Here is a 57,671-nt window from a genome sequence, read left to right as displayed (position 1 = left end):
ACGATTACCCCTGAAGGCGGCGACCCAGTAACCACGACGGCTGACGGCGAAGGTAATTTTGAAACCGAAATTCCAGAAACCGACGCACCAAGTGGCACGAAGATTACCACCACGCAAACCACGCCAGGTGGCGACAGCCTGCCGGCAACGGATGAAGTACCATACAACGCACCAGCAAAGCCTACTGTTAAGGTTGACGCACCTGAAAATGGGAGCGTACCAGTCAGCGGGACGGGTGAACCTGGCGACACCGTCACCATTAAGACCGCGGGCGGCGACCCAATTACCGTCCCTGTCGGCCCTGATGGCAAGTTCAAGACCCAGATTCCTGAAAGCGAAGCCCAACCTGGCAGTGACGTGACCGTTGTTGAGACCGGTAAGGGTGGCGATAGCGAACCGGAAACCAAGCCAGTGCCATACGCTGTGCCTGATGCACCAGAAGCGAACGTGGCGGCGCCAAAGGATGACTTGATTCACGTGACCGGGACTGCTGAACCGGGCGCGACGATTACCGTGACCCCAGAAAGTGGAAATCCTGTCACTGGCACTGCCGATGGCGATGGTAATTTTGCCCTCGACGTTCCAGAAGCTAGCGCACCAAGCGGCTCCACGCTGAAGACCACACAGACCACACTGGGCGGTGATAGTGATTCGGATATTGACCCAGTGCCATACCCGAAGCCAGTTGCCCAGCAGCCAACCATTGACGCGCCAAAGGGTGGCAAGGTCCACATTACCGGGACCGGCGAACCAGGCGACACCATCACGTTGATTCCAGAAACTGGCGGGCAGATTTCTGTGCCGGTTGGGGATGACGGCACCTACGACATCACCATTCCAGAAAGCAAAATGCCAGCCGAAAGCACCGTTGGGGTGACCGAAACTGGTAAGGGTGGCACGAGTGACCGCATCGATGCCAAGGTGCCACTGGCAATCCCGGACGCACCAACCGGCGTGGCGAACCCACCAAAGCGGGCCCAGGTCCACGTAACTGGGACTGCGGAAGCGGGTGCTGAAGTCACGCTGACCACCGATTCCGGGGTGACCCAGACTATGACGGCCGACGAGCAGGGGAATTACGCTGCTGACTTCCAGGCAACGGATGCCCCAATTGGCTCGCACATCAGCGCAACCCAGAAGACGGCCGGTGGTGTCAGTGATGCCACGGCTATCGAAGTGCCAGAACGTCCTGACCTGAACGCACCAGATGCCACCATCACGCTGACCAAACCGCAGATGGATGGTAACTTGGATGTCCAAGAACAAGCACGGCTGCGTTCCGCAAGTACACCGGTTCTGCACGTTCACGGCTACACCATGTCCACGGACGGACCGGTGCCAAATGCCCTGATGAGCGTCTACAATGAAGCCGGCGAGCTGCTGGGTTCGCAAGTATCCGATGAAAATGGTGAATACTACATCGATATTCCGCTCAGCGACAAGCTTCACGAAGGTGATGCCTACTACGGCCAGACGAGTTACGACGGTATGGTGAGCGAAAAGAGCGTCAACACCGTGCCTTACGCACAGCCAATCAAACCAACTATCGGTGAGATTACTAACGATGGTACCACCATTACCATCAAGGGCCACAGCTTTGAAGGCAACATGATTTCCGTCACCGGGACAACCGATGACGCCAACTCACCGAGCGCAATTGCCGGCGACAACGGCGACTTCACCCTGCTGATTCCGGTTAGCTTCGCAACGCCGGGCACCGAACTGCAGATTTACGCAACAAATCACACGGCAGTTGGGCCAGACCTAGCCATCACCATTCCGGAAGTGACAGCACCAGCAACTGATACCACGGATCCTGATGCAACTACAGAGGAAACTAAGGAACAGACGAAGGTGGCTACTGATGACGGCGGCGTGAGTGTGACTGCCGAGAATTTCTACGACAACCGGGAGACGCCAGCAACAACGACTGAGCCGGCTACCGAACCACAAACCAAGGTAGCTACGGACGACGGCGGTGTGAGTGTCACCGCGGACGACTTCTACGACAATCGGGAAACGCCAGCAACGACAACTGAGACTGAAACTCAGCCGCAGACTAAGATTGCCACGGATGCTGGTGTGAGTGTGACCGCGGATGACTTCTACGACAACCGGGAAACACCGGCGACAAGCACTGAAACGGAAACCACCGTTCCGGAAACCCAGCCGCAGGTTAAGACTGCTACCGGCGCTGCACTGAGCGTATCCCCAGATCAGTTCTTCGACAACACGCAGCAGCCTAGTGGTGCAACGACCACAACACCTATTGTTTCGACCACGCCAACGTCAACGGTACAGACAACCTTCGCAACACCAACACCAAGTGCAACGATTAGCACACCAAACACGGTAGCGACAACAGCACGTACCGTTGCAACGAGTGTCAACACGGCAAACACCCAGCCTGCTGTAAGCACAGCGACGACGCAGCCAAGCGCCACGGTCGCAGCAACGACGCTACCAAGCACGATGGGTGAAACCACTGCGGCGACGACGAAGACGACTGAGGTTGCGACTGCAACGCCTGCTACAGAAGAAGACGCACCAGCACAGATTCTGCTGCCAAGCACTGGTGACTTCGATGATGAAGACACGCAGACGGTAGCGGCGGCTCCTGCACAGAACAACGCAGGCAAGAGCGCAGCTAAGACCACATTGGCAACGACCAGCACTAAGCAGGCCGCAAAGAACCTGCCAAGCACGGGTCAAAGCACGCTGCCACAGACTGGTGACCGCGAAAGCAGCACCATGAGCAGCATCGGGTTGGCCCTCGCAGCCGCACTGGGAATTCTGGGTATCTTCGGAATTCGTAAGCGCCACGAAGACTAGCAAAAGCCAAGCGCGATAAGTATTGAGGAACAGGCGTCCGCCTAGTGCGGGCGCCTGTTCTTTGCGTGGCCGGTTTCGCGTACAAGTGTGCTAAACTTAAGTTAGTAAAAACACGGAAAAGGGGCGGAGAACCATACAGAATTTTGAGAAGTACCACCCGATTATGTCGCGGCATTACACCTTGGATTGGCTGACGGCGTTTAAGCTGAAGGAAATCTACGCGCTGCGGCGGGAACTGGATGTCGCCGAGGCGCAGCAACGTCCCGTCGATGCGGATATCACTGTGAGTGCGCACTTCGTGAACCGGGCGATGGCGCTGGTTATGGGCAATCAGGCCCTGTTATACGGGATTCGGTCGCGCGAGGAAGACACATTGCTCGCGACTTTTGGTTTCTACGGTTTCAGCACTGACCGCCAGTGCGCGACCGTGCGCATGGCCAACGCCGCGAACGCTGATAACGCGGTGCTCAGCGAGATTCTGCCGCGGATGGTGGGCTTTGCCGTGCACGAACTAGGACTGAACCGACTGATTGCCGGGCAGATTGTGCGGCCGGCAGATGAGCAGTTGTACCTTGCCAATCATTTTGAGCGGCGTAGCGACGGCCGGCTGGTGCTGCACGCCAGCACGATTTTGAACGATGAGGAGTACGATTTCTAGAGGGGATACGCGATGCATCAAGAATCATTATTTGGCGATGCGACCGAGAAGCACCGCGGCCTTGACGTACCCAGCGGCGGGTACCAGCCGCTGGCGAGCCGGGTGCGGCCACAAGAACTCAGCGAGTTTGTTGGCCAGCAGAAGTTAATTGCGCCGGGACGGGTGCTGTACAACTTAATTGAAAAAGACCAGATTAGCTCGATGATTTTCTGGGGGGCCACCCGGTGTGGGTAAAACCACGTTGGCGCAGCTGATTGCGCGCAAAACGAAGGCGGAGTTCATTAACTTCTCCGCCGTCACCAGCGGCATCAAGGAGATTCGCCAGGTAATGCAAGACGCCGAGGACAGCCGGGCGCTCGGCAAGAAAACCATCGTGTTCGTGGATGAAATCCACCGCTTCAACAAGGCGCAACAGGATGCCTTTCTGCCCTACGTGGAGCGCGGCAGCATCATTTTGATTGGCGCCACGACCGAGAACCCGAGCTTTGAAATCAACTCGGCGCTATTGTCGCGGCTGCGCGTGTTTGTTTTGCACGCACTGGGCGAAGACGACCTGGTCACTTTGCAAAAGCACGCGCTTGCCGATCCACGCGGATTGGGCGACTTTACTGTTGAGATGCCAGATGAGTTGATGCACAAAATTGCGGTGTACGCCAACGGCGACGCCCGCACCGCGCTCAACACGCTGGAGATGGCCGTGACCAATGGCCAGGTCGATGGCGACAAGACGGTGGTTAGCGAGGCCGACCTGAGTCAGATTATGGGCAAGAAGGCCCTGCTTTATGACAAGAATGGCGAGGAACACTACAACCTGATTTCGGCCTTGCACAAGTCGATGCGCAATTCCGATGTCGACGCGGCGCTCTACTGGTTGTCACGGATGCTGGTGGCGGGCGAAGATCCGCTCTACGTGGCGCGGCGACTCGTGCAGTTTGCCAGCGAAGACGTTGGGTTGGCCGATTCGCGCGCGCTGGAGATTGCGGTGGCGGCGTTTCAGGCGAGCCAGTTTCTGGGGATGCCGGAGTGTTCGGTTAACCTGGCTCACGCGACGGCCTACCTAGCGCTCGCACCAAAGAGCAGCGCGGTTTACGATGGCTACCAAGCTGCCAAGGCGGACGCTGAACATACATTGGCCGAACCCGTGCCGCTACGCCCAAGACGCGCCGGACAAGCTGACGACCATGCAAACGATGCCGGACAATTTGGTGGGAAAACATTACTACCACCCGAGCAATCAGGGCAGCGAAGTACGCTGGGCGCAGCGCCTGGCGCAGATTGCGCAGTGGCATCGTGAGCATGACCCGCGGCCGCCGAAGAGTGAATGACAATTTAATAGGTAAAGAGTGAAAGGAGCCCCGAACGTTAATGGATGCGTGCGGAGCTCTTTTTTGCTTGCTAACAGATTGGCTGCAGCGTAAACGTTACGACTGTATCGTATGCAAAATGCGCTTATAAATGTACACTAACTAGTATCAGTTTGGACGAATTTTCGTTATCTATATAACGTGAAACGCGAACGTTCATGTTTGCGGCGTGATGGTGGTCACGTCGTCCACGCTATTTTTTGGCAAAAATTGTTCAAAACTACCCGTTACAGGTGTAACGGACACCACATTTTGGCTAAAGGAGTGAATCTGCAATTGATTAAGAAGGAGTTTGCGAACATCTTTAAGAGCAAATCAGTTATGTTATTGCTCGTCGCAGTTATCGTAATTCCGTTTGTTTATTCGTTCTGTTTTCTGACTTCTGCATGGGATCCGTACGGTCATACCGGACAGGTTCCCGTGGCGGTGGTCAACGAAGATGAGCCCGCAACACTGGAAGGTAAAAAGGTCAACGTTGGGGAACAAACCATCGCGAACCTGAAGAGCAACGACCAACTGGGCTGGCATTTTGTCAGCAAGAAGGCCGCTGCTCAGGGGCTGAAGGACAACAAGTACTACACGGTCATCACGATTCCGCGGAACTTCTCCCGGAACGCGGCCACTGTCCTTCAGCCGCACCCGAAGCAGATGAAATTAAGCTACAAGACGAACGGCTCGCTGAACTACATCAGTGAAGTCATGAGTCAGGTCGGCGCTGACAAGCTGAACAGCCAGATCCGCGCCAAGGTGACCAACGCCTTCGCCAGCACGCTGTTTGCCCAGGTGGGGCAGATTGGCAAGCAAATCGGCAAGGCAGCCACCGGTGCCACGCAGCTGAGTGACGGCATCGTTACCCTGGACAACGGGGTGAACAAGTACACCGTGGGGGTTTCCCAGGTGCACGATGGTCTGCAGACACTGAAGGTGGCGGTTAAGCCACTGAGTTCTGGTGTCCAGCAGCTTACCGATGGGGGCGAGCGGCTGAAGACAGGCCTGCAGCAGTTGTATGGCAATATTCCAGCGTTAAGCGACGGGGTGGTGCAGCTATATTCAGGTAGTCAGCAGATTGTGACCGGTCTGAACAAAGTTGATAAAAAGACACACACCCTGCCTGAAAATGTTCAAAAGCTTGATGACGGCAGTAACAAAATTAGCGCTGGTCTAGGCGAACTCAACAGTAAGGCCCCGCAATTAGCAACAGGGGTTAACAGTATTTATAATGCGGTCGCTGTCGGAGACGGGTCCCTGGCTAGTGGTGCCACACAATTAAGCGATGGTACGGGTCAACTTAGCACCGCAACTAGCCAATTAACAGACGGTACAAGCAAGCTTAGTGCCGGAACCCAGCAGCTCTATGAAGCAGTTTTACAAGGAGATGCCAACACACCTTCGCTAGTATCGGCTGTGAATGATTTGGCAACGGGGATGGCCGGATTGCAGGACCAGATCATTACACAAAATGACTTGGTGGGTAAGGTCGGCAAGCTTAATAGTGAGATTAATGATAATGTGAACAATTTTGGCACAGCAATTAATTTCTTAGAGGTTATGGACTTAAAGACCGCGATTACGTCTGGGCTTGCTAAATCTGTGTTAAAAGTCGACATGACATTGCCGACAGATATCAAGTGGAATGCTGTAAATAGGGTGACTACTAAGCTGGCTGCTCAAGAAGATGCTTATAAGCAGCTTGCCCAAGCCGTTGACGGACTGCCAGATGATACCCAAACAGCTAGTGGCACAGGAAGTACAAGTCAACAGACTACAACAACTTCAAACACCTCCGGAGCCACCGCTTCAACTGGGACTACATCCGGAACTAAAGCTGACGCTACAACTAAGGCGAAATTTAAAGCATTGCTTACAAATCTTAAAAAAGCAATGGATCAAACACGAACAACGGCTACCAATAGTGCTGAACTCAATGACATCGTTTATGCGCAAATGACAACGACCGCCAAGGATGCAGCTGGCGATCCTGCAGGCTTGCAGGCTGCGGTTAGTCTACTCAACACAGGTCTTACACAGGCTAATACAGATCCAACCAACCCGTCCGGCCCCAAACTGACCTTCACGGAAGCACTGCAGAAACTCACTGAAGGTACTGCTGAACTGAATGCGAATGTCTCTGGCGGCGAGGGTGTTTCGATGTCGCTCGCATCTGCAGTTCAACAAGTGAATGATGGGATGACGCAGCTGAACGATGGAGCGACTCAGATTAATGATGGTGCTACGCAACTGAATACTGGCGCTGTCAAGCTGAACAACGGTGTGAATATTGGTTCGACCAAGACGCCGTCACTTGTATCTGCCATGACAACACTGAATGGATCTGTTCCGGCGCTGCAGAGTGGCGTTAAGCAACTTTACGATGGTTCGAAGCAGGAATCTGCTGGACTAGACGAATTGAATGGCCAGGCACCACAGCTGGCTGGCGCAATCATTCAACTGCTTGATGGTTCAACACAATTGCGTGGTGGCCTCGGTCAACTTAATTCCAAGGTACCAACATTGGCATCTGGTGTTACGCAACTACGTGACGGCTCTGTCCAGTTGGCAGACGGTCTGGAAGAACTTAACAGCCAGACCCCAGCACTCGGGAGCGGTGTTACTCAGCTGGCCGATGGTGCTGATCAGCTGAACAGCAACTCACCAGCTCTGACGTCCGGCACCAAGCAGCTCAAGGACGGCTCCGGCCAGTTGGCTGACGGCTTGGGCGATGGCTACAAGCAGGTTAACGGCGTCAAGCTGACTAACCTGACCGCCAAAATGTTTGCAGAACCAAGCAAGGCTGTGCAGAAGCGTCTGACCACCGTGCCTAACTACGGTGACGCGCTTGCACCATACGTGCTGGCACTGGCCCTGTTCATTGCGATTATCATCTTCAACTTCAGCTACCCAATGCGCCGTCACGACGGCTACAAGAGTGTCGCTGATTGGTTCAAGGCGAAGTTCGCGGTGGGCACCCTGGTTGCTCTGGCAATGGCGATCATCGAAGCAACATTGATGCTGGTCGTTGGCCTGCACGTTGACCACATCGGTCAGTTCTACGGCATGACCATTCTCTTTGCACTGGCGGCGATGTACATGACACAATTCCTGAACCTGGCGTTCGGGGGTGTCGGGATCTTCGTTGCCCTGGGCCTGCTCACCATGAGTGGATCGGGTGGTCTCTTCCCAGCCGAGACGATTAGTCCGCTGTACGAATCGACGCAACGCTTCCTGCCGATGACTTACGCGATTAACGGTTACCGGAATGCTATCTCCAGTGGGATTAGCGCATCGACGGTCGCATCGAGCGTCGCGGTATTGGTTGCCATTGCGGTAATCAGCGTGGCCCTGATGTTCCCAGCGATTAAGTACCTGCTGACGAAACTCGAAAGCGAAGCAAAAGAATAAAAAAGTGGCAGTGCGTTAGCACTGCATGTAAAAAGACGACTCGCAAATTTTGCGGGTCGTCTTTTCTTTTACTATAGAAGTTTTAGTGTACGCGCTTAGCAGGGTGCTTAGTACCGGCGGTCTTCATTTGCGGACGCGGGCGGCCAGGACGAGGCACGCGCTGGCTGACCGTTGGTGCAGGCACGACGGAATCTTCAGGGGTACCAGGTGCGACCTTACGCTTAGCGGCAATGCTGAGATCGATGTGGACGTGTTGCAGCAGAACGGTCGCGGCAGCGCCGGCTGCGAAGGCGAAAAGAACGGATTTCTTAGACATAAGACAACTCTCCCTTACTTCCTATTTGTTCCCATTGTAGTGGGCAGAAAGGCGGGTGTCACGAACTATTTTTCATAGTTTGACGCACCAATTGGTAACTCATAGAGACTGATGCAGTGAGAAAATTACCACCAAAGTAGCAAGGATGCACTGAGGATCTGGAACGAATTAACGGAGCGGACGTGGTGAGGTAGCGCGAAAAGAGCAGGAGTAGCGAGAACAACCGGCGTTAGCCGTATTATTCTCGCTACTCCTGCTCGGGGTAAACATTTTGACGTGGTTTTCGGCAAAAAGTTTAGCGGTAGCCGAGTTGACTCGGCGTGAGCGACCCCGCGCTGCCTCGCCGCGTCCGCGGAGTTAATTCGTTCCAGATCCGGACTAAACCAGTCGTACTCCTGACAAACCCGCCAGTCTGCACCCTGCATTCCCAAGAGCAAATAGGGTATACTGAACCTATCAATGAAAGCGATGCCGCGCGCCGCTGAAATATGGAGGTTTTGGAATGGCTTCACAAGATTACTCTTCTACCGAATACTTTGACCTAATGACCCGCTACTGGGAGGCTGCCAACTATCTATCCGTTGACCAGCTCTACCTCAAGGACAACCCGCTACTGCAGCGGAAACTGGTGGCAAGTGATGTTAAGCCGTACCCAATCGGCCACTGGGGCACGATTTCCGGGCAAAACTTCATTTACACCCACTTGAACCGTGTGATTAACAAGTATGGCGTCAACATGTTCTACATCGAAGGCCCCGGTCATGGTGGCCAGGTAATGGTGTCCAACGCCTACTTGGACGGCCATTACTCCGAAGTTTACCCGAACATCCCGCAGAACAAGGTGGGGATGCAGCGTCTGTTCAAGCAGTTTAGCTTCCCAGGCGGTGTCGCCAGCCACGCCAGCGCCCAAACGCCAGGTTCCATGCACGAAGGTGGCGAACTGGGTTACTCCTTGAGTCACGCGGTTGGCGCCATTTTGGACAACCCTGATGTGATTGCCGCAACCGTGATTGGGGATGGGGAAACCGAGACCGGCCCGCTCGCAGCTAGCTGGTTCAGCGACACCTTCATCAACCCAATTCATGATGGTGCCGTACTGCCAATCATCCACATGAACGGCTTCAAAATTTCCAACCCGACAATTTTGTCCCGCAAGAGCGATGAAGACGTGGCCAAGTACCTTGAAGGTGCTGGCTGGGCTCCAATTTTTGTTGAGGGTGACGATCCGAAGAAGCTCAACCCAGAACTTGCCGCGGCGATGGACCAGGCCATTGAATCTATTCAGGCCATCCAAAAGCATGCCCGCGAGACCGGCGACGCCACCATGCCGCACTGGCCAGTGCTCGTTGTCCGCACACCAAAGGGTTGGACGGGTCCAAAGACCTGGGATGACCTGCCAATTGAAGGCAGCTTCCGTGCCCACCAGATTCCAATTCCAGTCAAGCAGGCCGACATGACCCACGCCGACAACCTGACCGACTGGCTCAAGTCCTACCACCCAGAGCAGCAGTTTACTGAAGACGGTGAACTGGTGCCTGAACTCAAGGCCTTGATCCCGGCGCCAGACAAGCGCATGTCCAGCAACCCAATTACTAACGGCGGGATTGATCCTAAGCCACTCGTGCTACCTGACTACCGTAAGTTCGCGCTCGACAACAGTAAGCACGGCAAGCAGGTTAAGCAGGACATGATTGTGTGGTCCGACTACCTGGCTGAGATGATTAAGCTCAACCCAGATAACTTCCGCATCTTTGGTCCTGATGAAACCATGAGTAACCGCCTATACGGGCTTTTTGAAGCAACTAAGCGTCAATGGCTCGAACCAATCAACGATTACACGGACGAGAAGATGGCCCCATCCGGTCGGATTATCGACTCCCAGCTGTCCGAACACCAGAGCGAGGGCTTTAGCGAAGGTTACACCCTGACCGGACGCCACAGCCTGTTCACCAGTTACGAGGCCTTCCTGCGCGTCGTGGACTCCATGATTACGCAGCACTTCAAGTGGATCAAGGAAGCCGACGAACAACCATGGCGCCGGCACTACCCATCACTCAATATCGTGTCCACGTCCACGAGTTTCCAGCAGGACCACAACGGTTACACGCACCAAGATCCTGGTATCCTGACCCACGTGGCCGAGAAGACCCCGGCTTACGTGCGTGAATACCTGCCTGCTGATGCTAACTCCATGCTGGCGGTATCGCCACTGCTATTTAACAGCGAGCAGACCGTCAACATCTTGATTGCGTCCAAGCAGCCACGCCCGCAGTTCTACTCGATTGATGAAGCCACCTTGCTCGCGCAGCAGGGCCTGGGCCGCATCGACTGGGCAAGTACTGACGACGGCGTTGAACCAGACGTGGTCATGGTCGCAGCCGGGACGGAACCTAACCTGGAGAGTCTGGCCGCCATCGACATTTTGCACGCCAGTTTCCCAGAACTCAAAATCCGCTTCATCAACGTCATCGACCTGCTTAAGTTGCGGGCCCCTGAAGTTGACCCCCGCGGTTTGAGCGACGCTGAGTTCAACAGCTACTTTACGGCCGACAAGCCAGTCATCTTCGCCTTCCATGGCTACGAGGGTCTGATTCGCGACATCTGGTTCCCACGTGCTAACCGTCAACTGCACGTGCACGGCTACCGCGAAGAAGGGGACATCACCACGCCATTTGACATGCGCGTGCTGAACGAACTCGATCGTTTCCACTTGGCTAAGGACGCCATTATGTCCGTGCCGGGTTACGCCGATAAGGCCGGTGCCTTCGTCGCAAAGATGGACGCCGAATTGCAGAAGCACCACGACTACATTCGTGAAGTTGGGGAGGACATCCCTGAAGTCAGCGAATGGGAGTGGACGGATATTAAGTAAAAACTAGTCCCGAGAATCGGTTGAATAGCCTCTCGCCGCCAAGTGCGGTGAGGGGCTATTTTTTGGTACAAAAGTACGCCGTAATGAATAATGGCCGTTATTTTGACGTCTGAAAAATGACGGGGATCAGTTTCAAAGTAGAATAACCTGAAAATTATAAATGCATAAATATTACGATTGCGAAAACCAAATAAAGCGTTTGCACGAGTGTACGCTTTCGTTTACGATGATGGTGTAATAACGGTGCAATTATTACTTAGAGGTGGGAGGAGGAGTAAATATGCGCAATAGAAAACGATGGCAACACGGATTGCTGTTTTTAATTGCGATTTTGGGGCTGGTGGTCCAGACACTGGCTCCCGCGGCGCAGGTTTTCGCTAGCGGCGAACCTGCGACGACTTTACCCGTGAGTTTTGACAAGGCCGAATTGACGAAAGACGATGGGACAGCGCTGCCGGAAGCACCGGCCACGCTGAATCAGAATCAGCACGTCAACTTGGCGCTGCAGTTCAGCTATCCTGCCAGTGAGACGGGGTATGCGGCGGGTGCGAGCGCAAGCGTGCAATTACCGACGGCGCTCGCTTACCCAACGGCCAGTGACGGTAGTGCCACGAGCACCGGAACTTTCGGCGGATCTGATGACACGGCCAAGTGGACGCTGAATGCGAACACTGGCGAGCTGACAATCACTTTGCTCAAAGCAGAGACGGCTAGTCAGAATTTGACTTTGAACATGAAGGATTTGCAGTTTAAGCAGTTGAGCAATACTGACTTAACGCAAAAGCTGAATTTTGCCACGACACCAACGCCGACGAGCTACAACCTGCAGTTTGTCGCCAAGGGTGAACCGGTTGTTGCACAAAGTTTGACTGCCGACGCTGCGGTGAACCCGCGCACGATTAGTGGGGTAACCGACTTCAATGGCGACGGCGGGAACACTGGTGCCGACGGTCCGAAGTGGTCAGCCGATGCGAGTCAACGGACCGCCAACCCAGACCTCGCGGTAACGCTGGCTGCGCAAAATGCGCAGGGTAACGCCATCAGTAGCGACCTATTAGCCTTTACTGCGGATGACTTGGCGAAAGTGGTCGTGACCGCTGCCAAACTGAACGCGGACGGTTCATTCAGCAGTAGCCGCAAAACGCTGGTGCAGGGCCAAGACTACAACGTGGTGGCTGCGGATAACCAGCTGCAGATTTACCTGACGAACGGCATTGATACGCAGACCGGTTACGAAGTCGCCTACCAGGCAACGGTGCAGCGGGCCAATACGGGTATCAGCACGCTGGCGGGCGTGCGCAGCACCGGTACGCGTTACCTGACGGCAACTGGTGCGGGTTCGGATGACACGGCGCTGGCTGCCAATAAGGTGCTGGCCGTCCGCAATGCGGGCTCAATGCTGGCAAAGCAGGGCGAACTGACGGCGGCTGGCAATGCCATTAACTGGACAATCGACTGGAACTATCAGCAGACACCTTTTAAGGCGGGCCGCACCATTACCGATACGTTCGGGATTAAGACGAGCGCAACCGTGCCTGCCGCTACCGACAGCGTGAAGTATACGCAGGGCAGTTTCCACGCCTACCAAGTCGTGATGGATGCGCAGGGTAACCCCATGCTGGTCCAAAAAGACGGTAGCAGCATGCTGGCGACCAAGTCCGATGCGGTCACCAATGCGGTGGATTACACCAATGCGTTTAGAGTGACTAAGACAAGCGATAACCAGATGCAGATTGCGTACACGGGGGCTAGTGATGCACCAGCCAACGCGGCGTTTATGCTCACTTACAGTACGGACCTTGGCGCTCTGGGTAAGGACGCAACTGTGCGCAACGTGGTCCAAGAAGATGCAGACACGCAGTACGCGGACGTTTCGACTAACAGTGAAGCTGATATTTCCAAGGCTAGTGGGACCATGGACTATGTTGGTCAGGCTTTGGATTGGCAAGTTATTTTCAATTCGCAACACCGTGAAATGAACAACGCGGTTATGTTTGATGTTTTCCCGGCAGGGTTGAAATCATTGGCCACTGATCGGGATGCGGACCGCTACATGAGTGATGACAAGGTTAAAGGCATTGAAGCTGCGACAGACTTGACCAAGACCGAAGACGGCAAGAACGACGGTGTTTTGGTGATGCATTCCACTGCGGACGATGATGCCAAAAATAATGCCTACGCCTTAATTGAAGGCAAGGATTATGAGCTCATCAAGGTGCCAGTCACTGCAGATGCCAGCACCAACGCGCTGACCACTGCCACCAACGAATACCTGCAGCGTTTTCCAGGCGAATCGGTGGTTGCACAGAAGACCACTAACAGCGGTGAATATGGTTTTGTCATCAAGCTGATTGGCGATTATGCCCACACGACGGACCGTATTTGGGTCAATTACCGGGCGGATTTGGATCAAGACCAGCTGGACAACATTACGGGCAGTAATTCCAACCTGCTCGATAATAATGCTTACTTCTACTATGAGCCACCAAAGGACCAGGTCGCGGTCGCCGGTGGTTCATCAGGCTCAGGAGCTCGCTATGATCCTGCACTTTTGACGGGTGTCCGCAAAATTGGGGTTAGCAACACCGACGGCACCCAGACCTGGGGCATCCTGGTTAACCAGCGCAGCCTGCAGTACGGACTGGCTAGTTTAGCAGACACACTGCCTGTAGCCGATGGGGCGCAGTTTAATTTTGTTCCCGGTTCGCTCCAGTTCTACACGGCGGACACAAACGCCGCAATTAGTGACTGGCCGGCCGGTCGTTTAATTGATCAAGCGCAGCCTGCAGCTGACGATGCAGACCTGTTGCCGACTAACGCCGCGGATACTTGGGTGGCGGACGGCGCTGCCGGTTCTGGACAAACGCTGAACTTACAGTTCGCCAACCTCGGCAACAAGCGGGTTTGGGTCGTTTTCAAGACGCAGCGCGAAACCAAGTGGTTCTACAACTCCGCAACCGTCACGAACAAAGTCACGGTGAACGACAACGAGACCGCGACTACCAAAATTAAAGGCTACAGTTCCCAGGCCAATGTTTCTGCTGGCCAGGGGATGCAGGCCATCACGAAGCAGGGGCAAGCTGACCCGAACAACACCCGTACCGCTAACTGGCAGGTGGACCTGATTAACGCCAATGATGCCGGTCGCGGCATGATTAAGCCGGTGGTCACCGACACGCTTGCAGACAACGAAACGGGCGCCAGCGTCGACGCGTCCTCCATCAAGGTGGCGCTCCAAACTGGAACCGGCGACTTTGTCACTTTGAATGGTACGGGGACGAGTCCTGATTACAGCGTCAAAATTGATGGCGACCAGCTCACTGTACAGTTTAACCGTGATTTTGGCGGCTTAGTCACTGGCGTGGGCGCGGCCATCAACCGTTATGACGTGCGGATCACTTACAACACCTTGAGTGCTAAGTCCGGCACCGTTGCGAATGAAGCGGCGGTTGCCTGGCAAAGTGCAGCAGGCGCAACGAGTGCAGATAGCGATGACCTGCCTCTGAGTACTTGGCGTCAGGCCGAGGCAAAGGTTGATCTGAGCATCGCCAGCGGCAGCATCGATAGCGGTAGCGAAAGTCTCAACGCAACACTCAAGGTGCACAAGCAGGATGCCAAGACGCAAAAGGCCTTGGCGGGTGCAACCTTCACGCTGGAACGCGCAGATGGTACCGGCTCACCAATGCAGGCAGTAACGGATGACCAGGGTAATCTGCAGTTTGCACACCTGCCGGCGGGGTTGAAGTACATTTTGACCGAAACGGCGGCGCCAGAGGGATACACTCTGACGGACACACCAAGCCAGGAAGTCTTCTTGAACCCGGCTGCGGGAACCGATACGCAGACGGTGACGGTCGACAATACGCAGACACCGGCAGTGGTTGGGACAACACGGACGCTACGTATCGCGAAAATTGACGCGCAGAGTAAGGCTAAGCTAATGGGCGCACAGTTCCGGCTGAGCGCAGTTGATGGCAGCGTGCCGGACCGCTTCGGCGTGACGGGGCAAGACGGGATTCTGAACTTTGTCGACCTGCCGAGCGGAAAAGAATACCGGCTGACTGAAATCAAGGCGCCAAAGGGCTACGAACTGCCTAAGGAAAGCGCACAAACGGTCACCCTCGCCGATGGCAAGGACGCGCAGGTGCTGACCGTACAAAACACGGCGACCCCGAGTGGCGAAACGACGCCACCGACAACTGGTGGCGAAACGACGCCACCGACGACTGGTGGCGAAACAACACCACCAACCACTGGTACGGAAGTGACACCGCCAACTACTGGTACGGAAATCACACCACCAACCACTGGTACAGAAGTAACACCACCAACCACCGGTACGGAAGTGACGCCACCAACGACTGGCACAGAAGTAACGCCGCCAACCACCGGTACGGAAATCACACCACCAACCACTGGTACCGAGGTAACGCCGCCAACCACCGGTACGGAAATCACACCACCAACGACTGGTACCGAGGTGACGCCACCGACAACTGGGACTGAGGTGACATTACCACCAACCGGTGGCGAAACGACACCACCGACGACTGACGACAAAACGCCAACCGTGACGAAGACGCCGGATACTGGGAGCACACGGCTACCAGATACGGCCGGCCAGGTCGACAAACCAAAGACGCACGCGGCCAAGAATGCGACCCATGCCACTGCCAAGGCGCAGAGCAAGCGGGTTCTAGGACAGTTTGGTGATCAACCTGCCGTTCTTCTGAGCATGCTGGGCGCCGGCTTGGCACTGGTTTTGAGTGCGGGTCTCTGGGTTTGGCGCAAGCAACACTAAACTAGGACGAGAAAATCGGCGTGAATAGACAAAATAAAACTGGTGCAAGCAGCTCCTCCTCGGAACTGTTTGCGCCAGTTTTTTTCTATATAAGAGTTAATTTACACGTCCAGACCCATTGCCCCGCGCAAACCGCCAATGTTCAGGGCCACACTCTTTTCGCGAATCTCTTCCGGCGTCATTTTGGTTTGACCACGCAATCGCATGCGCAGCATCGTCAAGATGGTGCTGCAGGAAAACGTGAGCACCAGCGCCGCATCGTCGAAGGACAGGTCGGTGGCCTCGCTGAGTGACTTGGCCAGGGTGCGCGTGATGTCGTCCTGAAAACGGCGGATGAGCGCCGTGTACTCGTCGGCGAACATGATGTAGGAATAGAATTCCTGGTTGGCGGTGAAGAAATCGGTCAGGGTGTTGATCAGCAGGCCGCGATTAGCCAGGAACTCCTGTGGCGTGTGCTGACCGAGGCGGCCGAGCAGGTCGGCGCGCGCGTCGCTGATGTAACTGTCGACTAAGTCTTCGATGGTGTCGTAGTGCAGGTAGAAGGTTTTGCGGTTGATGCCGGCACGCTGGGTGAGCGCGGAAACCTTAATCGGCGTTGCGCCCGTCATCAGCATCTCTTCAAAAGCTTGGCGAATGGCCTTGTCGGTCCGCTGCGCTCGTAAGTCTGTTTTCGTTGTCGCCATGTGTCCACGTCCTTTTTGCTTGTTTGACCCCAATTAAACCACAAGTGGGGTTTAAACCCCAAATGGGCAGTAAGTGGGTTGGTGCAATGCAGAATCCTGGTTATCCTACTTTCAGAAAATGATTGAAGGAGCTGGTGCCAGATGTTAAAGGCAGAATTGAAATACTTGCGGAAGAACAAGTTCTTACTTGCAGCGCTGATTGTAATTGCGCTGATTCCGTCCATATACGCTGTGACTTTTCTGAAATCGATGTGGGATCCCTACGGCAAGACGGGCGAATTGCCCGTAGCCGTGGTCAATCAGGACCGGTCAGCCACCATGAACGGGAAGCAGCTGACGCTGGGTGCGGATTTGGCAGCGAACTTAAAGCGCAGTGATAGTCTCGACTTTCGCGTGGTCAGTGCCAAGACGGCGCGGGCCGGGATCAAGAGTGGCCGTTACTACGCGGTTTACACAATTCCCAGTGATTTCTCCCAGAACGCGACCACGGTCTTCAGCGCGCACCCTAAGCAGTTGCGTCTGCACTTGACGACCAGTTCCGGTCGCAACCTGTTCGCAGGCAAAATTGCGGACACGGCGGCCACCAAAATTCAGGACCAGATTAACGGCCAATTGAACAAGGCTTACACCAAGACCTTGGTTGCCGGTCTTAGCCAGGTCGCAACTGGCATGACCACGGCCGCCAAGGGTGCGGGGCAACTGGCAGACGGGAGTGCGCAGCTCACGAGTGGTGCGCAGACGCTGCACCAGGGTACGCAAACGGTCAACACCGGGCAAACCGTACTGGCGACAAGTGCCAAGCAACTGGCGAGCGGCAGTCAACAATATGCGGCCGGCGTGACGAGTGCAGCGGCGGGCGGTACCCAGTTGAGCAGCGGCCTCGATGAGTTGCAAGGCAAGTTGCCGGCATTGGCAACGGGGATGAACCAACTGCACAGTGGCACCACACAACTAGCGTCGGGTCTGAGCACGGCCGCCAGTGGTAGCGACAGTCTGGCTAGTGGCGCGCAGCAGCTGAACGCCAGCCTGACGACTTTTAATAGTAGTAGTGCGCAACTGGCCAGTAAGTCGGCGCAGTTCGCCAAGGCACTGCAGACTTTTGCCGACGAGTTGAACAAGGCGCAGGGGAGCAGTCAGACTGCTGGGCTGGCGCAATTGCTGACGGCTGTGCAGAGCAGCTTGCAGCAGCTGACGACGGCGCAGACGCAGGCAATCGCGGCGACCAAGACAAACGTAGCGACTGCCGCGGCTGGGATGAAGCTTACAGCGGCGCAAACGGCGCAGCTGCAGACGGCGGCCACCGCGGGTTACGCAGCGAGTCTCGAGAAGCAGGAGGCAGCGCTCAAACCACTGCTGACAAAACTGCAGACGGCACTTACGCAACTGAGCGGCACCAGCGCACAGTCAAGTCAACTCTCGACGGCCTTGGGCCAGCTGACGACTGGCGCTAATCAGCTCGCAAACGGCAATACGCAGCTGGCCAGTGCGGCGGGACAACTGCAGGTGGGCAGCCAGCAACTGACCACTGGCGCACAGCGGCTAAATGCCGGCAACCAGCAACTTTTGGCGGGAGCAACGCAGCTGAATACGAGCGTGGGCGCCGCATTGCCACAGGTGACCCAGTTGAATAGTGGGGTTGCGCAACTTAGTGGTGGCGCAACGACGCTGACGACAGGTTTGGCGACGCTCAGCAGTAAGGGGCAGACGTTGACCTCCGGGAGCAGCCAGTTGGCTGCCGGTGCACAAAAACTTGCCGCAGGTAGTGACCAGCTGGTGAGCGGCTCCGCCCAACTCCAGAGTGGCAGTAGCAGCCTGCAAACGGGAAGCACGACGCTACAGCAGAAACTAGCCGCTGGCGCAAAGGCGCTGCCGCAGCTGCACTTCACTACGCAGAACGCCAAAATGGTGGCACACCCCGCAACGGTGAAGAGCACGGAGCGCGATGACGTACCGAACAACGGGTCAGCCATGGCACCGTACATGGCGGGTGTCGCGCTATACGTCCTGGCGATGGCCATCAACATGATGTTCGACACGGTCACCCCGCGCAAGACGCCAAAGAGCGCCACCGCGTGGTGGGCTAGCAAGACGACCATTATTAACGGCGTTGCGGTGCTCGGGGCAACGTTAGAGTATGGCTTCTTGTACCTGATTGCTGGCCTGCGCCCTGACCTGGGCGTTGCCAGCTGGCTGGTGCTGGTCCTAACGGCGCTAGTGCTGATGAACATGGTCACCTGGCTGAACCTGGCATTAGATCGTCTCGGGGCATTCGTCGCCATGGTGCTGCTGGTGCTGCAACTCAGCAGTTCGGCGGGGACCTACCCAATTGAACTAAGCGGTGGCTTCTTCCAGGCGGTGCACCCGTACCTGCCGATTAGCTACACGGTGGACGCGCTGCGGCACACCATCATGATGAACAGCTGGCCGGCAGCGGATCTACTGGTACTCCTGAGCTTCTTTGTCGGATTCTCCGGACTCATGTGGCTGAACTATAAGCGCCGGTCACTGCGTTTCACAGAGATTGAGATGCCGGAAGAGGGGTAGCGGCCGGATATGGACAAAAAAGCAGTCAATTGAAGGTGAAAAAAACGATTAACGCGTAAAATATAAGAAGTTTTCGCGGTTATCAGCATGAATATAGTTCGTGACGTATGTAAGACATTAGTTTTAACTTTGATGGCTATCTGCGGAATATGCGAAACAATTTTGAACGTCGTTGCCAGATAAAAGTGTAAGAAAAATCCTATAATAAATGTAAGCGAGAAGCCGATATGCGAAAAATACCGGCTTTTTTTCGTGTTTTGGGGAAAAATGGGCAAAATTTTTGCGGATATGAATTCAGATAAGGTCTAGACAGATACGGTTAATATTAATATAAATCTTATTAGTATAATAATAATTCTCGAAAAATTCATAATTTTGCTAAAAAGTGGAAGATTAGTTTACGAAATGTGAACCCACAAACTGGTTTTTACCATGCATAATAAGAATGTAAACAAAAGCCACACGGTGACACTCAAATAACTCGCCGGCTAAACTCAAAACACATTTCCAGGAGGAAAATTATTATGAAGAAGAACAAAATTTTCTACAGTGTTGCAACAGCAGCGGCTACGCTTGTTATGACGGCCGCACCGATGGTTCCTACTTTTGCAGCATACACAGACAACAAGGCACAGTCCCATGCTACTTTTGAAGTGACCGAGACTACGACAAAGCCGGATGTTAATATTCCAGATACCGATAAGCCAACGAATGGTGACCTACAATTGGTTGCAGTGCCGAACTTCGATTTTGGTAAGGTTTCTACTTCTGAACTGATTGCTGGTAAGACTCTAACAGTAGATGGTATGGCTAAAAATGCGTCTGGCGCAATTGCCGATGATGCAACTAAGTCTGGTGCTAATAACGATCAGAACAACGATAAGTATCACTTGACTGTTTCTGACTTACGGGGTCAGGACAACGACTGGGATCTTACTGCCACGTTGTCGAAGTTCACCAATGACGCTGATTCTAGTAGTGCACTCGAAGGTACACTCAATCTAAGTAGTAATGCTAAGACAGTAACTGATCAATATGCTGCTGGTGCAGATGGGAATCTTGACACTGCAGACGATGCGTACACTCAAGACTACCTGACGCTCGCAGATTTCTCTGCTCTGAACAAGAGCATCACAACAGGTTCCACTGAAACACTTTACAGCACAACAAACGGACGTGGTATCAACGTCGCTGAATTTAGTGGTTCTACTCTTGATTTAAAGAAGAGTTCTACTGCTAAAGCTGGCCATTACACTGCAACCATTGATTGGGAACTGAAGAGTACCGCACCAACAGAACCTGCTGGCACAGGTACTGACACTGGTTCTGGTAACTAAGCCCAGCTTAAACTGAATCTAAACGATTAAGTGCGCGACGTTGTTCCACGCCGGTACGCACGACGACGGAAAACGGCCGGTGGGGTAAACCATCGGTCGTTTTCTGATTTAGGACCCCGAAAGTATTATGATAGTAGTATCAAGTGGGAAAATGAGAGGGAATATTCTATGAAGACACGCCGTCTTTGGTTAGCACTGCTCGCAATGGTAATGGGGATTGCCATTGGCTCCGTTAACGCAGTGTACGCCGCAAGTAGCAGTAACTCATCAGGTGCCGGTTACACCGTGACGCCAGTGATTGAATCCAATCAGATTAACGATTTGACCAGTTACTTTGATGTTCTGGTTAAGCCAGGCAGTACGCAGAATCTGAGTGTGAACATCACGAACACGACGAATGCGGACAAGAAGTTACGCGTGAGTTTGACGAGTGCGTACACGACTGATTCTGGTGTCATTGGCTACGATCCAAATACCAAAACTGACCCATCCGCCAAGTACTACCTCAGCAAACTGGGTAGCAAGCCCGTCAACGTGACGGTACCTGCTGGCAAGGTCGGTAAGGTGACAATGAAAGTCAACGTGCCTAAGAACGGCTTTAAGGGCGTTCTACTTGGGAGCGTCTACGTTGCGGACCGGACTAAGCGTGCAACCAACAACAAAGGCATGACCATTAACAATCGTTATGCTCTAGTTGTTGGTGTGCAGATGCAGACGACCAAGCTGGCTCAGCAGTCCGTACGCCCCGATCTTAAGCTAATGAACATTCAGCCCGGGATGCAGAACAACAAGCCTGCAGTTCTGGCAACCATCCAGAACTACACCCCAACTTTCTTTGGCCAAATGGACATTGTGGGTAAGGTCAGCTGGCGCAATTCCAGCAAGACTTTGTTCCAGACGAAGCAGTACAACTACGCGATGGCGCCAACTTCGCATTTTGCTTATGGAATTTTCCCGGATAAGGGTTTGAACCCAGGGGACTACACGCTGGATCTGACCGCTAAGAGTGGTAAGCGGACCTGGCACTTCAAGAAGAACTTTACGATTCTGGCGGCTGATGCCAATAGAATCAACAAGAAGGCCGGCGTGAAGGTCGATAACGGCATGCCATGGTGGGTATGGATGATCATCATCCTGCTGATTCTGCTGCTGATTGCACTGCTGGCACTGATTATCATTTTGCTGCTTAAGCGGCGTAAGAAGGACGACGAAGAAACGAAATAGCGAACTGAACCGTTCGGAAAGGTAGTGAGTTAGATGCGCAAGTTGTTAATTGCTTTATCAGTTGTGGTGACACTGCTGCTGGGTTTTGCAACGGTCCGTACCGTTGTGTATGCGGATAATTCCAACTCCAACGCCACACTGACTGTTACGAATGACAACGGTCCGAAAACGCCGACGGGGAATACCACCCCACCAGCGGGCGACGGCCATGGTAGCTTACCGGATACCGACGGCAATACCGTCACCGATAAGAATTCAGAGGGTAGCAATAACGATGGCAAGAAAGTGTACTATGCCAACTCGCTACCGGGGACGAACGGGAAGAAGTACACACGTAACTACGAATACTACGAACACGCTGACATGCACGAGCTGCCCCAGACCGGTGAAGACGACGCACTACCTGCACAACTTGCAGGTGTTGCCGTACTCCTGATCAGCAGCATGGCGCTGGGCTGGCAGATTAGCCGGCGTCGGCGGGTACATGTGTAAAACCTGAACTTGAATTAAAGATGGAATAACGAGTGGATAACCGCTGTTCTTAGAAGTATGAGGCGGGCAACCTGCTGTTTTACCGCGTGGGGACACGGAAACAAGCTGCTCGCGAAGGCGACCCCTGCGGCCGTTGCGGAGTGTAATTGAACCGTTTGACAAGAAGGCGGTGCTGATAGGATGAAAATGACTAATTTGAAGAAACGAATGTTAAAGGCGAGCGTTACCCTGGGACTTGTGTTTGGGGCGGCGCTTTTTGCCGTACAAGCGGTTCACAGTGTAGAAAGCAATGCTGCTGACGATTTGAGTTCACTCATTGGTTATTCATGGACTGATGGAAATAATCCGTATCCTGAACCGGCTAAGGATGATGATGGAAGTGACGGTTATACACCTTTTGCCGCTGATAGTGTGTCCATTTCTGCAATGATGGGAATTAAAACTGATAGAGCTCATGTTATTCCAACCAAGGATAGTAACTACGGATTAGCTGTACAAGTGAACGGTAAGCCAAGCGGAAGTAACAGTTTTGGATCTTTTTATGCAAATCAGCCACTGGATTTAACTAAAAAGTTTGAGCAATCAGCAATGGTTTATCTTGGTGACAGCAGTGTAACGCCGGGTGATGGAATGAGCTTTGTCCTGACAACCGAAAGTAGTGCTTTTACGTCTAATTATGGTGGCGCTGGTAGCAATGGCGTCTGGGGTTATCCGCAGGACCAGGGATCAATACCTGGTGGTGCTTCTACGGGTATGCAGCATAGTTTTGTAATTACGATGGATACGCACGCGGACACGGATACCTTTGATAAAAACGTGGATTATGGCAGTAGCAGTTCGAAACAGTATGTTGGATATGGATATCCCGGTCTGCCAGCCATGTACACGGGGATTGCAAGTGGAAGCTCGAAAAAATATGTGCTGAATTGGGGAGACACAGGTGATTCGGAATTTATCACAGGGGGGAACTACACTCCGGTTGATGGTACTCTGAATACTGGTGGTTGGCACATCCTAACTGTTAATTGGACCCCTGATGGTGACGGTGGTGGCACACTTGATTACAGTCTTAAAATCCGTGATGCATCTGGCGTTGTTAAGCAGACAATTCAGAGAAGCATCGCTTGGAATAAGTATGCAGTGGAAGCTATTTTCGGTTCGACAACTGCGAAACTGTATTGGGGTTATGCTGGTGCTGATTACAGTGGCAATGAACCGCATGTCGTTGCATTTAACAAGTTAGGCGATACGGCAGCATCTGTCAGTGCTACTGGTGAAACGGCGGATTCTAGTGCAATCACGTCTGATACGAAAGTTAAAGTTGGCGATCAGCTGATTCAAAAGTATACAATCGGCTATTCCAGTATTGGTAGTAATACACCATGGCCAGCTAGTGGTGACTTGAATGCTGTTCTAAAAACGAATGCGAATTACAAATTCGTAACAAATGCAGATGGCAAAGTCCCTGTCACCGTTTTTGGTAAATCATATGAAGCAGAGCTTGTTGATGATCAAACAGCCAAATTGACAATTCCTGCGATTACAAGTGATATTCAGGACGATGCTACCGTGCAGGTTGAAGCTGTTGGGACGGATTCTAGTCTAACAAACTCCTTTGACGCCATTACGATTGGTGGGGGCACCACGATTCGTAGTGCCAATATGTCGTTACCTGTACCTGAAGTATCGAACAAAACTACGACAATTCTCATTCCCAGCTTCACCTTCGGCAGCTACGGCATCACCCAGTTCATGACCGGCTTCACTGATGAAGGTACGGCGACAACCAGTAAAGATAACCAGTTGGCGGTGACTACGGATGGCAACACGAGCAACGTACGTATGACGGTCGCGCTCAACCCAGTCGACGACCTGGCACCAGACTATAATGGTGGCAAGGTCCACTTGAAGTTCGACTTCGGCGGCAACAACGTGGACTTAACGGACGATGGCACGGAGAAGCAACTCTTCTCTGAGAGCACCATCCCCGACACTTCTGTCGGCAAAACGCCGGTGCTCACCGTGGGTAAGGTGCCGAACGTCACGACTGGTGCGAAGAACGCCAGTCTCACCTGGACCGTGGCGGTAACGCCACCAGTGACTGCTGCTGCTAACTAACCCCACTCAAGCAATAACCGCTCACTTCTGGTAGAATAAAGTAACAAAGCACACGGGGGATGGCTGCACCTTAGATGACGCAGCCACTGATTGATAGAGGACTGCAAATATGAAAACAATTGTAATTGGCTGTACGCACGCAGGGACGGCCGCTGTTCAAGAAATTTTGGCTAGAGATCCACAGGCTGAGGTGCTCGTTTACGAACGCCGCAACGACATTTCATTCCTGCCTTGCGGGATTTATCTGTACCTTGAAGGCGTTGTTGACCAGCTCAGCAAGGTCTTCTACGCGACCGCGCAGGACCTGGAGAACCTCGGCCCCAACGTGCACGTCAACATGCGCACCGACGTCGTGGCCATTCACCCCGACCTCAAGGTGATTGAGGTTCAGGACCTAGTGACCGGCGAGATGATGAGCGAAAGCTACGACAAGATCATCATGACCACAGGGTCTTACCCCGTTGTGCCGTCCATCAAGGGCATCAACACGCCGGGCGTATACCTGTGCAAGACTTACGATGACGCGATGAGCATCAAGGAAGCCAGTTTCGACGCCAAGACAATTGCAATTGTGGGTGGGGGCTACATCGGCACCGAACTTGCCGAAGCACTGAGCCGCCGCGGCTTCAAGACCTCCATGGTCAGCGGCCGCCGGCACCTGCTCGGCCACTACGTCGATACCGATATTGCCACCAAAATTCATGATGACCTCCTCGCCAGTGGCGTCGATGTTCATGACAACGAGCGCGTGCTCAAGTTCGAGCCCGAAGATGACGGCGGCGTCTACATCCGCACGACCCGTGGCGAATTGCACGCCGATATGGCCATTTGCTGCGTGGGCTTCTCACCGACAACCGAGCTGCTGCGCGGCATGGTCGACATGACCGACAAGCAGGCAATTAAGGTCAACGACTACATGCAGACGAGCGACCCCGATATTTTCGCGGCCGGCGACTCGGCAGCGGTCCACTTCAACCCGCTTGGCAAAGATGTCTACGCACCACTGGCTACCAACGCGGTGCGCATGGGCAAAATTGCTGGTGCCAACATCGTCAAGTACGGCTCCGTGAAGTACATGGGGACGCAATCGACCAGTGCCCTGAACATTTTCGGCAAGACGATGGCGACGACTGGGTTGACATTAGAGAAGGCGCAGGGCTACATTCCAACGGCGAAGTCCGTGCACCTGGTGGACAACTATCGACCGGAATTCATGCCCACCAACGCTGAAATCGCGATGACCTTGGTATACGACAGCAGCAACCGCCGGATCCTCGGCGCCCAGTTCTACAGCAAGATGGACGTGTCGATGTGTGCTAACCTTTTGTCCGTCATGATTCAGAACCAGAACACGATTGACGACTTGGCTTACGTAGACATGTTATTCAACCCGAGCTATGACCGGCCGTGGAACTACCTGAACCTGCTCGGTCACGCCGCAGTGAACCAGGAAACCAGCGCGCAAGCGTAAAACTTTTGTTTAGAGTGCAGTGCTTGGTACCGTGCGTCGGCCATGGGTGGTATAGTAATTAAAAAGATTCGTGGCTGAATGCGGTCTGGCTCAAAGCCAGAAGTCATCACGGCGTTATAAGGAGCTAGAAATGAACGTTTGGAACCTGATTGGCATTGTGGCGTGGTTGGCAGTGATTGTCTACCTGATTTTCATCGTGAACAACATCCGCTCGCGGCACCTACGCATGATTGTGGTGCACGGCAAGAAGCGCTCAGGCAAAACGATTGCGATTGACATCGTGGAAGTCCTGGTGTTCCTGGCCGCAGCGTATGGTTTGTTCTTTGCGGCTTGGGTGCGGCCTGTGGACTACACGAGTGGCAACGATGTCACTGTGAAGCACAGCTACGCGCCGCTGGTCATGCAGATTGACGAGGAGCAGCAGTACTACGTGACAGTGCAGAGCCAGACGGCCAAGTCGCCGCTGCGCCACTACACCTACTGGAGCGAAGGCACCAAGGTGCAGGTGACCAGCCAGAACGCCGACGTGGCGTCTGATGCGAGCCCATTGCCAGTGAGTGCGTCAGCTTACCCATGGTCCAAGAAGAAGCTGCTTGAACTCGACAAGACGACGGACAAGGCTTTTGCCGCAACTGTCAGTGCGCGCTACAAGAATAACTTCCTGAACGGCCTGGGCATGCGTGCCGGCCGGCGGGCAGATTACTTCACGATTATCCGGGTGCCAAACAAGCAGCTGATTAACGTGGAACCACTGAACAAGTAGAATATGTACGCAAAAGGGGCTGTGCCAAAAGGCGGTTAGCTCCCGATATACAAGCAGGCCCCGGCCAGAATCCCGAACTTAGGATTCTGGCTGGGGCCTGTTTGTATGTTAGGGAGCTGCCTTTTGGCACGCGACCATGATGTAATATTCGTGTGCTAAAGACTTTTGTAACAGCCCCTTTTTACATGCTGTTAAGTTGATGTTAATTGCTTCGGCGTGTTTCTCTAGCCAGTGCCAATCCGCCGATAACCCCGGACTCTTCGCCGAGACCGGCAGGGACAATGTACTCGGTAAGCGGTGGCGTGTTCACGTAGTCATTAAGCAATTCTGAAAACTCGCGCCGCACTAGGTTGAAAAGCTGGGTTTGGTGCATCACACCGCCGTTCAGGATGATCTTGTCAGGTGCGAAAGCGAGCGTGAGGTCGACGCACAACTGGGCGATGTAGTTTGCTTCAATTGTCCAGAGTGGGTTGTCTGCCGGGACATCTTTAGCTGCCATGCCGGCGCGCTTATTGACGGCGGGGCCGGCCGCAAGACCTTCAGCACAGTTTTCGTGGTACGGACAGGTGCTGACCATGGTGTCATCTGGCTGACGATGCAAAATGAAGTGGCCGACTTCCGGATGCGTGCGGCCGACATAGAGTGCGTGCCGGTTGACCACTCCTGCACCGATACCGGTACCGATGGTGACATAAATGCTGGTGTCGTCCGCTTGTGAAACGCCGAGTGTCATTTCACCAAATGCCGCCTCGTTCACGTCGGTGGTCCAAGCGGCCGGAATTGCGAGGGCACTGCGCAGTGTCCCGAGGAAGTCAGTATTGGCCCAGCCTGGTTTTGGCGTGGAAGTCACGTAACCATAGGTGGGAGATTCGGGTCTGAGGTCAATCGGACCGAACGAGCCAATGCCGAGTGCATCAACGGGATTCTCCTTGAAGAACGCGATGGTGCGCGCGAGCGTTTCTTCCGGTGTGGTCGTAGGGAACGCAATGCGTTTGTCGATATTGAGCTTCTCATCACCGGTGGCACATACGAATTTAGTACCACCTGCTTCAATTGCACCGAGTTTCATAAGTGCCTCCTTAGATGTTTGCAGCGATTGGTGCCGTTGCAGTTTGCTTGGTGAGGGCGATGATGGCATCGCCTTTAGTAACGTCTTGCGTGTCAATCCGGTTGACGCTCGCGTAACTGCCAGTGTTGGTGACGACAACCATGACCGTGGTATCGTAGCCGGCCTTTTGCAAGGCGGACAGATCCATCGTGCCCAGCAGTGTGCCGGCGGACACGGTGTCCCCTTGCTTGACGCTGGTTGTGAAGTGCTCGCCATTCAGCTTGACGGTATCAATGCCCAAGTGAATGAGCACTTCGGCGCCATCGTCGGCCTGCAGTCCGTAAGCGTGCATAGTGGGGTAGGCAACGGTGATTTTGCCGCTAACCGGCGCGTAGACATTCCCGTCGGTTGGGATAATCGCAGCGCCTTTACCCATCATTTCGCTGGAGAAAACCTGGTCGTTGACGCTCTTGAGGCTGGCAAGTGTGCCGGCAACAGGGGCGGCAATGACACCATCGTTCACGGCGCTCGCAGGCACGGTGTCCGCGTCGACTGCTGGCGTGGTTTCATCGCTGTCAGTACTCTTGGCAAAGCGCTTGCCGTAAAGCAGCGTACCCGTGAAGGCGACTACGATGCTGAGGCCAATAGCGATGAAGAATGGCAGGTAGAATTTGACCGGAATGGAGATGAAACCGATGATACCGGCAGCGCCCAGTGCGGAGGAGCGAATGCCGAAGAGGCCAACGATGAGACAGCCAACGGCACTACCAATCATGCCGGCAAAGAAGGGGTAACGCTTCTTCAGGTTAACCCCGAAAATAGCTGGCTCCGTAATTCCGAGCAGGGCGGAAATCCCTGAGGAGGTTGCCAGTCCCTTTTCCTTAGCGTTCTTGGTCAGGAAGAAGACGGCCAAAGTAGCGGCCCCCTGAGCGGCGTTCGCCATGGAGGCAATTGGGAAGAAGAGGTCACCACCGGTTTTGGCAATGTTGGCGAGCAGTTGCGTTTCGATGGCTGGAAAACTCTGGTGCAGACCTGTAATCACGATTGGGGAGTAGACCAAACCGAAGATGGTGGAACCAACTGCACCGGAAGCGTTGTAGAGGTAAACAATCCCGTTGGTCAGACCGTCGCCGACAACCCGCAGAACAGGGCCAACGAAGGCGAAGGTGATGAAGGCGGTGAAGATGATGGTGATCATTGGGGTGAAGATGAAGTCCAGGGTTGCCGGCATGCGTTTGTGGAGCCATTTTTCAACGACTGCCAAGATGAAGGCCACGGCGAGGACCGGAAGAACCTGACCCTGATAACCAGCTTGGGCAATGTGCCAGCCGAAAATGTTCCAGTAGGTCATGGTGCCCGCGGACATCGCGGCGGAAACATTGTAGCCATTGACTAGGGCAGGCATGACCATAATCATGCCCATGGTGGCGCCGAGGTAGGCATTCCCCCCGAAGCGCCGGGTTGCGGAGAAGCCCAGCAGAATTGGCAGGAAGGCAAAAGGCGCGGAGGCGAAGGTGTTAATCATGTCCGCCAGTCCCTTGATGCCGGGGTACATCTGCACCAGCGACTTCGCACCGAAGAGGCCTTGCGACACCAGCACGTTGTTGAGGGCCATGAGCAGGCCACCCGCGACCAGCGCTGGAATCAGGGGAACGAAGATGTCTGAGAGCACCTTGATTAGCGCCATGAAGGGATTGGTTTTGCCGCCGTTAGCGCTGACCTTCTTCAAGTCGTCAGGTGTGACTTCCTTAAGTCCAGTCTCCTGGATGAGGTGGGCGTACACCTTGTCCACGTCACCGGGTCCGATAATGATTTGGTATTGACCGTTAACGCGGAAAGTCCCCTTAACGGCGGGGTCGTTGTCGAGCCCCTTCTGGTCAATCTTACTTTCGTCCTTAATGACCAGACGTAGACGCGTCGCGCAGTGCGCGGCAGCAATGATGTTATCCGGGCCGACTTCTTGGAGAATATCCTGAGCGGCTTTTTTGTGATTCATGCTGATTGCCTCCTTGTGTTCACGATGAATATGAATAATTTCATTTTGCTACAACGCCAGTGTAAGTGCTTACTAAATAATTGTCAAGCGTTTATCAATTAGCTTTTCAAAAACAGATTGAGATGCTACACTATGGGTGTTAAGCGGTTACCCAAAAGGAGATTAATTATGAAACGATGGACGACTGAAGAACGGTATGCACCTTACGCATCTTATTCACAAGAGGAACTAGCTGAGCTGCAAAACAAGCAACGCACTTCTAAGTGGCACCTCAATTATCACCTTCAGCCGCAAAGCGGTTTGATGAATGATCCCAACGGCTTTGTTTATGCGAACGGGCGGTGGCACGTGTCCTATCAGAATTTTCCATATGGTCCAGTGCACGGCCTGAAATCCTGGCACGAGATGAGCTCAACGGATTTGCAGCACTGGCAGGATGATGGTCTTGGCTTGCAGCCGCATGCGCCATACTCAACGCAAGGGGTCTATTCTGGTTCGGCCATCGCGGTGGGCAGTCATCGTTTTCTGATGTACACGGGTAATGTGCGCACGAGTGATGGCGGGCGCATTAGCTCACAACTCGGGGCGTGGGTGGCCACTGACGGCAGCATTCATGAATTAAGCCAACCGTTAATTGACGGCCAACCGGAAGGGTACACCGCACATTTTCGCGATCCCCAAATTCTGGCGCATGACGGCCGTTACTACGCGATTCTGGGAGCGCAGCGTGCAGACCTGCGCGGAACCATTCTCGTTTATTCAGCACCGACGCCGGAAGGACCGTGGCAGTTTGACGGCCCGCTGGATTTTGGCTTTGATAGTTTAGGCTACATGATTGAATGTCCCAACCTGGCTTTTGCTGATGGTAAAGTCGCCCTGATTTTCTGCCCGCAGGGACTCGATCAGAACATTCAGGCTTACGCCAATATTTACCCGAATATGTACTTGGTGGCAGACGGTATCGACTTGGCAAAACACAAGCTCGTGAATCCGGGGCCGCTGCATAGCTTGGATGCGGGTTTTGATTGCTACGCGGCGCAGGTGGCCAATTCACCGGAACAGGGTGCGCGTTTAATTAGCTGGTTGGGACTACCCGATTCAAGTTATGCGAGTGATGCAGAAGATTGGCAGGGTTGCTACAGCCTCGTGCGGGAACTACACATTCGTGATCAGCGGCTGATTCAGCTCCCCGTGGTGGATGCCCTGATTGGCGCCCCAATAGCAGACTTAAGTGCTAAAATTAAGCTCACGAGTGTATTACATCTTGAATGGGATGCGCGGACGGACGAATCCGTGTTTATTGGTAATGATCATGAGGGACTGACCGTCCACGTGACTGACCAGACAATTAGTGTGGATCGCGCAAACGTGGCTGCCGTCAGCAGCGATGAATTCGGTCACGAACGGTCCCTGCAATTACCCGCGGGGTGCCGGAGCGCGGATTTGTACCTCGACGCGTCTTGCTTTGAACTGTATCTAGCAGATGGCCGCGGCGTGCTGTCCGGACGCTACTTTCCAGCAACACCAACTGACTGGCGGGTGCAACAACAAGGGCAAGCACGGGTTCGCGTTAGCGGCCGGGAGATGGCCAGAATTTTCTAAGGAGCTCAACATGGCGAAACTAGCAGATGTCGCAGCATTGGCGGGAGTATCGGTGACGACCGTTTCCCGCGTGATTAACAATTATGGTTCGTTATCGGAAAAAACGAAGCAAAAAGTTTTTGCCGCAATGCGCGAACTCAACTACGCGCCGAATACGAGCGCCCGCTCCCTACAGGGCAAAAAGACTAAATTGGTCGGCTTGATTTTCCCCGGCGTGACGAATCCCTTCTTCGGCGAAATTGTGCAAACCCTCGAAAACATGTTGTTTGCCAAGGGTTATCGGGTGATCCTATGTAACTCGGTCAATAATGCCGATAAGGAACGTGAATATGTGCGCATGCTGCTGGCTAACCAGGTTGACGGCATCATCACCGGAACGCACAACATGACGATTGAGGAGTACGAGCGCATTGAAGCGCCAATCGTCTCCTTCGACCGCCACATCGCCGCTGGCATTCCGATTGTAAGTTCGGACAACCTTATGGGCGGGCAGATTGCCACGCGCGGCTTGCTGCGCACTGGTGCCCAGAACGTTTGGATGTTGACGGGGGCCAACCGGCCGCTCAGTCCAACCAACCAGCGACTGGTTGGTTACCAGCAGGTGATGGCGGAAGGCAGTTTGGCGCAGCACGTGTTGGAACTACCATTCAGCATGCAAACTGAACTCAAATGGGCCAAAATTCGGGAGGTTCTCCAGCACGAAAAACCAGATGGCATTTTTGCTTCTGATGATTTAACCGCCATGATGGTGCTGGAGGTTGCGCGGCAACTGGGGATCTCCGTGCCGACGGATATGCGGGTTGTCGGTTATGATGGCAGTCAGCTCATTCGTAACTACTTCCCAGATCTGGCAACAGTGATGCAACCTATTTCCGCACTTTGTGAATTGATGATTGATATTTTGCTGAAGCAGGTTGAAGATGCAGATGCTAAGGTTGAACCACAGTATGAATTGCCGGTTGAGTTGAAGGCTGGCCGGACATTATTAGGGTAAAAGAAAACGCTCATCCGTTTTGGATGGGCGTTTTACTTTGCTTGTGGCCAGAAACTCATCACCAGTACTGCAGCACTAGCACCGATAATCACGGCGAGTGCAGTCAGCATGCCCAGGTTCGTCAAACTCCGCCGCAACAGGGCGTGAATGCCGAAACCGCAGGCAACGATGATAAGCAGTAATACGAGTCTAGTGCTGATTGGATGGGTTTTAAAGACGTTCAAGGACGGTGTACTTCTCCTTACCCGCTGCGTCATCGCTCGGCGCCGCGTCACTTTCGTAGAAGACGGAAAACTTGCCGGAGTCGTCCTTTGCGACCACGAGGCCGCCCTGAATTTCATTGCGTGCCTTGTAGATCTGCGCACTGCGCCGTGCTGCTGAGTAGTCGAAGTCCCGAGCCAATGCATCGCCCTGGTTGAAGAAAATAGATTCACTCATGTTAATCCCGCCTTTCGTAGGCTGCTCGGAAGGGTGGTCAGGCTCCGGTGGATAAGGCGGAACCAGGTAAAATCCCGATTTTAGGATTTTGACTGGGTTCGTCTTATCCGCAAGGAGTCTACCCTTCCGAGCGCGACTGCGCCCGCGCAGTCCGCCTCTAACTTAGTTTTGTTACCACTTTCATTATAGCAGGGTGGCGAGTTGGTTTCAGTAGTTGCCTACTTGTTCCAGGGCAGCCAGCTCCAGAAGCCATTGCTGCTTGAGCTAGTATCATCACTGCTGGAACTGGCGGCGTTCACGTCGGAAGAACTGCTGCTGGTAGTTGAACTAGCATCTGTCGTGGCATCAGTAGTGTTGGCAGAATCTGTTGTAGTATTGTCCGCATTGGTATCATCTTGAGTTAGCCAATTTTGAATTGAATTGCTGTTGATTAGCGGTGTCTGGTTAACGACGAACTGCGCCGTCTTGGAATCGGTGTACTGCTGCTGCACCCACGGCGTGTCAATCATTAGTGCCAGCGAGAGGGTGGCAAAAATCAGCAGGTAGTTAAACGCCCCGCTGATCAGCGCACCGCCGATGCTGTTGGCCTGCTTGACGATGGGAATCCACTTGAGTACTTCCGCTAGTTTGAGCAGGAAGTGGCGCAGGATGTAGCCGATGATGATGATTACGAAGAAGGCGAAGAGGCGCGTGCCCAGATCTGGGGCGGCACTCATGACGCCGGCGAGGTCGTTGTAGAGGAAGAACGCCGCAAACCAAATGACGAAGCCACTCACCATCTCGATGATGGTTGCCGCGAGGCCACGCTGCCAGCCGCGCGCGATGGCGATAATCAGCCAGGCCGCGATGAGGATTGTGAAAATCAAAGGGGTACCTCCTTGTCTGTTAGCAATGCGAGCAAAAAGTGCGCACTGCCTTAGTGAGTAGTTTCATTATGTCAGACAAATTTGAAGAAACCATCGTACTTTGGGCCGACTAAAAGTTAAGTTTTTCCAGCCGGGCGAATTTTGTTGAAAACAGAGGGGACAGTTTGCGCCACCGTCGCCGTTTTCCGGTATACTAGAGACAACAGGAAAACTTGGAGGCCATTACTGTGAGTGAACAAAATCAGATTAGCGAATTCGCACACGAAATTATTGAATTTCAGCGTCGCAACAACATGACAGACACCGAAATGGCGCTAAACAGCCACGTTTCGGTTGAACACATCCACAATATTAAGGCGATGCGTGAGCCTGCTGAAGCTGACATTGTTGCCAGCTTGCGCGATTACATGGCACACAAGCCAAGTGGCAAGTAGCTATTATTCGGACGTCGCGGTGCGGCGTCTTTTTTTGACGAAAAAAGAATGCTTGCATTTTTTTGCAAACATTCATGGGTTAACCTGATGTGTTTTTAGAATGGAAAATCAAAGTTGAAGTAAACGATTTGAGCGACTCGGTAAAAATCTTCATCCCGCATGGTTTCAATGAATTCGATGGCGCGTTGGGCTTTAGCGGAGGCATCGAGGGAATAAATCTGCGCTGCGGCAACTTGACCGTGTGTTTCATAGCCTTGCAGTGTGAAATATCCAGGGATATTGCGAATTGTGGACGTGATTGGCGACACGATAACGAAGTGAGTGCGTTTATTGTAAATGTCGCTACTCAATACGAGTGCCGGACGCCTTTTTTTGATTTCACGACCGCGCTGAGGGTCGGAATCAATCCAAACAATATCCTTTTGCTTAGGAATGTAGGTCATTATCCACCTCGCCAAAGTCGAAGTCAGGCCACTCTTCAGTCATCTCTTCACCACGATCATCAGAAAGATATGGGTTCTTCATCCTGGGAACAATAGTGAATGATTGACCATCGGCAGATGGAATCATAATCCAGCGTTGTCCTTTTTTAAAACCCGCATTTTTAGGAAGACTTAAGGCCAGTGAGTTGCCACGTGTAACAGTTTTAACTTCTAACATATAAATCACCCTTTCTGAGCCCAAGTATAACACGTATTACGGTGTTGTACATATAAACTGGCACGATATTTTATTGTAAACAATCAGGGTATAAATAGTGATGTAAGACGTTGCTTAAAATAAAACACGTTATATAAATTTTGTTGTGTTCATTGAGGCTCATCGATAATTGCATGGCACTTTGCAGGATGTATTGACAATCAAAAGGGTGTATAATACTTATTAAAAGTAAGCGAGTCTCGATTCACGTACCCCCTGCTGTGCTATAATTTGCAGATAAAGATTAACGAGAAGGATGGAAACAATGGCTGAAACAATCAAGATTGCGTACCTGTATGAAGACCTCATGAATACGTACGGTGATAGCGGTGACGTGAAGATCATGCGTTACCTGCTCAATCAGCGCGGCTACGACGTGACCGTTGATAACATTAGCCTGGGCCGTGAGTTCAACGCTATGGATTACGACTTCGTATTCTTTGGCGGTGGCCAGGACTACGAGCAGACCGTTGTTGCCCGCGACGTGCCGCGTCTGACGGCTACGCTCCACGAGTATATCGAAGCCGGCAACCCAATGCTTGCCATCTGCGGCGGTTACCAGTTCCTCGGCACCGAGTACAAAATGGTCGATGGAACGACCATCGAGTGCACTGGCCTTTTGCCACTGCACACCGTCTTCCGTCCGGAAGCACGGATGATTGGCGACACTGAGTACGAAACCCAGTGGGGCATCGTCAAGGCCTTCGAGAACCACAGTGGTTGCACCTACTTCGATGACAAGGACAAGCTCAAGCCGCTCGGTAAAATGGTTACGGGCTTCGGCAACAACCCTGAAGAAGGCTACGAGGGGATGCAGTACAAGCAGACTTTCGGTAGCTACTCCCACGGACCAATTCTGCGCAACCGCAACATTGCGGAGGCGTTCGCAGACATGATTCAGCAGCGCCACGAACAGCGCGTGGGTGCGCAGGCGGTTGTGACGGCTGACTAAGATTTGCGAACGGGACGGAAACGAGTTGATTACGCAAGCTTGTTTCCGTCCCTCCGTGTATTAATGGGCAAACGCATGCCTGGCGTTTGCAAGCATATTGCTGAAATCAAAAAGGAGCCTTTTACACGCTAATTGTGCAAAAGGCTCCTTTAGTGCGTTCATGTTCATGTAAATATCTCAACACTACCGGGCTGGGTTGTTCTTTAGCCCATTCGGATCCGTGAAGTCGATGAAGCCCATGTTGCTGTCAATTTGGCCAATATCGCCACTGAGCACGTACGCGTTCTCGCGGTCGTTGAACTTCACCACCAGGTGTTCGTCGAGGTCTTCTTGCGAGTACCCTTTAACGCCAACGGGGCCGAGGTTGCTGTCGAGCCAGACGTCATAATCATGCACATCGGCGTCCGCCGCAACGATGTTGAGACTGAACTGCACCATCATGTGCATCATGGCGTGCTGTGAGTAAGGGCCGACGCCATCTTCAAAAGTTAAAAGCAACTTTTTGCCGTCTTGCAGCAGGGGCTGAATGCGCGCTGCGGCTTCATCCTTAAACGTAATCTGCATCATGTGCCTCCTTGCGCTAGAGCGCAATCTCGTGGGTGTCAATCTTGTGGCGCAGTGCCGTCTGAATGGCCAGCACTGTCTGCCGCGGTGCCTTCTTGAACGCTGCCAGCCAGTCGGTATCCTGAGTGGTGATGGTGGCCACAACCGCGCCGGCCACGTCGGTGATGGTCATGTCGGGGCCGTTCAGGTGGGCGCTGAAGTAACTGCCCTCGAGCCCTTCAGCGAGCAGAAAGTCTGCCCAGTCCAGTAGACTGCTTGTGATGACATCATTTTCCGTGACGTTCTTGCCAGCGGCGTTAGCCTGCTGCACCAGCTCGTCAACCTCAGCCATACTCATTGGTGTTTCGTTCATTGTGCGTACCTTCTTCTGATTTATCTGACATATTAGTGAAACTTGATTACGACTACATCTTACTTTAAGTAAGTAGTGTGGTCAATGAAAATCGGGAACTTTTGCAGAATCTATTGTTGTTGGCTAGGCCTTCGCGTCGGTGATGCAAAAGACGAGCACGTCGTCATCGTGCCAAACGTAAGTATCATCACAGCGGTACCTGCGTAGCCACGGCTGACCGTCAATCATCCGCAGGTAAAAGCCCTTGGGATACTCGACGTCTGAAGACAAGGGTGCCGAAGCAACCGTGAGTGCGCCCAGTGGTGCCCGCCCGGCGTGTACTGGCGCATCTGAAGCGGGCTGCTGCAGGTAAGCCAGACGCAGGTAAGCACCGGTCACTGACGGGCAAAGTGCAAGTCCCTGAGCCGTAGCCGCTGCAAAAATTGCGGGGAGTGTTGCTGCTTGCGGAATCCGCAGATCCGCAACGGTTCGCACCTGCAAGTGTAGAGTCAGAGGGTGCGCGTCCGCCGCTTGTAAATCAGCGCGCGCTAGCAGTTGCTGCGCGTGGACGTTCAGGCCTACGTTTTGCGCGGCCAGTTCCGCCTGTAGTTGCGGCATGGTGAAGGTGTTGATGCGTAGAGTTTCTGGGAACATTGGAATCACTCCTTTGGCGTCGTTTCGGCCCAATTATAGGCGTTTTTGTCTGCAAAAGACACGCTCGTTTCATGTGCAACAGCGGCTAGGTAAGCGGTTGTCAACGTCCGGCCGCTGGGCTAAACTAGGGAGTGACGTGAAACGAGAGATGTTCCACAATTGTGGCGGCTGGACAGGGGGCGTTAGTCGCGCTCCAGAAGGCAGAAACCTAACGTGCAAGGTGGTGACGACAAAAATCCTAAAATCGGGATTTCTATCGACACCACCTTGCACAACGGTTTCTAACCGCCTTCTGTCACAGCCTCTTCTTGAAAGGATATATACATGACTCCAGAAGAATTTGCACAAGCATTGGCCGCCAAGGGCATTACGCTTACGGATCAGCAAAAAGAGCAGTTTGCCACCTACTTCCAGTACCTGGTGAGTGAGAACGAGAAAATGAACCTGACCGCCATCACGGCAGAAGGGGATGTGTACCTGAAGCACTTCTACGACTCCGTGACCCCGCTCACCGAGATTCCGGAACTGCGCACCGCCGTTGTCAAACTGTGCGACGTGGGTGCTGGCGCCGGCTTTCCGTCACTACCAATGAAGATTTTGAACCCACAATTGCAAATCACCATTGTGGATTCGCTGCAAAAGCGTATCGACTTCTTGGACCGCCTGTGCAAGAAGCTGCACCTAACTGGTGTTGAACTCGTGCATGACCGTGCGGAAACTTTTGCTGGCAAGAAGTCGCCTTACCGTGAACAGTTCGACCTGGTCACTGCCCGCGCGGTGGCGGCCTTGCCAGTACTCGCGGAGCTGTGCTTGCCACTGGTGCGCATTGGCGGTCAGTTCATTGCGTTGAAGGCGGCGCAAGCGCCGAACGAATTGACGGCTGCCAAGCCCGCACTGAAACTGCTTGGCGGGAATTTTGACCGCGACATCGCGTTCAAGTTGCCCGTCCTGGACGAGACGCGGCACTTGCTGGTCATCGACAAGGCGGCGGCAACGCCGAAGAAGTACCCACGCAAGCCGGGGACACCGGCCAAGCAACCTATTGGAGGCTAAATTATGGCTTTGAATTTCTTTGGACGGAAAAAGAAAGACGAAAAGACGGTCACCGAGCTGCCAACCGCGGCCATTGTGCCCAACCGCTTCCAGCCCCGGAAGGTGTTCCAGGAAGAGGCCATTAAGGAACTTGCCGCGACCATTAAGGATCACGGCTTGCTGCAGCCTATCATTGTGCGCGAATACGAGCGTGGCCAGTATGAAATTATCGCTGGTGAACGCCGTTTCCGTGCGGTGACGACCCAACTCAACTGGGACAAGGTGCCTGCAATTGTGACCACCATGGCGGACGACGAATCCGCCGCGATGGCCATCATCGAAAACTTGCAGCGCGCCCAGTTGTCCCCCGTTGAAGAAGCGCGGGCATACCAGGAACTGATGAATAAGAACGCGATGACCCAGGAGACGCTGGCCCGCCAGATTGGCAAGAGCCAGTCCTTTGTCGCCAACAAATTGCGTCTGCTGAAGCTCAGCCAGCCGGTTCAAAGTGCCATCATGAACGGCGCGATTAGCGAACGTCATGGCCGTGAGTTGCTCAAGTTGGACGATACGCAGCAGCTGCAGGCCCTGCGCCAGATTGCCGAAAACAACCTGACGGTCAAGGAAACCGCGCGGCTCGTGCAGAGCATCATCGACCCTGATTCAATTTTGGCCGAAGAACAGGCCAACGACGCGCTTGCGGAACGGATTAACGCGGCCGTTGCCGCCGAGATGGCGCAAGAAGATGCGCAGACGGAAGAACCGGCCGCTGCGGCAGACGCAACGCCGACCGCTAAGCCGAAGAAGCCGCGCAAGAAGCGCATCGCCATGGCGCAGGACACGCGCGTGGCGGTCAACACGATTAAGCAATCACTCAAAATGGTCAAAGACACCGGCATGAAGGTGAAGATGCGCGAGGAAGATGACGGCGGGGTGCACCGCATTGTCATCGAGATTCCAAACCCGAAGGCACCGAAGCCGGCCGCTAAGAAGTAGGCATTGTCGCGCAGTCGCGATTTAATTAGGGAGGGAAACCATGGCACACGTAATTGCTGTTGCGAACCAAAAGGGGGGCGTGGGTAAAACCACAACCACCGTTAACCTGGCCGCATGTCTTGCCAACGCGGGCAAGCGCGTCCTGATTGTGGACGATGATGCCCAGGGCAACGCCACCAGTGGGGTCGGCATCGAAAAGCCCCAGGTGCAAAAGGATATCTACGACGTGCTCGTGAACGAAGAGCCGATTGACAGTGCCATTTTGCACACTGAGCACGATGGGGTCGATATTGTGCCCGCCACGATTCAGCTGGCTGGCGCCGAAATTGAACTCACCGCACAGATGGCGCGCGAAATGCGCCTGAAGCTCGGCCTCAAGCCGGTGCTGGACCAGTACGATTACATTCTGATTGATTGCCCGCCATCATTGGGGCAGCTGTCCATTAACGCCTTCACCGCCAGCAACTCCATCTTGATTCCAGTGCAGAGTGAATACTACGCCCTGGAAGGCCTGGGCCAATTGCTGAACACCATCAAGCTGGTGCAGAAGCACTTCAACCCAGACCTGGCAATTGAAGGCGTACTGCTGACGATGTACGACGCGCGCACGAACTTGGGCGCCCAAGTTATTGAAGAAGTGCGCAGTCACTTCGGCGACCACGTATACAGCACGGTCATTCCGCGCTTGACGCGGCTGGCCGAAGCGCCATCTTACGGTGAACCGATTGTGGACTTTGATCCGCACTCACGGGCCGCGCAGGTGTACGAAGAATTGGCTAAGGAGGTCATGGCTGCTCATGGTGAATAAGAAGGGGAAGGGCCTCGGTCGCGGGATTGACGCGATTTTCAGCGATCTCGATACCGAAGCCCGGAGTGATGACGCGGTTGTGGACCTAAAGCTGGCTGAAATCCGGCCTAATCCTTACCAGCCGCGCCAGAATTTTGACGAAAGCGCGCTGAACGACCTGGCGCAGTCCATCCGCGCCACGGGGGTTTTCCAGCCCATTATCGTGCGCAAGAGTGTGAATGGTTACGAAATCATCGCCGGAGAGCGCCGCTTCCGTGCGTCCAAGCTCGCCGAGAAGACGACCATTCCGGCCATCATCCGTGATTTTGACGAACGGGCGATGATGGAGGTTGCGGTGCTGGAAAACCTGCAGCGCGAGAACCTGACGCCAATCGAAGAGGCGCAGGCATACGACATGCTCATCAAGAAACTCAACCTGACGCAGGCGGAAGTTTCCAAGCGTCTGGGCAAAAGTCGGCCCTACATCGCCAACTACCTGCGCTTGCTGTCACTGCCGCCAATTGTGAAGCAGATGCTCAGCGAGGGCAAACTGTCGATGGGGCAGGCGCGGACGTTGCTGAGTCTGAAGGACAAGAGCAAGCTGCTCGCGCTGGCAAAGCGCACGGCAAGTGAAGGTCTAACGGTGCGTCAGCTTGAAAAACTGATTGCCGAGCAGAATGAGGGCGCCAAGAAGAAGGCTGCAGCGCAGCCAAAGTCGCCTTACCTGCGGGCTAGCGAGAATCAACTCGTCGACCGCTTCGGCACGAAGGTCAATATCGCCCAGACACACAAGGGCAAGGGCAAGATTGAGATTGATTTCACCAACACGGAAGACCTCAACCGCATCCTGAGCCTGCTGGACGTGAACATCGACTAACTCTGACCTTGTGGCATTGTGCTAATATAGTAGAATGTATTTTGAAAACCTTGTGGAGGCTGCAAAATGTACGATTTACACGATTTTGTACAAATGAAGAAACCCCACGCGTGTGGAACGAACCGGTGGGAAATCATCCGCATGGGCGCTGATATTAAGATCAGCTGCACTGGTTGTGGGCACATCGTGATGATGTCACGCCGCGACTTCGAGAAACGGATGAAGAAGGTATTACAGAGCGCAGCCGAACGGGTTGAGACCGAGGACTAAGGGGACTTTTGCGGAGGGCGCAAAGCGCACGCAGCAAAAGTTGTCTTAGCCGCAGGTCTCAGCTCGGCGGAGCTCGACTATGAACAGAGTGCAGCCGAACGGGTTGACGGTGAGGATTAACGGAGTTTTGGTGGAGGTGATGAAATCACCAGAAGCAAAACTGTGTTAACCGGAGCCTTCAGTTCGGCGGAGCTCGACTCCGCAGCAAAGCGGCATAAAGCCGTGCACCATTTATCCATTAATTCACGTACCAAAAGAAAGGATCACTATCATGTCTTTAACTGCTGGGATTGTCGGACTGCCAAACGTTGGTAAGTCCACCTTGTTTAACGCCATCACCAAGGCGGGGGCCGAAATGGCGAACTACCCATTTGCGACCATCGACCCAAACGTCGGGATGGTTGAGGTGCCTGATGAACGTCTGGCGCGGATTGATGAACTCATTCCGGCCAAGAAGCTCATCCACACGACTTTTGAATTCACCGACATTGCGGGTATTGTGAAGGGTGCCAGCAAGGGTGAAGGCCTGGGGAACAAGTTCCTGGAAAACATTCGCCAGGTTGACGCCATCGTGCACGTTGTGCGGGCATTCGATGACGACAACATCACCCACGTCACCGGCAAAATCGACCCACTCGATGACATGGAAACCATCAACATGGAACTGGCCATCGCTGACCTGGATTCCATCACTAAGCGCTACGACCGCGTTGAGAAGGTTGCGCGTTCCGGTGACAAGGAAGCCAAGATTGAGTTCGAAATTCTCAAAAAGATTAAGCCGGTTCTTGAAGAAGGCAAGCCAGTACGTAGCATCGACTTCGATAAGGACGAACAGAAGATTGTGAAGGGCTTCTTCCTGCTGACCAGCAAGCCAGTGCTCTACGTGGCTAACATCGCCGAGGAATACATGGCTAACCCTGAAGACTGCGACTACGTGAAGCAGATTGAGGCGGAAGCTGCTAAGGAAGGCGCTGAAGTCATCGCCCTTTGTGCCGAATCCGAAGAGGAAATTTCCGAATTGGATGATTCCGATAAGGCCGACTTCCTGGAAGCTGAAGGTGTTGAGGAATCCGGTTTGGACAAGCTGATCAAGGCAAGTTACCACTTGCTCGGTCTGGCCACCTTCTTCACTGCTGGTGGTAAGGAAACACGCGCTTGGACCTTCAAGCAGGGCATGAAGGCGCCACAAGTTGCCGGGATTATTCACTCTGACTTCGAGCGCGGCTTCATTCGCGCTGAAACCATGTCTTTTGACGACCTCGACAAGTACGGGAGCACCGCCGCCGTGCGTGAAGCCGGCCGTCTGCGCTCTGAAGGTAAGGAATACGTCGTTCAGGACGGGGATATTATCGAATTCCGCTTTAACGTCTAAGCGGGGCATCACATTGGGGGTCGCGGCGCGGTCGTGCCCGGATAATACGGACGCAGTGTGCAAAATTATTTTGCCAGCGCCTTAACTCTTGGGAGGAAACAATGTCTGATAAGAAGCAAGAACAGCAGGAAGTAACGCCAGCGGTTAACGTTGACGAACTGCTTCCCCAGCTCAGTAACAAGAATTCCGATTACGTATTTAAACTACGTAAGTTCCTGAAGGAAGACGGTGCGGACGACGAGAAGGAACACGCCGTTCTCGTCGAATTCCTGCCGAAGATTCTGAAGGATCAGCGCGAAGGCAAGCCGGCAACGACTGTCTACGGTGCGCCAAGTGAATTGGCCCAGCGCATTTTGAACGCGCCCAAGCCAGTCAAGAAGCAGCCATTCTGGATTGAAACCGTCGACTTGGGCTTGTCCTTCCTGGCAATCTTCGCCGTAATGTACGGCCTGATGTCCTTCTTTGCCAAGAACAAGAGCCAGGCTTCCTCAGGTGGCTTCGTGTCCTTGCTACTGATGTCCTTTGTGGCGGCATTCGTCTTCACTTACTACAGTCGCTGGATGGATATGCCTAAGGGCAAGCGACCGAACCTGTTCCTGCTGATTATCGCCGGCATGGCGCTAATCGTGCTGGTTTCGCTCGGGGCAACCTGGTTGACCGTGCACGGGAACACGTTCCTGACTGCGCAGCTGCCAGCTGTTGGCCAGTTCATCGTGGCCATTCTGGCTTACGGTGGTCACTTCTTCCTGAAGCGCAAGTACCACCTGCGCAACTTGTTCCAGGCAGCACCACGCACAACCAATCGCAAGTAATTAATTGGGGCCACGATGCAAATTGCATCGTGGCCTTTTTGTGTGGTACTCGGCAACTGCGGCAGTGGTGCGCTTGGGTTACGCTCCAGGAACTACGTCGGGCGGGGACCGCTTCAGCCCGCTAACGCGGTCTTCCGCTGGCAGAACTGCCGCAAAACCGGCGTCAGTTCTGCGCTCCCGGCATTATCGTGTGCAGCCAGAACGGAAAAGTCGCCGTTCTGTCTCCAAACGATAATGCTTTCGCCCGACTCCGTTCCCTCCGCTTCACCCAAGCGTACCACCGCCTACACAGCTGACACGATACTGGGTGGCAATCGTACTCTAAGACAGGGCGAACGAGTGCGAATTGTTTCGATTTTAAGCTGCGTTGGGTGATGTCAGCAATCGCTGAGACTGATGACCGTATAAGGCTATATTTAGACACGTACGCACTAGGTACAAGGCATACTACTCCTTGTAAGGAGTTAAATCCCACATCTGTATTGTAAAAACACCTAGGGTCTGGGGCGGATTGGCGTAACAACCGGGGATGGAGTTAGCGACAAGAAAATAAGCCATGTATGCCCGACGAGGTTTTGGTCGGGTGTACATGGCTTATTTTCTCGGGAGTGGGATTTTGACGCGACTTTTGCGGCAAAATCCCCAGCGGAAGCCCGCGCTCGCGGGCTGAAGCCAGTGGGCCTTGGCGCTTTAGCGCCATAGTCCCCCGGACACCGTAGGGCGGTCCCCGCTAACGGAGTCCGCGGTTGTGAAGCTAATCCGCCCCAGACCCGGCCTCCGTTCAACCGCAAAAAACACTTTTTCATGCAAAAACGCAACATCTCGTAATAAAACACACACGTTATCGAAATATGAATTCTCATAAAAGGTGGGACGCAATCCTGCCAAAAAGCACTGCCGATGCCAATAAATTACGCCGTGTCAGCTATAAGTTTGTTCATATTCTCATAATTAAAACGCGGACGATGAGGCTCGCGAACACTTGTTTACGTCGCACATTACTCAAACAAAATCAGATAGCAGAACGCCTGCACGTAGTTAACGTGACGCATTGACGGAATAATGCGACTAAATTCACGCAAAGTTCACAAAATTAACGAATTACCCTTGTAATTATCGCTCATTCGTCTCATAATAAGTCAGCATAGTTTAATAATTGACTAACCAAAAACAAATTTTAGTTACATAAAGAAAGCGGGTGCTATTTTATGACGACAGAGCAAGAGCAGTTCCTCAGCATGCGGAACGTCAGCACGGCTTTTAAGATTAACGGTAAGTATTACGACGCCGTTAGCAAGGTCGACCTCGACGTGAAGCATGACGAGATTCTGGCCATCGTTGGTGAATCTGGTTGCGGTAAGAGTACGCTAGCCACCAACATTATGGGTCTGCATGACCCCAACATCACCAAGGTGTCCGGCACGATCGAGTTTGAGGGACAGGATCTGCTGCAGCTCGATGAAGCAGGCATGAATAAGGTACGGGGTGCGAAAATCGGGATGATTTTCCAAGACCCAATGTCCTCACTGGACCCATTGAAGCGCATTGAGGAACAGATTGCCGAACCACTGGTTTACCACACCGATATGACCCAGGAGCAGCGCCACGCGCGCGTCATTGAGTTGCTGAACCAGGTTGGGATTGTTGATCCAGAATTGACCGCGCGCCAGTTCCCACACGAACTCTCTGGGGGGATGCGCCAACGTGTCATCATCGCTATTGCGATTGCTTGCAAGCCGGAACTGATTATCGCCGACGAACCAACGACCGCTCTGGACGTTACGATTCAGGCACAGATTCTGGACGTGCTCACTGACATCCAAAAGGAAAACCATGCCGGCATCATTTTGATTACCCATGACCTTGGGGTTGTTGCCGAAACGGCGGACCGCGTTGCCGTTATGTATGCTGGTCAGATTGTCGAAGAAGGGGCTGCCGCTCAGATTTTCAATGAGCCTAAGCATCCTTACACGCGTTCACTGCTGCGGGCAATGCCCCAGCGCGGGAGCGAAAACGACGATCTCTACGTCATTCAAGGCATGGTGCCATCACTGCAGAAGATGCCGCAGGAAGGCGATCGTTTCGCCGACCGGGTACCATGGCTGCCAGCTGATGCCCACGAAGAACACCCAGTACTGCACGAAGTCGAACCGGGCCACATGGTGCGGTGCACGTGCTACAAAACATTCGAATTTCCGGACCAAGCTAAGGGGAGTGGTGATGAATGAGTTTAATTGAAGTTAAGGACTTGAAGGTTCATTACCCTGTCCGTGGCGGTTTCTGGAACCGCATCATCGACAACGTCAAAGCGGTCGACGGCGTTTCCTTCAGCATTGAGGCTGGTTCAACCTTTGGTCTCGTTGGTGAATCTGGGTCCGGCAAAACGACGACGGGTAAGTCAATCCTGGGTCTGGAAAAGATGACTGCTGGCACCATCCTTTACGAGGGGCAAGACATCAAGGCTTCGGGGACTGCACGTACTGAGTACAACCGCAACGTGCAGATGATTTTCCAAGACTCGCTGTCCTCACTGAACCCCCGCAAGCGGATTGAGAGTATCATTGCCGAACCGCTCCGGAATTTTGAACACTTAGACAAGGAGCAAGAGAAGCTGCGTGTTATCCAGTTGCTCGACATCGTTGGTCTTGGCGCCGACGCCTTGTACAAATACCCTTACCAGTTCTCTGGTGGGCAGCGGCAACGGATCGGGGTTGCCCGGGCGGTTGCCACGAACCCCAAGTTGATTATCGCTGACGAACCAGTTTCTGCCCTGGACCTGTCCGTTCAGGCGCAAGTGCTGAACTTCATGAAGAAGGTGCAGCGCGAACTGGGTGTTTCCTACTTATTCATTTCGCATGACCTCGGGGTTGTGCGCCACATGTGCACCAACATTGCCATTATGCACCGCGGCCGTCTCGTTGAGATTGGCACGCGCGATGATATTTATAACCACCCGTTGCACATCTACACCAAGCGCCTGCTGGCCGCCATTCCGGAAACGAACGTGGATGGCCGCGCAGAACACCGCAAGCAGCGTTTGGCCATTGAGAAGGAATACGAAGAAGAACAAGCCAAGTACTACGACAAGGACGGCTTTGCACTGCCGCTCCAGGCAGTCTCCGCAACGCATGCGGTGGCATTGCCGGATGACTTACTGCACGAACTGAAAGCAAAGGGGAAAGCTTAACATGTGGAAAACAATTTTGCGTCGTGTTCTCATCATGATTCCCGAACTCATTGTCCTCAGCGTGCTGGTTTTCATCCTTGCCAAAATGATGCCGGGGGATCCATTTACCGGGTCAATTAACCCGCGGATGGGTCAGGCGCAGATTCACCACTTGATGCGTTTGAACGGACTGTATGATCCTTGGTATCAGCAGTACTGGAACTGGGTTGTCCACTTGTTCCATGGCGACCTGGGGACCAGTTACGAATACCACGAACCAGTTACGGCGCTGATTGCTCAGCGCGGTGCGAACACCCTGTACCTGGCAGTCTTCACCATGGTGCTGACCTACGTTATCGGCCTGCCACTGGGTATCTACGCTGGTAAGCACGAAGGCAAGCTTCAGGACACATTGGTTCAGATTTACACCTTCGTGACCATGTCGATTCCATTCTTCGTTGTGCTGGTTGTTGGGATTTGGGTCTTCGGCTACGCGCTGAACTGGTTCCCAACAGCGGGGTCGGTTTCCGCACAAGCGACGGGCCTCGGCGGGACCCTAATTTCTAGATTAGGCCACATTCTCCTGCCAGGCCTGCTCGGGGCGTTGTTCGGGACGGTTAACATCGTCCAGTACCTGCGTTCCGAAGTGATTGATGCCAAGGGTAGTGAGTACGTGAAAACCGTGCGGGCCAAGGGTGTGCCGATGCAGGCCATCTACCGCCACCACATTTTCCGTAACTCCTTGCTGCCAATCGCGGCGTTTGCGGGTTACTCCATTACCGGGTTGCTCGGGGGCTCCATTTTTACCGAAATGGTCTTCTCCTACCCCGGCATGGGCCTGCTGTTCCTGAACGCGATTAACTACCGTGATTACACGGTTATCACCGCGCTGGTGCTCCTCTACGGGTTCTTGAACCTGATGGGGACGCTGCTCTCTGACATCGTGCTCAGCATCGTCGATCCACGTATTCGGATTTCTTAGGAGGCGAGACGATTGGATTCTAAGTTAGATACAAGCAAAATTTCAGAAGAAGACCTGGCGCGCCTCACTAAAGAAGCCGAACAGGAAAAAACACCATCCGCGCTAAAGGTGATGTGGAAGGAATTCCGCGCCGACAAGCCGGCGCTGGTTGCCCTGGTCATCATCCTGGCGTTCTTCATCTTCGTGTTTGTGGCCTCATTGTTCATCAATGTGCCGCACGCGATGGAAACCAACATCATGTCCTACTACGCACAGCCATTCACCAGCGATTTCTGGCTGGGGGCCGACTCTGCGGGTCGCTCCATTGCCAAGCAACTGATTGTTGGGTCTCGTAATTCCATTGGGATTGCGATTGGCCTGACCGTCATCTCCTCAACCTTCGGGATTGCTTGGGGGATGATTTCCGGTTACTTCGGCGGCATGGCGGATCTGGTCATGCAGCGTGTCTACGACTTCATGATGATTATCCCAATGCTGATGACCATCATCGTTATCGTCACGGTCATTCCGCAGTACAACGCCATCACCTTGACGCTCATCCTGTCTTGCTTCTACTGGATGGGGACTTCCCGATTGATTCGTTCGCGGACCTTGGCGGAAACGCATAAGGACTACGTGTCCGCATCCCGCGCCTTCGGGACGAGCAATCTCAAAATTATTTTCCGGGAAATCATGCCAAACATTTCCTCACTGATTATTGTTGATACGACCTTGTCCTTTGCGGAGAACATGGGGGTTGAAACGGGGCTTTCCTACTTGGGCTTTGGCCTACCGATGGGGACGCCATCACTGGGGACTTTAATTGCGAACGCGAACGACCCAGAAAACATTACGAACTACTGGTGGACCTGGTTGCCAGCCGCACTGGAGATTATCATCCTCTGTCTGTCCATCAGTTATGTCGGCCAAGTAGCACGGCGGACACTGAACGCCGCACAGCGTCGCGGCGACGACTAACTTAGCAGCTATAGCACGCAGTAACTAGAGAAAGCTGCGTGGTTTAAAAGCAAACCACTTAGGGAGGTGGTGTCTCGTTCATAGCAAGCGTCCAGAGATACATCTCGAAATAATTTTATTCGTAACACAGTGAGTGGAGGGAAACATATATGAGTTATTCGAAGAAGTGGCTGACCGCTGGGGTTACCATGCTTTCAGTCGTTGCACTGGCAGCGTGTGGTAAATCCAGCAGCTCATCCGACAAGAGCACAAATAAAGTTGTAACGATGCCTTCTAGCTTTAGCGGCAAGGGCAGCGCTACAGCAGCAGCTAACAAGAGCACCCTGAAGGTTGCCGAAGTTAACGACGCACCTTTTGAAGGGATTACGTCCCCAACTATCCAGACTAACGCTGAAGACATGGACGTCTTCTCACCAGGTGGTTCAAACAGCCTGTTCAACGTTGACAAGAACTACAAGATTGTCGACGGCGGGCTTGCCAACATGAAGCTCGACCGTAAGGCCAAGACGGCAACAATCACGCTGCGTAAGAACGCAAAGTGGTCTAACGGTGACAAGGTTACCGCCAAGGACGTTGAATACCCATACGAAATCATTGCCAACAAGAACACTGTTTCACAGCAGTACTCTTCTGACTATGAAGTCATCAAGGGTATGGCCGACTACCACACTGGTAAGGCGAAGACCATTTCTGGGATTACCTTCCCAGACGGTGCTAGTGGCCGCAAGGTTGTCATTCACTTCTCCAAGATGGCACCTTCCATGGCATATGCAGGTAACTCCTTCATCTGGACATCTGTAGAACCATACAACTACATCAAGAATGTCCCAATTGCTAAGCTGGCATCCTCGGATCAGGTCCGTAAGAACCCTATCTTCACCGGTGCTTACAAGCTTGACAAGGTTGTGCAGGGTGAATCAACCAGCTGGTCTCCTAACAAGTACTACTGGGGCAAGAAGGCTAACATCAAGCACATCACCATCCAGGTTGTTTCTAGCAACAACATCACGGCTGCATTCAAGGCGAAGAAGTACGACTTTGCCTTCACCGCACCAAGCAGCCAGTACCCAACACTTAAGAAGCTGAAGGATTACAGCGCAGTTGGGACACCTGCACTGGCTTACGGCTACTTTGGCTTCAACCTTGGTTACTACGACACCAAGACTGGTAAGAACGTCATGTACAAGAACTCCAAGATGAGCAACAAGAGCCTGCGTCAGGCAATGTTCTACTCTCTGGACATGGACTCCCTGTACAAGAAGCTCGGGAACGGGATCTCCTACCGTGGGAACACCCTCATTCCACCTGCATTCAAGCAGTACAACGACAAGAGCAACCCTGGCTTCAAGTTCGACATGGCCAAGGCTAAGAAGCTTCTGAACGACGCTGGTTACAAGAAGCGCAACGGCAGCAAGTGGCGCTCCGATCCTAAGGGTAAGAAGCTTGTTATCTACTTCGGTGCTATGAAGAGTTCCGCAGCTACCGAAGCTCGTTACCAGTACGAACTGCAGCAGTGGCACAAGCTTGGCCTGGACGTTAAGATGACATCCGGCAAGCCAATGGAAATGAACAGCTTCTACAGTGTTCTCCAGGCACCTAAGCAGAACAAGATCGACATCTACAACGCTGCATGGTCTACCAGTTCCGAACCTACGCAGACTCAGCTCTACGGCGAAACTGCACCATACAACATGGGTCACTTTGTTTCCAAGGAAAACACCAAGCTGCTGAACGAAATGAACGACAGCAAGTCCTGGAACACGAAGCACCGTGTGAAGGTCTTCTACAAGTGGCAGAAGTACATGAACGACCAGGCAGCATACGTTGCTGACAACTTCTACCTTAACTACAGCATGGTTAACAACCGTGTTAAGAACTACGACAAGAGCCCTGCTAACAACGAGTTCTGGAGCAAGCTTGCTCTGACAGCATCTAACCCTAAGTAATCAGGATTGATGTTGCCGGCAAAATTGCTGACAAAGCAAAGCCCCGAGCACATTTTGTGCTCGGGGCTTTTGTTGTCCGATAGCATAAACCCGTGCCCGTAAGGCGGTGGGTCGGCAACTCCGGTGGTGGTGCGCTTGGGCCCTACGGTGTCCATTGCACTAACATCGCAAAAGCGATGAGTGCAAATGGCTGCGCTCCGGGAACTACGTCGGGCGGGGACCGCTTCAGCCCGCTGTCGCGGTCTTCCGCTGGTAGAGTTGCCGCAAAATCGGCGTCAACTCTACGCTCCCGAGATGATTGTACGAAGCCACGACGGCAAAACCGGCCGTCCTGTCTCCAAACAATCATCTTTTCGCCCGACTCCGTTCCCTTCACCCTTCGGTGTCCGTCTCACTACGCGCTAAAGCGCGAGGTCGACTGGCTTCGCCCCAGCGCACCACCACCTCCGTAGCCAACACGTTACCAAGTGCTAATCACAGGAATAGTCAGGGTGATTTCTGATGGTCTGGCGTCTGGAGATTGCATTCGTGTTGGCTCATCCACATTGACTGATTTGACGAATATCACGGCATTCGGGAACAGCTTACTTTTGATATTTCCGGAAATACCATCACTATCGTCTCGTTAATGCGCTTAGGGCCTGGGGTGGATTGGCGTAGCAAGCAGGGACGGAGTCAGCGAAAATACAATTAGCCGTGTATGCCCGACATAGTTTTCGTCGGGTGTACACGGCTAATTGTATCGGGAGCGGGACTTTGACGCCGGTTTTGCGGCAAAATCCCCAGTGGAAGACGGCAAAGCCGGCTGAAACGGTCCCCGCTGACGGAGTTCCTGCTTGCGAAGCCAATTCGCCCCAGGCCCGACCTGCGGCCGATTTCGTAGCTGCCATCCTTGCGGATGACACCAAATCAAACAAATTTAAGTCACAGCGTGTCAAAATTGTGGGTCGCGCGGTAAGATAGCAAGGGTGGTTAAACGTGGTCGCAGAAATGCGGTCGAGAGGTGTCGTGGGGGCGTCTCGCTATTATATGGAGGAAATCACAAATGATGAATTCGAAGAAGTGGGCGGCGACTGGAGTTGCGCTGCTCTCTGTTCTCACGTTAGCGGCGTGCGGACAGTCAGCTAAACCCAAGAGCACGAGTAAAATCGTGGGGATGCCGACCAAGTTTAGTGGCCAGGGTAACGCAACTACGGCGGGTAACAACAGTACCCTGAAGATTGCGGAAGTCAGCGATGCGCCTTTTGCAGGGATTGCATCGACCAGTTTGCAATCGAACGCTGAGGACGCCGATGTGTTCAGCCCAGGCAGTGGCAACATGTTGTTCAACGTTGATGCCAATAGCAAAATCATTGACGGCGGCCTCGCCAACATGCGCCTCGACCGGCAGGCCAAGACCGTCACGATTACGCTACGCAAGAATGCGAAGTGGTCGAACGGCGCCAAGGTGACGGCCAAGGATGTTGAGTATCCTTACGAGATTATTGGCAGTCCGGATTCACCGTCGACGCAGTACACCAATGATTTGGCGGCCATTGCGGGGATGGCGGCTTTTCATTCCGGTAAGGCCAAGACTATCTCGGGTATCAGCTTCCCGGACGGCGAAACGGGCCGCCGCGTGGTCATTCGTTACAGCAAGATGGTGCCGGCAATGCAATACCTGAGCAGTCCGTTCTTGCTGGCGACGGTTGAACCCTACGCCTATCTCAAGAAGGTTGCCATTGCCGACCTCATGTCCGCGCCGCAAGTGCGTAAGCGCCCGCTGTTCACTGGCCCGTACAAACTTGCCAAAGTGGTGCAGGGCGAATCGACGAGTTGGGTACCCAACAAGTATTACTGGGGTAAACAGGCCAAGATTAAGCACATTCTGATTCAGGTTGTCTCCACGAGTAACGTGGTCGCGGCGTTCAAGGCCAAGAAGTATGATTTTGCCTACAACTCACCAAGCAGCCGTTACCCCGCGCTGGCAAAGCTCAAGGACTACACCGCGGTCGGCGTGCCGGCACGCGCGTATGGTTTCTACGGTTTCAACGTTGGGCACTTTGACACCAAGACCGGTAAGAACGTCACGGATGCCAACGCTAAAATGAACAATAAGAATCTGCGCCAGGCAATGATGTACGCGCTGGATCTGGACGCCGTTTACCGGAAATTCGGCAATGGCATCTCCACGCGCGGCAACACGCTGATTCCAAAAACCTTCAAGCAGTACAACGACAAGAACAACCCTGGCTTCAAGTACAACCTGGCCAAGGCCAAGCGTTTGCTTGATGATGCCGGCTACAAGAAGCGCAGTGGTGATAAGTGGCGCACGGACCCTAAGGGCAAGCCACTGACGATTCATTTTGCGGCGGCGAAGGGCTCGGCCGCGTCTGATGCTCGCGCCCAGTATGCTTTGCAGCAGTGGCGCAAGCTCGGGCTGAACGTACAGTTCACGGACGGCCGCTTGATGGACATGAACAGCTTCTACAGCATTCTGCAGCAGCCGCAGCAAGATCAGATTGACGTGTACAACGCGGCCTGGGCGGTTGGCAACGAGCCGACGCCGAGTGCGTTCTACAGTGAGAACGCCGCGCTCAACTTGAGTCACTTTGTATCCAAGGAGAACACGCAGCTGCTTGAGCAGATGAACGACAACAGCTCGTGGAACACCCAAAAGCGCATCCAGGTCTTCTACAAGTGGCAGAAGTACATGAATGACCAAGCGGTGTACGCACCGGACAACTTCTACCTCGACTACAGCATGGTTAACGAGCGGGTGAAGAACTACAATAAGAACCCAGACGCTAACCAGTTCTGGAGCAAGCTGGAATTGACGGCGTATAAACCGTTGTAGGATGTTCTTACTACATTAATAGTAGAAGATATGAAAATGTTCATACAAACTCTGGCAACGTTGGGGTGTCCGTGCTAAAATACTATTAGTAAGTGACCTGAAATTGAATTTAAATGCTCACCCGCGTGCGATATAGACGCGGGACGACCCGTCCGCGGGAGCCTAGTGCTCGCCGTGTGGCGGGCCTTTTTTATTCTACAGGATGTCGGAAGCACCCCGGGAGGATTAACCATGATAAGGTTTTTTGGACAGAAGAAGGTTTCAAACACAAATCCGAATAAGCTGATTGGCTATGAATTCCTGCTGCGGGAATACGTTGACGGTCGTTGGCAACTGCCAGATGACTTCAGCAAGTTCTCCGCAACTGAGATTGCCAATTTGCTCGAACGCACAATCGAGGCGCTGCCACCAGACTTGCCGCTCATTTCCTTTAACTTGGATCAAGCCCAGTTCGTCGATGCGCAGTTCCGCGCTAGCATCACCCGCGTGTTCCGCACTCGGCCAGTGCACCTCTACGTTGAACTCACCGAGCGTGACAACAGCGTGCAGATGGATGACCTTGTGCAGGCCGCCCGCGATTACCGTGATTGCGGCATTCGCGTGGTGCTGGATGACGTCGGAACTGGCGATAATCAGTCCAAAATGGCGCATGCATTAAATGAATTTACTAGTGAGTATAAGTTTGCACTACAGAATGCACGGGCGAGCCAGCAGATGGCTGGCGTCGGCACACAGCTGAAGTTCTGGAGCGATTTGGCCAAGCGTCACAACAAGATCTTCGCGATTGAAGGTTTCGAATACGCACAAGACCTGGACCTGGCCCGCGATTACGCGCCGGACGTCATGCAAGGTTACTACTTCGGCAAGCCAGAGCTGATTGCAATCGGCTAAGTGGATTCTACGACTATCACCATTAACTAATGGTATCGTTAATATAAAAATATTTTTATTATATTGCGAAAAAGGGTTGCGCAATCCTAAAAAGGTGTGTAATATACAGAGTCTCGACAGGGGAAACCCTAAAGAACCAATAAACAAATGAATATTTTGCTCACCTAAGCAGATGTCTGATAAAAAAACAGGCGCTTAGGACGACCCGGTCTCAGGAGAACACCACTCGCTGAATGATCGGGCCATTTTTTTTGGAATTAAAACAGTCAATTAAGCCAAATAAGAAATTATAATTCGGGGGAATTTATCATGAAGAAGAACATCTTTGCTATCACCGCTGCTGCTGCACTTGTACTGAACATCGCTGCTACGAGCGTTACGACGTTTGCTGCTGACAACAACTCGACCAGTAAGACTACAACGGGTCACATCAACCTGACAACGAAGAGCAACGACGGTAAGGGCGAAGAAATGGGGATTACCCTTGACAAGGTACCAACCATTGAATTTGGCACACACACGATTTCTGCGAAAGACCAAACCTACGAAGCTACTTCTGTAACGGATCTTCAAGTTACCAACCCTGGTTACGATTCCGGTTGGGATGTAACAATGGCAGCCGGTCCATTTAAGTCTACTGACGATACTTCTGCTGCGGAACTCAGGGGCGCAATTCTTAAGTTGGGTGCTGGTGCTACTACTGACCCTAACGGTAACTCTTCCGCTGCCAGTGTTAATGCTTTTGATGGGAACAACAGTAAGGCACAGTCTGTTTTCACCGCTGTTGATGGTACGCAGGGTGTTGGTGCTAACATCGACTCCTTTACACCTGACAAGGCGACGCTCTTTGTACCAGCTGGTAACGTTGCAGGAGACTACACGTCCACACTTACATGGACGCTTTCCAGTGCTGCTACGGTTGCTGTGGGCAGTGACCCTGCACAGGCCTCTGCACAAAACGGTACACCTGCAGAATAGTCTTGTTGGATGACTCAATAAAATAAATTAAATCGCGACCTATGTTCGGCCTACTACTGATATAACTGCAGATATGGTAAACTGGAACTGAAATTCGCGTATGGAGGGCGTTTGCTGTCAGCATGACCGGTCGAGATGATCGCGTGCGCGGTAACGCCCTCTTTTTTGCAAGAGAGTGGGAGAATATTCTGATGAAGAAACTTGTAGCGTTCCTGATGGCATTGGTGGGGTTAATTGCCGCGGCGCCGACTTTGACGACGCATGCGGATCAATTGACCTACTCTGTTAGCGCGCAGCTTCCAAGCAACCAGATGACCAACAAGGTCACGTACTTTGTACTGAAGGTGAAGCCAGATCAAAAGCAAAACTTGACGATTGCCATTCAGAACAAAGACAGTAAATCACACAAGTACCGCGTTAGTGTGAACCGCGCGACTACGAACGTTAACGGGGTCATTGACTACAGCAAGCACGGAACCAAAAAGGCCAGTTCGTTGGCGTTAGACATTGAAACAATGCTGCCTAAGCCGACCACTGTGACTGTTCCTGCAAAGACCAGTCAGGCTTTTTCACTACCAATGACTGTGCCAACCAAGAGCTTTGTTGGGACGGTTCTTGGTGGTATTCGCGTCATGGAAGTTGACAACACTAGTGCGAAAAAGCAGCAAAAGGGTGTGTCCCTTACCAACCGTTACGCTTATGTAATTGGTTTGCAGGCTCAGGAACAAGACTCCATCAGCGGAATTGCGCCGAACATGATTCTGCACAGCGTGAAGCCAACACAGCTCAACTACCGCAACTACATTTCTGTTAATGTAGAAAACACTGCGCCAATCATCATGACGAAGTTGCAGATGGATGCCAAAATCTACAAGCGCGGCACCAAGACAGTTGTCATGAAAGTTAATAAGAAGGATATGGGAATCGCGCCTAACTCGGACTTTGCCTTTCCTGTTAGTGCTAACAACAAGCCTTTACAGGCAGGTAAGTACACACTTGATCTGAATGCTTGGGCGGTAAACAAGAAATACCACTGGCACTTCACTAAAAACTTTGTAATTAAACGAGATGTGGCAAACAAGCTGAACAAATCAGCTGTGGACCAGAAAAAGCCAAAGACGAACTGGCTGATGTGGTTGCTCATCGCACTCGCAATTCTGATTCTGCTCCTGCTGCTCTTGATTCTGCTTCTTCTCTTCAAGCGTCGTAAGAAGGATGACGAAGACGGCACCACAGCGGGTAAATAATTAAAATCAATTATAGGCCAGGGGGAGGCTGATAATGATGAAGATTCGAAAACATTGGTTACGATGGAGTATGATTAGCCTTTTGGCGATGGCACTGGCGTTGATTGCCGTTATTCCACCGCGCGCGGAGGCGGACAGTAGTAGTACGCCGACAGGGTTGAATTTTCCGGATGATTATTTTAAGGGAACGACGGCAGGGATTGTAACGGCTGCTGCGGGTACAAAATTTCAACTCTACAATATTAACGAAAATGTTGGTGAGTTTCAGTCAATTTGGACTAATCAACCTAACTTTTCATTGAAGCGCAGCTCATCTTTGGGCTTCTGGGTACGGATGCCAAAAGTTGATGCTACAACGGGCAAGGATGATGGGATGGCCTTTGTTCTTGCAAAATCGAATGCCAAACTATTGTCGGATTCGGGCGACTCGGGTGAAACACTGGGAGTTTATGCTGACCCGAAGAAGTTTTCGAGCACCAGTAGTGCAAATACTGCTATTCAGAACAGTTGGGCGATAGAGTTTGATGTCCATCAGAATGAAGATGGGGGCTGGTTTCACTCAGACGCTGATGGTAATTATGATTATAATTCTACGAGTGTTTTTCCCCATGCGGCTTATTCATATCCCGGAGACCCTAACACATACACGAAAACATCAACAACTCTATGGAATAATATAGTTTCTGTAGTACACCATAAAATTGTCACTATCCCTGAGGGTAGCTGGTTTCATGTCTCCGTGAAGTATGATAAATCAACGAACCGATTGCTGTATGCTATTGATGATTCTAAAAATGGTGTTGTTCCGGCGCTCACGTCAAGTAATGCCACCGCAACAATTGATGCCAACGATTTGAAATCTAAATTAAATGTTAGCGATGATAGCAACCTTTACTTTGGATTCACCAGTGCCAACAGCTTAAATAGTGGCTGGTGAATTAGCCCTAACTTTCAGGCAAATCCGCGATAACTTTGTAATCAATCTTCACCGCAGTCTTATTCTTTTTGGCAGTAATCGAAATTGGTCTACTTAAAACTGCGAGAAGATTTTCCAAATTCGCCATGACCAC

General features: G+C 53.0%; 45 protein-coding genes and 1 pseudogene (1 of these 46 running past the window's edge). 34 read left to right on the top strand and 12 right to left on the bottom strand.

The genetic code is table 11. The annotated features are described in order from the left end of the window. The 4 genes and pseudogenes from EKM97_RS03395 to EKM97_RS03380 all read left to right on the top strand — a co-directional run. Positions 1–2,832: the 3' end of an Ig-like domain-containing protein gene (locus tag EKM97_RS03395; RefSeq protein WP_125570877.1), read on the top strand. The gene continues 3,381 nt to the left of window position 1, outside the view; 2,832 of the gene's 6,213 nt are visible here — the last part of the coding sequence; its start codon lies off the left edge, out of view; it ends in the stop codon at positions 2,830–2,832. A gap of 163 nt (positions 2,833–2,995) precedes the next feature. Then, complete coding sequence (locus EKM97_RS03390; RefSeq protein ID WP_125570876.1) at positions 2,996–3,490, top strand: N-acetyltransferase; 495 nt, start codon at positions 2,996–2,998, stop codon at positions 3,488–3,490. A gap of 12 nt (positions 3,491–3,502) precedes the next feature. Then, positions 3,503–4,815: pseudogene (locus EKM97_RS03385) on the top strand (replication-associated recombination protein A). Positions 4,816–5,130: 315 nt separating this feature from the next. Then, on the top strand, positions 5,131–8,253 hold the full coding sequence (locus EKM97_RS03380; RefSeq protein WP_125570875.1) for a YhgE/Pip family protein: 3,123 nt from the start codon (positions 5,131–5,133) through the stop codon (positions 8,251–8,253). 82 nt (positions 8,254–8,335) lie between these two features. Here the strand turns inward: EKM97_RS03380 and EKM97_RS03375 are convergent, their stop codons facing one another. Continuing rightward, entirely contained in the window at positions 8,336–8,569 is a 234-nt protein-coding gene (locus EKM97_RS03375; protein WP_125570874.1) for a hypothetical protein, read from the bottom strand. 502 nt (positions 8,570–9,071) lie between these two features. Between EKM97_RS03375 and EKM97_RS03370 the strand changes: the two genes are divergently transcribed. Both EKM97_RS03370 and EKM97_RS11885 read left to right on the top strand, forming a co-directional pair. Further along, complete coding sequence (locus EKM97_RS03370) at positions 9,072–11,441, top strand: phosphoketolase family protein (protein WP_125570873.1); 2,370 nt, start codon at positions 9,072–9,074, stop codon at positions 11,439–11,441. Between the two features lie 280 nt (positions 11,442–11,721). Beyond that, positions 11,722–16,242 carry a SpaA isopeptide-forming pilin-related protein gene (locus EKM97_RS11885; RefSeq protein ID WP_164507421.1) on the top strand — a complete coding sequence of 1,507 codons (4,521 nt, stop codon included), beginning with the start codon at positions 11,722–11,724 and terminating at the stop codon, positions 16,240–16,242. Positions 16,243–16,343: 101 nt separating this feature from the next. Here EKM97_RS11885 and EKM97_RS03360 read toward each other — a convergent pair whose 3' ends face one another. Beyond that, positions 16,344–16,925: a TetR/AcrR family transcriptional regulator gene (locus tag EKM97_RS03360; RefSeq protein ID WP_125570872.1), complete on the bottom strand. Its 582-nt coding sequence runs from the start codon at positions 16,923–16,925 to the stop codon at positions 16,344–16,346. A gap of 141 nt (positions 16,926–17,066) precedes the next feature. Here EKM97_RS03360 and EKM97_RS03355 point away from each other — a divergent pair, with 141 nt between their 5' ends. The 7 genes from EKM97_RS03355 to EKM97_RS03325 all read left to right on the top strand — a co-directional run bounded on the left by EKM97_RS03355 (position 17,067) and on the right by EKM97_RS03325 (position 26,874). Further along, the gene (locus tag EKM97_RS03355; protein WP_125570871.1) at positions 17,067–19,469 is read left to right on the top strand and encodes a YhgE/Pip family protein; all 2,403 of its coding nucleotides are present in this window, start codon (positions 17,067–17,069) and stop codon (positions 19,467–19,469) included. A 524-nt stretch (positions 19,470–19,993) separates the two neighbouring features. Beyond that, positions 19,994–20,806, top strand: coding sequence for a WxL domain-containing protein (locus EKM97_RS03350; RefSeq protein WP_125570870.1), 813 nt, complete (start codon positions 19,994–19,996; stop codon positions 20,804–20,806). A gap of 168 nt (positions 20,807–20,974) precedes the next feature. Then, positions 20,975–22,030 carry a DUF916 and DUF3324 domain-containing protein gene (locus tag EKM97_RS03345; protein WP_125570869.1) on the top strand — a complete coding sequence of 352 codons (1,056 nt, stop codon included), beginning with the start codon at positions 20,975–20,977 and terminating at the stop codon, positions 22,028–22,030. 33 nt (positions 22,031–22,063) lie between these two features. After that, positions 22,064–22,522, top strand: coding sequence for an LPXTG cell wall anchor domain-containing protein (locus EKM97_RS03340; protein ID WP_125570868.1), 459 nt, complete (start codon positions 22,064–22,066; stop codon positions 22,520–22,522). 180 nt (positions 22,523–22,702) lie between these two features. Further along, positions 22,703–24,640: an L-type lectin family protein gene (locus EKM97_RS03335; protein WP_125570867.1), complete on the top strand. Its 1,938-nt coding sequence runs from the start codon at positions 22,703–22,705 to the stop codon at positions 24,638–24,640. A gap of 109 nt (positions 24,641–24,749) precedes the next feature. Then, positions 24,750–26,111, top strand: a complete 1,362-nt coding sequence (locus EKM97_RS03330; RefSeq protein WP_125570866.1) for an FAD-dependent oxidoreductase — start codon at positions 24,750–24,752, stop codon at positions 26,109–26,111. Positions 26,112–26,241: 130 nt separating this feature from the next. Then, a complete protein-coding gene (locus EKM97_RS03325; RefSeq protein WP_125570865.1) occupies positions 26,242–26,874 on the top strand; it encodes an LVIS_2131 family protein in 633 nt (210 codons plus the stop codon). 202 nt (positions 26,875–27,076) lie between these two features. Here EKM97_RS03325 and EKM97_RS03320 read toward each other — a convergent pair whose 3' ends face one another. After that, entirely contained in the window at positions 27,077–27,943 is an 867-nt protein-coding gene (locus EKM97_RS03320; RefSeq protein ID WP_125570864.1) for an ROK family protein, read from the bottom strand. Positions 27,944–27,953: 10 nt separating this feature from the next. Further along, positions 27,954–29,918 (bottom strand): sucrose-specific PTS transporter subunit IIBC, encoded by a 1,965-nt coding sequence (locus tag EKM97_RS03315; protein WP_125570863.1) that lies wholly within the window; start codon positions 29,916–29,918, stop codon positions 27,954–27,956. Between the two features lie 168 nt (positions 29,919–30,086). On the opposite strand from EKM97_RS03315, the gene EKM97_RS03310 reads away from it, so the two are divergent. Continuing rightward, entirely contained in the window at positions 30,087–31,520 is a 1,434-nt protein-coding gene (locus EKM97_RS03310) for a sucrose-6-phosphate hydrolase (protein WP_164507420.1), read from the top strand. Between the two features lie 10 nt (positions 31,521–31,530). Continuing rightward, a complete protein-coding gene (locus EKM97_RS03305) occupies positions 31,531–32,514 on the top strand; it encodes a LacI family DNA-binding transcriptional regulator (protein ID WP_125570861.1) in 984 nt (327 codons plus the stop codon). A 32-nt stretch (positions 32,515–32,546) separates the two neighbouring features. Here the strand turns inward: EKM97_RS03305 and EKM97_RS03300 are convergent, their stop codons facing one another. The 3 genes from EKM97_RS03300 to EKM97_RS03290 all read right to left on the bottom strand — a co-directional run bounded on the left by EKM97_RS03300 (position 32,547) and on the right by EKM97_RS03290 (position 33,818). Then, the gene (locus tag EKM97_RS03300; RefSeq protein ID WP_125570860.1) at positions 32,547–32,738 is read right to left on the bottom strand and encodes a hypothetical protein; all 192 of its coding nucleotides are present in this window, start codon (positions 32,736–32,738) and stop codon (positions 32,547–32,549) included. Then, complete coding sequence (locus tag EKM97_RS03295) at positions 32,725–32,952, bottom strand: hypothetical protein (protein WP_125570859.1); 228 nt, start codon at positions 32,950–32,952, stop codon at positions 32,725–32,727. Before EKM97_RS03295 ends, EKM97_RS03300 begins: the two co-directional genes overlap by 14 nt. Before the next feature lie 218 nt (positions 32,953–33,170). After that, the gene (locus EKM97_RS03290; protein ID WP_164507419.1) at positions 33,171–33,818 is read right to left on the bottom strand and encodes a CvpA family protein; all 648 of its coding nucleotides are present in this window, start codon (positions 33,816–33,818) and stop codon (positions 33,171–33,173) included. Between the two features lie 227 nt (positions 33,819–34,045). Between EKM97_RS03290 and EKM97_RS03285 the strand changes: the two genes are divergently transcribed. Beyond that, positions 34,046–34,252, top strand: a complete 207-nt coding sequence (locus EKM97_RS03285) for an LBP_cg2779 family protein (RefSeq protein ID WP_125570857.1) — start codon at positions 34,046–34,048, stop codon at positions 34,250–34,252. 95 nt (positions 34,253–34,347) lie between these two features. Here EKM97_RS03285 and EKM97_RS03280 read toward each other — a convergent pair whose 3' ends face one another. Further along, positions 34,348–34,695: a type II toxin-antitoxin system PemK/MazF family toxin gene (locus EKM97_RS03280; protein ID WP_125570856.1), complete on the bottom strand. Its 348-nt coding sequence runs from the start codon at positions 34,693–34,695 to the stop codon at positions 34,348–34,350. Then, a complete protein-coding gene (gene mazE, locus EKM97_RS03275) occupies positions 34,679–34,912 on the bottom strand; it encodes a type II toxin-antitoxin system PemI/MazE family antitoxin (protein ID WP_125570855.1) in 234 nt (77 codons plus the stop codon). The genes EKM97_RS03280 and mazE overlap by 17 nt, the downstream gene beginning before the upstream one ends. A gap of 304 nt (positions 34,913–35,216) precedes the next feature. On the opposite strand from mazE, the gene EKM97_RS03270 reads away from it, so the two are divergent. Further along, complete coding sequence (locus tag EKM97_RS03270; RefSeq protein WP_125570854.1) at positions 35,217–35,903, top strand: type 1 glutamine amidotransferase; 687 nt, start codon at positions 35,217–35,219, stop codon at positions 35,901–35,903. 183 nt (positions 35,904–36,086) lie between these two features. On the opposite strand, the gene EKM97_RS03265 is transcribed toward EKM97_RS03270, so the two are convergent. The 3 genes from EKM97_RS03265 to EKM97_RS03255 all read right to left on the bottom strand — a co-directional run bounded on the left by EKM97_RS03265 (position 36,087) and on the right by EKM97_RS03255 (position 37,452). Then, complete coding sequence (locus tag EKM97_RS03265; RefSeq protein ID WP_125570853.1) at positions 36,087–36,467, bottom strand: iron-sulfur cluster biosynthesis family protein; 381 nt, start codon at positions 36,465–36,467, stop codon at positions 36,087–36,089. Between the two features lie 16 nt (positions 36,468–36,483). Continuing rightward, positions 36,484–36,819, bottom strand: a complete 336-nt coding sequence (locus tag EKM97_RS03260; RefSeq protein ID WP_125570852.1) for a hypothetical protein — start codon at positions 36,817–36,819, stop codon at positions 36,484–36,486. Between the two features lie 123 nt (positions 36,820–36,942). Continuing rightward, positions 36,943–37,452 carry a hypothetical protein gene (locus EKM97_RS03255; protein WP_125570851.1) on the bottom strand — a complete coding sequence of 170 codons (510 nt, stop codon included), beginning with the start codon at positions 37,450–37,452 and terminating at the stop codon, positions 36,943–36,945. Positions 37,453–37,776: 324 nt separating this feature from the next. On the opposite strand from EKM97_RS03255, the gene rsmG reads away from it, so the two are divergent. From rsmG to EKM97_RS03170, 17 genes are all read left to right on the top strand, one after another. After that, on the top strand, positions 37,777–38,505 hold the full coding sequence (gene rsmG, locus EKM97_RS03250; protein ID WP_125570850.1) for a 16S rRNA (guanine(527)-N(7))-methyltransferase RsmG: 729 nt from the start codon (positions 37,777–37,779) through the stop codon (positions 38,503–38,505). Between the two features lie 3 nt (positions 38,506–38,508). Next, positions 38,509–39,480 carry a ParB/RepB/Spo0J family partition protein gene (locus EKM97_RS03245; RefSeq protein WP_164507418.1) on the top strand — a complete coding sequence of 324 codons (972 nt, stop codon included), beginning with the start codon at positions 38,509–38,511 and terminating at the stop codon, positions 39,478–39,480. Positions 39,481–39,520: 40 nt separating this feature from the next. Continuing rightward, a complete protein-coding gene (locus EKM97_RS03240; protein ID WP_125570849.1) occupies positions 39,521–40,288 on the top strand; it encodes a ParA family protein in 768 nt (255 codons plus the stop codon). Continuing rightward, the gene (locus EKM97_RS03235) at positions 40,278–41,144 is read left to right on the top strand and encodes a ParB/RepB/Spo0J family partition protein (protein ID WP_125570848.1); all 867 of its coding nucleotides are present in this window, start codon (positions 40,278–40,280) and stop codon (positions 41,142–41,144) included. Before EKM97_RS03240 ends, EKM97_RS03235 begins: the two co-directional genes overlap by 11 nt. Positions 41,145–41,210: 66 nt before the next feature. Continuing rightward, positions 41,211–41,414 carry a DUF951 domain-containing protein gene (locus EKM97_RS03230; RefSeq protein ID WP_125570847.1) on the top strand — a complete coding sequence of 68 codons (204 nt, stop codon included), beginning with the start codon at positions 41,211–41,213 and terminating at the stop codon, positions 41,412–41,414. Positions 41,415–41,685: 271 nt separating this feature from the next. Then, a complete protein-coding gene (ychF, locus tag EKM97_RS03225) occupies positions 41,686–42,786 on the top strand; it encodes a redox-regulated ATPase YchF (protein WP_125570846.1) in 1,101 nt (366 codons plus the stop codon). A 101-nt stretch (positions 42,787–42,887) separates the two neighbouring features. Next, positions 42,888–43,598, top strand: a complete 711-nt coding sequence (locus tag EKM97_RS03220; protein ID WP_125570845.1) for a DUF1129 domain-containing protein — start codon at positions 42,888–42,890, stop codon at positions 43,596–43,598. Positions 43,599–44,806: 1,208 nt separating this feature from the next. Beyond that, on the top strand, positions 44,807–45,826 hold the full coding sequence (locus EKM97_RS03215) for an ABC transporter ATP-binding protein (RefSeq protein ID WP_125570844.1): 1,020 nt from the start codon (positions 44,807–44,809) through the stop codon (positions 45,824–45,826). Next, positions 45,823–46,785 carry an ATP-binding cassette domain-containing protein gene (locus tag EKM97_RS03210; protein ID WP_125570843.1) on the top strand — a complete coding sequence of 321 codons (963 nt, stop codon included), beginning with the start codon at positions 45,823–45,825 and terminating at the stop codon, positions 46,783–46,785. The genes EKM97_RS03215 and EKM97_RS03210 overlap by 4 nt, the downstream gene beginning before the upstream one ends. Before the next feature lies 1 nt (position 46,786). Further along, on the top strand, positions 46,787–47,746 hold the full coding sequence (locus EKM97_RS03205) for an ABC transporter permease (protein ID WP_125570842.1): 960 nt from the start codon (positions 46,787–46,789) through the stop codon (positions 47,744–47,746). A gap of 12 nt (positions 47,747–47,758) precedes the next feature. Beyond that, a complete protein-coding gene (locus EKM97_RS03200) occupies positions 47,759–48,703 on the top strand; it encodes an ABC transporter permease (RefSeq protein ID WP_125570841.1) in 945 nt (314 codons plus the stop codon). A gap of 149 nt (positions 48,704–48,852) precedes the next feature. Beyond that, a complete protein-coding gene (locus tag EKM97_RS03195; protein ID WP_125570840.1) occupies positions 48,853–50,649 on the top strand; it encodes an oligopeptide ABC transporter substrate-binding protein in 1,797 nt (598 codons plus the stop codon). Positions 50,650–51,694: 1,045 nt separating this feature from the next. Further along, complete coding sequence (locus tag EKM97_RS03190) at positions 51,695–53,485, top strand: oligopeptide ABC transporter substrate-binding protein (RefSeq protein WP_164507417.1); 1,791 nt, start codon at positions 51,695–51,697, stop codon at positions 53,483–53,485. A gap of 231 nt (positions 53,486–53,716) precedes the next feature. Beyond that, positions 53,717–54,376 carry an EAL domain-containing protein gene (locus EKM97_RS03185; RefSeq protein ID WP_125570839.1) on the top strand — a complete coding sequence of 220 codons (660 nt, stop codon included), beginning with the start codon at positions 53,717–53,719 and terminating at the stop codon, positions 54,374–54,376. Between the two features lie 309 nt (positions 54,377–54,685). Then, the gene (locus EKM97_RS03180; RefSeq protein WP_125570838.1) at positions 54,686–55,354 is read left to right on the top strand and encodes a WxL domain-containing protein; all 669 of its coding nucleotides are present in this window, start codon (positions 54,686–54,688) and stop codon (positions 55,352–55,354) included. Between the two features lie 191 nt (positions 55,355–55,545). Then, complete coding sequence (locus EKM97_RS03175) at positions 55,546–56,601, top strand: DUF916 and DUF3324 domain-containing protein (protein ID WP_164507416.1); 1,056 nt, start codon at positions 55,546–55,548, stop codon at positions 56,599–56,601. A 34-nt stretch (positions 56,602–56,635) separates the two neighbouring features. Next, the gene (locus tag EKM97_RS03170; RefSeq protein ID WP_125570836.1) at positions 56,636–57,538 is read left to right on the top strand and encodes an L-type lectin family protein; all 903 of its coding nucleotides are present in this window, start codon (positions 56,636–56,638) and stop codon (positions 57,536–57,538) included. Positions 57,539–57,671 lie beyond the last annotated feature (133 nt).

This window comes from Lacticaseibacillus songhuajiangensis (genome assembly GCF_003946025.1).
Classification (GTDB): domain Bacteria; phylum Bacillota; class Bacilli; order Lactobacillales; family Lactobacillaceae; genus Lacticaseibacillus; species Lacticaseibacillus songhuajiangensis.
The sequence above is the reverse complement of the archived record's forward strand: the minus strand, read 5'-3'. Positions and strand labels throughout refer to the sequence as shown.

Excerpts from the sequence above, each read along its gene's own strand:
- EKM97_RS03280 (WP_125570856.1), bottom strand. The coding sequence starts at position 34,695 with ATGACCTACATTCCTAAGCAAAAGGATATTGTTTGGATTGATTCCGAC.
- EKM97_RS03190 (WP_164507417.1), top strand. The coding sequence starts at position 51,695 with ATGATGAATTCGAAGAAGTGGGCGGCGACTGGAGTTGCGCTGCTCTCT.
- EKM97_RS03320 (WP_125570864.1), bottom strand. The coding sequence starts at position 27,943 with ATGAAACTCGGTGCAATTGAAGCAGGTGGTACTAAATTCGTATGTGCC.
- EKM97_RS03240 (WP_125570849.1), top strand. The coding sequence starts at position 39,521 with ATGGCACACGTAATTGCTGTTGCGAACCAAAAGGGGGGCGTGGGTAAA.
- EKM97_RS03260 (WP_125570852.1), bottom strand. The coding sequence starts at position 36,819 with ATGAACGAAACACCAATGAGTATGGCTGAGGTTGACGAGCTGGTGCAG.
- EKM97_RS03220 (WP_125570845.1), top strand. The coding sequence starts at position 42,888 with ATGTCTGATAAGAAGCAAGAACAGCAGGAAGTAACGCCAGCGGTTAAC.
- EKM97_RS03325 (WP_125570865.1), top strand. The coding sequence starts at position 26,242 with ATGAACGTTTGGAACCTGATTGGCATTGTGGCGTGGTTGGCAGTGATT.
- EKM97_RS03230 (WP_125570847.1), top strand. The coding sequence starts at position 41,211 with ATGTACGATTTACACGATTTTGTACAAATGAAGAAACCCCACGCGTGT.
- EKM97_RS03180 (WP_125570838.1), top strand. The coding sequence starts at position 54,686 with ATGAAGAAGAACATCTTTGCTATCACCGCTGCTGCTGCACTTGTACTG.
- EKM97_RS03265 (WP_125570853.1), bottom strand. The coding sequence starts at position 36,467 with ATGCAGATTACGTTTAAGGATGAAGCCGCAGCGCGCATTCAGCCCCTG.
- EKM97_RS03185 (WP_125570839.1), top strand. The coding sequence starts at position 53,717 with ATGATAAGGTTTTTTGGACAGAAGAAGGTTTCAAACACAAATCCGAAT.
- EKM97_RS03345 (WP_125570869.1), top strand. The coding sequence starts at position 20,975 with ATGAAGACACGCCGTCTTTGGTTAGCACTGCTCGCAATGGTAATGGGG.
- EKM97_RS03175 (WP_164507416.1), top strand. The coding sequence starts at position 55,546 with ATGAAGAAACTTGTAGCGTTCCTGATGGCATTGGTGGGGTTAATTGCC.
- EKM97_RS03255 (WP_125570851.1), bottom strand. The coding sequence starts at position 37,452 with ATGTTCCCAGAAACTCTACGCATCAACACCTTCACCATGCCGCAACTA.
- EKM97_RS03305 (WP_125570861.1), top strand. The coding sequence starts at position 31,531 with ATGGCGAAACTAGCAGATGTCGCAGCATTGGCGGGAGTATCGGTGACG.
- EKM97_RS03360 (WP_125570872.1), bottom strand. The coding sequence starts at position 16,925 with ATGGCGACAACGAAAACAGACTTACGAGCGCAGCGGACCGACAAGGCC.
- EKM97_RS03205 (WP_125570842.1), top strand. The coding sequence starts at position 46,787 with ATGTGGAAAACAATTTTGCGTCGTGTTCTCATCATGATTCCCGAACTC.
- EKM97_RS03270 (WP_125570854.1), top strand. The coding sequence starts at position 35,217 with ATGGCTGAAACAATCAAGATTGCGTACCTGTATGAAGACCTCATGAAT.
- EKM97_RS03350 (WP_125570870.1), top strand. The coding sequence starts at position 19,994 with ATGAAGAAGAACAAAATTTTCTACAGTGTTGCAACAGCAGCGGCTACG.
- ychF (WP_125570846.1), top strand. The coding sequence starts at position 41,686 with ATGTCTTTAACTGCTGGGATTGTCGGACTGCCAAACGTTGGTAAGTCC.
- EKM97_RS03390 (WP_125570876.1), top strand. The coding sequence starts at position 2,996 with ATGTCGCGGCATTACACCTTGGATTGGCTGACGGCGTTTAAGCTGAAG.
- EKM97_RS03330 (WP_125570866.1), top strand. The coding sequence starts at position 24,750 with ATGAAAACAATTGTAATTGGCTGTACGCACGCAGGGACGGCCGCTGTT.
- mazE (WP_125570855.1), bottom strand. The coding sequence starts at position 34,912 with ATGTTAGAAGTTAAAACTGTTACACGTGGCAACTCACTGGCCTTAAGT.
- EKM97_RS11885 (WP_164507421.1), top strand. The coding sequence starts at position 11,722 with ATGCGCAATAGAAAACGATGGCAACACGGATTGCTGTTTTTAATTGCG.
- EKM97_RS03170 (WP_125570836.1), top strand. The coding sequence starts at position 56,636 with ATGATGAAGATTCGAAAACATTGGTTACGATGGAGTATGATTAGCCTT.
- EKM97_RS03315 (WP_125570863.1), bottom strand. The coding sequence starts at position 29,918 with ATGAATCACAAAAAAGCCGCTCAGGATATTCTCCAAGAAGTCGGCCCG.
- EKM97_RS03245 (WP_164507418.1), top strand. The coding sequence starts at position 38,509 with ATGGCTTTGAATTTCTTTGGACGGAAAAAGAAAGACGAAAAGACGGTC.
- EKM97_RS03295 (WP_125570859.1), bottom strand. The coding sequence starts at position 32,952 with ATGAGTGAATCTATTTTCTTCAACCAGGGCGATGCATTGGCTCGGGAC.
- rsmG (WP_125570850.1), top strand. The coding sequence starts at position 37,777 with ATGACTCCAGAAGAATTTGCACAAGCATTGGCCGCCAAGGGCATTACG.
- EKM97_RS03340 (WP_125570868.1), top strand. The coding sequence starts at position 22,064 with ATGCGCAAGTTGTTAATTGCTTTATCAGTTGTGGTGACACTGCTGCTG.
- EKM97_RS03215 (WP_125570844.1), top strand. The coding sequence starts at position 44,807 with ATGACGACAGAGCAAGAGCAGTTCCTCAGCATGCGGAACGTCAGCACG.
- EKM97_RS03355 (WP_125570871.1), top strand. The coding sequence starts at position 17,067 with ATGTTAAAGGCAGAATTGAAATACTTGCGGAAGAACAAGTTCTTACTT.
- EKM97_RS03370 (WP_125570873.1), top strand. The coding sequence starts at position 9,072 with ATGGCTTCACAAGATTACTCTTCTACCGAATACTTTGACCTAATGACC.
- EKM97_RS03235 (WP_125570848.1), top strand. The coding sequence starts at position 40,278 with ATGGTGAATAAGAAGGGGAAGGGCCTCGGTCGCGGGATTGACGCGATT.
- EKM97_RS03375 (WP_125570874.1), bottom strand. The coding sequence starts at position 8,569 with ATGTCTAAGAAATCCGTTCTTTTCGCCTTCGCAGCCGGCGCTGCCGCG.
- EKM97_RS03335 (WP_125570867.1), top strand. The coding sequence starts at position 22,703 with ATGAAAATGACTAATTTGAAGAAACGAATGTTAAAGGCGAGCGTTACC.
- EKM97_RS03210 (WP_125570843.1), top strand. The coding sequence starts at position 45,823 with ATGAGTTTAATTGAAGTTAAGGACTTGAAGGTTCATTACCCTGTCCGT.
- EKM97_RS03195 (WP_125570840.1), top strand. The coding sequence starts at position 48,853 with ATGAGTTATTCGAAGAAGTGGCTGACCGCTGGGGTTACCATGCTTTCA.
- EKM97_RS03310 (WP_164507420.1), top strand. The coding sequence starts at position 30,087 with ATGAAACGATGGACGACTGAAGAACGGTATGCACCTTACGCATCTTAT.